Source organism: Frigoribacterium sp. Leaf8, from assembly GCF_001421165.1.
Lineage (GTDB): Bacteria > Actinomycetota > Actinomycetes > Actinomycetales > Microbacteriaceae > Frigoribacterium.
The window spans coordinates 233,936-290,819 of sequence record NZ_LMKB01000006.1; the positions used below are offsets into that span (position 1 = coordinate 233,936).

Annotated in this window: 50 protein-coding genes and 1 tRNA gene (1 of these 51 only partly in view); 16 read left to right on the plus strand and 35 right to left on the minus strand. The window is 72.1% G+C overall.

What is annotated here, in order from left to right:
• The first annotated feature begins 172 nt into the window (after nt 1-172).
• Complete coding sequence (locus ASL10_RS12660) at nt 173-466, plus strand: hypothetical protein (protein ID WP_056048488.1); 294 nt, start codon at nt 173-175, stop codon at nt 464-466.
• A 105-nt stretch (nt 467-571) separates the two neighbouring features.
• Here the strand turns inward: ASL10_RS12660 and ASL10_RS12665 are convergent, their stop codons facing one another.
• Nucleotides 572-1,531 (minus strand): NAD(P)-dependent oxidoreductase, encoded by a 960-nt coding sequence (locus ASL10_RS12665; RefSeq protein WP_056048493.1) that lies wholly within the window; start codon nt 1,529-1,531, stop codon nt 572-574.
• 294 nt (nt 1,532-1,825) lie between these two features.
• Between ASL10_RS12665 and ASL10_RS12670 the strand changes: the two genes are divergently transcribed.
• The 4 genes from ASL10_RS12670 (at nt 1,826) to treZ (ending at nt 10,064) form a co-directional block, all read left to right on the plus strand.
• A complete protein-coding gene (locus ASL10_RS12670) occupies nt 1,826-3,412 on the plus strand; it encodes a S8 family serine peptidase (protein ID WP_056048496.1) in 1,587 nt (528 codons plus the stop codon).
• A gap of 145 nt (nt 3,413-3,557) precedes the next feature.
• Nucleotides 3,558-5,756: a glycogen debranching protein GlgX gene (glgX, locus tag ASL10_RS12675; RefSeq protein ID WP_082460561.1), complete on the plus strand. Its 2,199-nt coding sequence runs from the start codon at nt 3,558-3,560 to the stop codon at nt 5,754-5,756.
• Nucleotides 5,757-5,773: 17 nt separating this feature from the next.
• On the plus strand, nt 5,774-8,149 hold the full coding sequence (treY, locus tag ASL10_RS12680; protein WP_056049137.1) for a malto-oligosyltrehalose synthase: 2,376 nt from the start codon (nt 5,774-5,776) through the stop codon (nt 8,147-8,149).
• Nucleotides 8,150-8,291: 142 nt separating this feature from the next.
• Nucleotides 8,292-10,064: a malto-oligosyltrehalose trehalohydrolase gene (treZ, locus tag ASL10_RS12685; protein ID WP_056048500.1), complete on the plus strand. Its 1,773-nt coding sequence runs from the start codon at nt 8,292-8,294 to the stop codon at nt 10,062-10,064.
• 93 nt (nt 10,065-10,157) lie between these two features.
• On the opposite strand, the gene ASL10_RS12690 is transcribed toward treZ, so the two are convergent.
• The 8 genes from ASL10_RS12690 to ASL10_RS12725 form a co-directional block, all read right to left on the minus strand.
• Nucleotides 10,158-10,964, minus strand: a complete 807-nt coding sequence (locus ASL10_RS12690; protein WP_056048503.1) for a polyprenol monophosphomannose synthase — start codon at nt 10,962-10,964, stop codon at nt 10,158-10,160.
• Nucleotides 10,965-11,049: 85 nt separating this feature from the next.
• Entirely contained in the window at nt 11,050-11,730 is a 681-nt protein-coding gene (locus ASL10_RS12695; protein ID WP_082460562.1) for a class F sortase, read from the minus strand.
• Nucleotides 11,727-12,896 carry a glycosyl hydrolase family 8 gene (locus ASL10_RS12700; RefSeq protein ID WP_056048505.1) on the minus strand — a complete coding sequence of 390 codons (1,170 nt, stop codon included), beginning with the start codon at nt 12,894-12,896 and terminating at the stop codon, nt 11,727-11,729. The genes ASL10_RS12695 and ASL10_RS12700 overlap by 4 nt, the downstream gene beginning before the upstream one ends.
• Before the next feature lie 132 nt (nt 12,897-13,028).
• Nucleotides 13,029-13,895 carry a DUF4397 domain-containing protein gene (locus tag ASL10_RS12705; protein ID WP_056048509.1) on the minus strand — a complete coding sequence of 289 codons (867 nt, stop codon included), beginning with the start codon at nt 13,893-13,895 and terminating at the stop codon, nt 13,029-13,031.
• 98 nt (nt 13,896-13,993) lie between these two features.
• Complete coding sequence (locus ASL10_RS12710) at nt 13,994-16,000, minus strand: glycosyltransferase family 39 protein (protein WP_056048512.1); 2,007 nt, start codon at nt 15,998-16,000, stop codon at nt 13,994-13,996.
• On the minus strand, nt 15,997-17,487 hold the full coding sequence (locus tag ASL10_RS12715) for a glycosyltransferase (RefSeq protein ID WP_233568480.1): 1,491 nt from the start codon (nt 17,485-17,487) through the stop codon (nt 15,997-15,999). The genes ASL10_RS12710 and ASL10_RS12715 overlap by 4 nt, the downstream gene beginning before the upstream one ends.
• Before the next feature lie 15 nt (nt 17,488-17,502).
• Complete coding sequence (locus tag ASL10_RS12720) at nt 17,503-18,114, minus strand: GtrA family protein (protein ID WP_082460563.1); 612 nt, start codon at nt 18,112-18,114, stop codon at nt 17,503-17,505.
• An 85-nt stretch (nt 18,115-18,199) separates the two neighbouring features.
• A complete protein-coding gene (locus ASL10_RS12725) occupies nt 18,200-19,639 on the minus strand; it encodes a glycosyltransferase (protein ID WP_056048516.1) in 1,440 nt (479 codons plus the stop codon).
• Between the two features lie 183 nt (nt 19,640-19,822).
• Between ASL10_RS12725 and ASL10_RS12730 the strand changes: the two genes are divergently transcribed.
• Together ASL10_RS12730 and ASL10_RS12735 are read left to right on the plus strand one after the other, a co-directional pair.
• Nucleotides 19,823-20,827, plus strand: coding sequence for an aldo/keto reductase family protein (locus ASL10_RS12730; RefSeq protein ID WP_056048517.1), 1,005 nt, complete (start codon nt 19,823-19,825; stop codon nt 20,825-20,827).
• 156 nt (nt 20,828-20,983) lie between these two features.
• Nucleotides 20,984-21,535 (plus strand): YceI family protein, encoded by a 552-nt coding sequence (locus tag ASL10_RS12735; RefSeq protein WP_054144994.1) that lies wholly within the window; start codon nt 20,984-20,986, stop codon nt 21,533-21,535.
• A 54-nt stretch (nt 21,536-21,589) separates the two neighbouring features.
• Here ASL10_RS12735 and yidC read toward each other — a convergent pair whose 3' ends face one another.
• Nucleotides 21,590-22,333 carry a membrane protein insertase YidC gene (yidC, locus tag ASL10_RS12740; RefSeq protein ID WP_056048519.1) on the minus strand — a complete coding sequence of 248 codons (744 nt, stop codon included), beginning with the start codon at nt 22,331-22,333 and terminating at the stop codon, nt 21,590-21,592.
• A 78-nt stretch (nt 22,334-22,411) separates the two neighbouring features.
• Entirely contained in the window at nt 22,412-22,708 is a 297-nt protein-coding gene (locus ASL10_RS12745; RefSeq protein WP_056048521.1) for a DUF6412 domain-containing protein, read from the minus strand.
• A 111-nt stretch (nt 22,709-22,819) separates the two neighbouring features.
• Here ASL10_RS12745 and ASL10_RS12750 point away from each other — a divergent pair, with 111 nt between their 5' ends.
• Both ASL10_RS12750 and ASL10_RS12755 read left to right on the plus strand, forming a co-directional pair.
• Nucleotides 22,820-23,377 (plus strand): TIGR03086 family metal-binding protein, encoded by a 558-nt coding sequence (locus tag ASL10_RS12750; RefSeq protein WP_056048524.1) that lies wholly within the window; start codon nt 22,820-22,822, stop codon nt 23,375-23,377.
• Between the two features lie 86 nt (nt 23,378-23,463).
• Nucleotides 23,464-25,158 (plus strand): long-chain-fatty-acid--CoA ligase, encoded by a 1,695-nt coding sequence (locus tag ASL10_RS12755; protein ID WP_056048526.1) that lies wholly within the window; start codon nt 23,464-23,466, stop codon nt 25,156-25,158.
• Between the two features lie 66 nt (nt 25,159-25,224).
• On the opposite strand, the gene lepB is transcribed toward ASL10_RS12755, so the two are convergent.
• From lepB to ASL10_RS12770, 3 genes are all read right to left on the minus strand, one after another.
• Nucleotides 25,225-25,866 carry a signal peptidase I gene (gene lepB, locus ASL10_RS12760; RefSeq protein WP_056048528.1) on the minus strand — a complete coding sequence of 214 codons (642 nt, stop codon included), beginning with the start codon at nt 25,864-25,866 and terminating at the stop codon, nt 25,225-25,227.
• An 86-nt stretch (nt 25,867-25,952) separates the two neighbouring features.
• Nucleotides 25,953-26,870 (minus strand): oxygenase MpaB family protein, encoded by a 918-nt coding sequence (locus ASL10_RS12765; RefSeq protein WP_056048531.1) that lies wholly within the window; start codon nt 26,868-26,870, stop codon nt 25,953-25,955.
• A gap of 106 nt (nt 26,871-26,976) precedes the next feature.
• Nucleotides 26,977-27,795, minus strand: a complete 819-nt coding sequence (locus tag ASL10_RS12770) for an SDR family oxidoreductase (RefSeq protein ID WP_200922610.1) — start codon at nt 27,793-27,795, stop codon at nt 26,977-26,979.
• Between the two features lie 123 nt (nt 27,796-27,918).
• On the opposite strand from ASL10_RS12770, the gene ASL10_RS12775 reads away from it, so the two are divergent.
• The gene (locus ASL10_RS12775) at nt 27,919-29,601 is read left to right on the plus strand and encodes a long-chain-fatty-acid--CoA ligase (RefSeq protein WP_056048538.1); all 1,683 of its coding nucleotides are present in this window, start codon (nt 27,919-27,921) and stop codon (nt 29,599-29,601) included.
• A gap of 83 nt (nt 29,602-29,684) precedes the next feature.
• Here the strand turns inward: ASL10_RS12775 and ASL10_RS12780 are convergent, their stop codons facing one another.
• The 5 genes from ASL10_RS12780 to ASL10_RS12800 all read right to left on the minus strand — a co-directional run bounded on the left by ASL10_RS12780 (nt 29,685) and on the right by ASL10_RS12800 (nt 34,469).
• Nucleotides 29,685-30,140 (minus strand): SRPBCC family protein, encoded by a 456-nt coding sequence (locus ASL10_RS12780; protein ID WP_056048541.1) that lies wholly within the window; start codon nt 30,138-30,140, stop codon nt 29,685-29,687.
• A 108-nt stretch (nt 30,141-30,248) separates the two neighbouring features.
• Nucleotides 30,249-31,712: an NAD(P)/FAD-dependent oxidoreductase gene (locus tag ASL10_RS12785; RefSeq protein WP_056048544.1), complete on the minus strand. Its 1,464-nt coding sequence runs from the start codon at nt 31,710-31,712 to the stop codon at nt 30,249-30,251.
• A complete protein-coding gene (locus ASL10_RS12790; RefSeq protein ID WP_056048547.1) occupies nt 31,709-32,719 on the minus strand; it encodes an SDR family oxidoreductase in 1,011 nt (336 codons plus the stop codon). Before ASL10_RS12790 ends, ASL10_RS12785 begins: the two co-directional genes overlap by 4 nt.
• Nucleotides 32,720-32,809: 90 nt before the next feature.
• Complete coding sequence (locus ASL10_RS12795) at nt 32,810-33,643, minus strand: hypothetical protein (protein WP_056049147.1); 834 nt, start codon at nt 33,641-33,643, stop codon at nt 32,810-32,812.
• 109 nt (nt 33,644-33,752) lie between these two features.
• Complete coding sequence (locus ASL10_RS12800) at nt 33,753-34,469, minus strand: DedA family protein (protein WP_056048551.1); 717 nt, start codon at nt 34,467-34,469, stop codon at nt 33,753-33,755.
• Between the two features lie 191 nt (nt 34,470-34,660).
• On the opposite strand from ASL10_RS12800, the gene ASL10_RS12805 reads away from it, so the two are divergent.
• Together ASL10_RS12805 and ASL10_RS12810 are read left to right on the plus strand one after the other, a co-directional pair.
• On the plus strand, nt 34,661-34,987 hold the full coding sequence (locus ASL10_RS12805) for a hypothetical protein (RefSeq protein ID WP_056048554.1): 327 nt from the start codon (nt 34,661-34,663) through the stop codon (nt 34,985-34,987).
• Nucleotides 34,988-35,070: 83 nt separating this feature from the next.
• Nucleotides 35,071-36,771 carry a discoidin domain-containing protein gene (locus ASL10_RS12810; RefSeq protein WP_056049150.1) on the plus strand — a complete coding sequence of 567 codons (1,701 nt, stop codon included), beginning with the start codon at nt 35,071-35,073 and terminating at the stop codon, nt 36,769-36,771.
• A gap of 10 nt (nt 36,772-36,781) precedes the next feature.
• Here ASL10_RS12810 and ASL10_RS12815 read toward each other — a convergent pair whose 3' ends face one another.
• From ASL10_RS12815 to mnmA, 10 genes are all read right to left on the minus strand, one after another.
• Nucleotides 36,782-37,180 (minus strand): DUF3054 domain-containing protein, encoded by a 399-nt coding sequence (locus ASL10_RS12815; RefSeq protein WP_082460565.1) that lies wholly within the window; start codon nt 37,178-37,180, stop codon nt 36,782-36,784.
• 52 nt (nt 37,181-37,232) lie between these two features.
• Complete coding sequence (locus ASL10_RS12820; RefSeq protein WP_056048556.1) at nt 37,233-38,072, minus strand: hypothetical protein; 840 nt, start codon at nt 38,070-38,072, stop codon at nt 37,233-37,235.
• A 136-nt stretch (nt 38,073-38,208) separates the two neighbouring features.
• Nucleotides 38,209-39,045 (minus strand): DUF3097 domain-containing protein, encoded by an 837-nt coding sequence (locus ASL10_RS12825; protein WP_056048559.1) that lies wholly within the window; start codon nt 39,043-39,045, stop codon nt 38,209-38,211.
• On the minus strand, nt 39,038-39,835 hold the full coding sequence (locus ASL10_RS12830; RefSeq protein WP_056048562.1) for a hypothetical protein: 798 nt from the start codon (nt 39,833-39,835) through the stop codon (nt 39,038-39,040). Before ASL10_RS12830 ends, ASL10_RS12825 begins: the two co-directional genes overlap by 8 nt.
• 37 nt (nt 39,836-39,872) lie before the next feature.
• Nucleotides 39,873-41,372, minus strand: a complete 1,500-nt coding sequence (gene gatB / locus ASL10_RS12835; RefSeq protein ID WP_056048565.1) for an Asp-tRNA(Asn)/Glu-tRNA(Gln) amidotransferase subunit GatB — start codon at nt 41,370-41,372, stop codon at nt 39,873-39,875.
• Complete coding sequence (gene gatA / locus ASL10_RS12840; protein WP_056048568.1) at nt 41,372-42,922, minus strand: Asp-tRNA(Asn)/Glu-tRNA(Gln) amidotransferase subunit GatA; 1,551 nt, start codon at nt 42,920-42,922, stop codon at nt 41,372-41,374. Before gatA ends, gatB begins: the two co-directional genes overlap by 1 nt.
• A gap of 2 nt (nt 42,923-42,924) precedes the next feature.
• On the minus strand, nt 42,925-43,224 hold the full coding sequence (gatC, locus tag ASL10_RS12845; RefSeq protein ID WP_056048571.1) for an Asp-tRNA(Asn)/Glu-tRNA(Gln) amidotransferase subunit GatC: 300 nt from the start codon (nt 43,222-43,224) through the stop codon (nt 42,925-42,927).
• Nucleotides 43,225-43,330: 106 nt separating this feature from the next.
• Nucleotides 43,331-44,611, minus strand: coding sequence for an alpha/beta hydrolase (locus tag ASL10_RS12850; RefSeq protein WP_157485493.1), 1,281 nt, complete (start codon nt 44,609-44,611; stop codon nt 43,331-43,333).
• Nucleotides 44,612-44,892: 281 nt separating this feature from the next.
• Nucleotides 44,893-47,250: an NAD-dependent DNA ligase LigA gene (ligA, locus tag ASL10_RS12855; protein ID WP_056048577.1), complete on the minus strand. Its 2,358-nt coding sequence runs from the start codon at nt 47,248-47,250 to the stop codon at nt 44,893-44,895.
• Between the two features lie 10 nt (nt 47,251-47,260).
• Nucleotides 47,261-48,391 (minus strand): tRNA 2-thiouridine(34) synthase MnmA, encoded by a 1,131-nt coding sequence (gene mnmA, locus ASL10_RS12860; RefSeq protein ID WP_082460566.1) that lies wholly within the window; start codon nt 48,389-48,391, stop codon nt 47,261-47,263.
• 39 nt (nt 48,392-48,430) lie between these two features.
• On the opposite strand from mnmA, the gene ASL10_RS12865 reads away from it, so the two are divergent.
• From ASL10_RS12865 to ASL10_RS12875, 3 genes are all read left to right on the plus strand, one after another.
• The gene (locus tag ASL10_RS12865) at nt 48,431-49,681 is read left to right on the plus strand and encodes an MFS transporter (RefSeq protein ID WP_056048580.1); all 1,251 of its coding nucleotides are present in this window, start codon (nt 48,431-48,433) and stop codon (nt 49,679-49,681) included.
• 55 nt (nt 49,682-49,736) lie between these two features.
• A tRNA-Leu gene (locus ASL10_RS12870) sits at nt 49,737-49,818 on the plus strand.
• A gap of 111 nt (nt 49,819-49,929) precedes the next feature.
• Complete coding sequence (locus ASL10_RS12875; RefSeq protein ID WP_056048583.1) at nt 49,930-50,637, plus strand: DedA family protein; 708 nt, start codon at nt 49,930-49,932, stop codon at nt 50,635-50,637.
• Between the two features lie 63 nt (nt 50,638-50,700).
• Here the strand turns inward: ASL10_RS12875 and ASL10_RS12880 are convergent, their stop codons facing one another.
• From ASL10_RS12880 to murI, 3 genes are all read right to left on the minus strand, one after another.
• Nucleotides 50,701-51,327, minus strand: coding sequence for a non-canonical purine NTP pyrophosphatase (locus tag ASL10_RS12880; protein WP_056048585.1), 627 nt, complete (start codon nt 51,325-51,327; stop codon nt 50,701-50,703).
• Nucleotides 51,324-52,070 (minus strand): ribonuclease PH, encoded by a 747-nt coding sequence (rph, locus tag ASL10_RS12885; protein ID WP_043595412.1) that lies wholly within the window; start codon nt 52,068-52,070, stop codon nt 51,324-51,326. Before rph ends, ASL10_RS12880 begins: the two co-directional genes overlap by 4 nt.
• Nucleotides 52,071-52,142: 72 nt before the next feature.
• Nucleotides 52,143-52,997 (minus strand): glutamate racemase, encoded by an 855-nt coding sequence (gene murI, locus ASL10_RS12890; RefSeq protein ID WP_056049161.1) that lies wholly within the window; start codon nt 52,995-52,997, stop codon nt 52,143-52,145.
• A 105-nt stretch (nt 52,998-53,102) separates the two neighbouring features.
• On the opposite strand from murI, the gene ASL10_RS12895 reads away from it, so the two are divergent.
• The gene (locus ASL10_RS12895) at nt 53,103-54,353 is read left to right on the plus strand and encodes a nicotinate phosphoribosyltransferase (protein ID WP_056049164.1); all 1,251 of its coding nucleotides are present in this window, start codon (nt 53,103-53,105) and stop codon (nt 54,351-54,353) included.
• A gap of 13 nt (nt 54,354-54,366) precedes the next feature.
• Here the strand turns inward: ASL10_RS12895 and ASL10_RS12900 are convergent, their stop codons facing one another.
• The 3 genes in view from ASL10_RS12900 to ASL10_RS15670 are tightly spaced (at most 25 nt apart) and all read right to left on the minus strand, a layout consistent with a single transcriptional unit that may run on beyond the window.
• On the minus strand, nt 54,367-54,627 hold the full coding sequence (locus tag ASL10_RS12900; RefSeq protein WP_056048588.1) for a DUF3039 domain-containing protein: 261 nt from the start codon (nt 54,625-54,627) through the stop codon (nt 54,367-54,369).
• Between the two features lie 25 nt (nt 54,628-54,652).
• Complete coding sequence (locus ASL10_RS12905; protein WP_056048591.1) at nt 54,653-56,218, minus strand: hypothetical protein; 1,566 nt, start codon at nt 56,216-56,218, stop codon at nt 54,653-54,655.
• Nucleotides 56,194-56,884 carry the end of an ABC transporter ATP-binding protein gene (locus tag ASL10_RS15670; RefSeq protein ID WP_082460568.1) on the minus strand. It continues 722 nt past the right edge of the window, so only the last 691 of its 1,413 coding nucleotides appear in the window; its start codon lies off the right edge, out of view; the stop codon is at nt 56,194-56,196. Before ASL10_RS15670 ends, ASL10_RS12905 begins: the two co-directional genes overlap by 25 nt.

A 56,884-nucleotide genomic window follows, 5' to 3' on the forward strand; every position in this document is an offset into this window, starting at 1 on the left:
ACACCCCGCCTGCCGACCTCCGGGTCGGCAGGCCCCTGGGTCGTCTCCATGGCGACGCACCGGCCCTCACCTTGCGTCGAGGGCCGGTCATCCCGGTGGCCCCCCTCGCGCTCCCCTGCGCGAGGGGGTTTCCTCTGCCCTGGCCACGCGGCCGACCGACGAACGGAGCCCCATGGTCCCCACCGCCTCCCCCCTGACTCCCCCGATGCTCCTCGGGCACCTCCCGACGCATCCCCACGCCGCGCCCGTCGAGGTGCACCTGCCCCGCTCGCGGTTCCCCGTGGCGATCAGCTTCGAGTCGTCGGACACGTGGTCGATCGCCGAGCGCTTCGGCGAGCAGCTCGTCAGCCACGGGCGACTGGCCTACCGCGCCGGCGCGTTCGTCGTCCGCACCGCGGCCGGCACCACCCGTTACGGCCACTCGTGGCAGGCCGCGGTCACCGCCCACCTGCTCCGCCGCGGCTGACCACGGCCGTCGTGATGTTCCGCCCGGGCAGCCCCGGCGGATCACCCGGGTGTTGGCGATCGGATCGGCCCCGTCCGCCCCGGCGGCCGACCATCACCACCCGGTTCAGCCCAACGTCAGCTGCCCGTCGGCCTCGAGCCACTCGAGGCCCTCGACGACGGCCTGGACCGAGGTGTAGCGCGGCGCGTAGCCCAGCAGACGGCGCGCCTTGGCGATGGTCATCGAGTGGCTGCGCGACGCGTGCTGCCAGGACGCGTCGGCGTTCTCGTCGGACGTCTGGTCTCGGAACTCGGCCCACGAGACGAACCGCAGCCGCGCCTCCTGACCGTGGTGCCGAGCGATCGCCTCGGCGAGACCGCGCAGCGTGATCGCCCGCTCGCTGACGACGTGGAAGGCCTCACCGACCACCTGCGAGTGCCGCTCGGCCGCGAGCTGGAACGCCTGCGCGACGTCGTCGGCGTGGACGTGGTGGACGGTCTCGAGCCCGAGGCCCGGCATCGCGATCTCGCGCCCGGCGGCGAGGGCCTCCCAGACGGAGAGGTCGAGGTTGCCGACCGCGTTGATCATCGGCCACCCCGGGCCGGTGATGTGCCCGGGGTGCAGCACGATGCTCTGCACTCCGCCCGGGCGCCGTGACTCGCGGAGCAGCAACTCTTCGATGGCGGCCTTCTGCGTGCCGTACTCGCCGAACGGGGTGCGCTCGTCCTCTTCGGTGATCGGCACCTCACGCGACGGACCGTGCACCCAGACCGTGCCGCAGTGCACCAGCACGGTGCCCGTGCCCTGCAAGGCGTCGACCATCTGCCGCGCCGACGCGACCGTGAAGCAGATCATGTCGATCACGACGTCGGCCCCGAGCCCGGCGATCTCGCCCGCGAACGTGCCGTCGGCGTCGCCCGCCTCGCGGTCGAGCAGGAGGCGCGTCACGCGTGACCACGCCGCGTGCGACCGGTAGGGCTCGGACTCCCCCCGGCTGACGGCGACCACCTCGTGGCCGGCCTCGACGAGTCGCGGGACGAGGAATCCGCCCACGTGGCCGGTGGACCCGATGACGACGATCTTCACGACGCGACCCCCGACACGATCGAGAGGGCCGGGAACGGACGGCGGGGACGAAGGGTGGCAGCTCTGCACACGGCATCGGAGGACATGGCTCGACGCTACCCGGCGCCCCCGACAGCGGTGTACCCCGCATGGGGGTCACGCGGCGTCCCCTCAAGTGCCCACTGCGCCGTGGCCCCGGATTCTTCAGACTTCCTCTGAGGAGCACGGCGGCTCGTCGGATCATCGGGCACGGCCCGCGACGAGCCATCCGCTCCGCGCGTCCCATCCGGCACGCGCGACCCGACGAGGAGAACCATGACCTTCACCGACCCCCGCGCCCGCGGCACCCGCCGCCGCGTCACGACCGTCTGTCTCGCGGCGTCCCTGACCCTGGGACTCGTCGCCGTGGGCTCCGGCGCCGCCGTCGCCGCGCCTCCCGCGTCCGCGCCCGGTGCACCCGCCGCACCCGGCAAGCCGGGCCCCGCCCCGACGCTGCCGGTCGTCGAGGGGCCGGTGATGAACTACGTCGTCAACGCGGGCAAGGCCAACCCCGGCGCGACCAAGCAGGTCGAGCGGGCGGTCGCCGCTGCGGGCGGCAGCGTCATCGCCGCGTACACGGAGCTCGGCGTGGTCGTGGCGCAGTCGAGCAACGCGAACTTCGCCCCCTCGGTGCGGAGCGACAAGGCCGTCTCGTCGGCCGGTGCCACCCGCACCGCCGCGGTCGCCGAGACCGACCCGACCTACGGCGTCGGCACGACCGCCCCGGGCCCGGGCAAGCCCGTCAGGCCCGGCCACCCGGGCGGTCCAGGCAAGCCCGGTGGTCCCGGACACCCCGGCAAGCCGAAGGCCGCGACCTCGCCCGAGCAGCGGCTCGAAGAGACCACGACCGTCGTCGCCGACCCCCTCGAGGCCCAGCAGTGGGACCTCACGGCCATCGGGGCCGACCAGGCGCACCAGGTCACCGACGGCAGCCGCGACGTGCTCGTGGCCGTACTCGACTCGGGCATCGAGGGCGACCACCCCGACCTGCAGCCGAACATCGACGTGGCCGCCTCGGCGAGCTGCCTGACCGGGACGCCCGACTCGAGCTACGCCGCCTGGCAGCCCACGACGAGCGACCACGGCACCCACGTGGCCGGCACGATCGCCGCGGCCCGCAACGGCGTCGGCATCGTGGGCGTCGCCCCGGGCGTGACGATGTCGGCCGTCAAGGTCGTCAGCGACGACGGCTTCATCTACCCCGAGGCCGCGATCTGCGGCTTCATGCAGGCCGCTGCGACCGGTGCCGACATCACGAACAACAGCTACTACGTCGACCCGTGGCAGTTCTGGTGCGGCTCGGACGTCGACCAGGCGGCCGTGCTGACCGCCGTCGACCGCGCCGTGCAGTTCACCCAGAAGAAGGGCATCGTCAACGTCGCGGCGGCCGGCAACTCGTCGATCGACCTCGCGAACAAGACGGTCGACACGGACAGCCCGAACGACACCACGCCGACGATCCGCCCGATCGACTCACGCTGCCTCGACATCCCGACCGAGCTCGACGGCGTGGTCACCGTGTCGTCGACCACCTCGGCCGGGGCGAAGTCGGGCTTCTCGAACTACGGCGAGGGCGTCGTCGACGTCGCGGCCCCCGGTTCGGCCATCCTCTCGACCGTGACCGGCGGGGGCTACGGGACCAAGTCGGGCACCTCGATGGCCTCGCCGCACGTCGCCGGCGTGCTGGCCCTGCTGAAGTCGACCCACCCGCGTCTCGGCGGCACGGCCCTCGTCGGGTTGCTCGAGCGACAGGCGACCGACACCCCGTGCCCGACCGGCACGACCACCTGCACCGGCACGCCGGCCGACAACGGCTGGTTCGGTGAGGGGATCGTCGACGCCCTCGCCGCCGTGACGAAGTAGCCGACCCAGCAGGAGGAGCACCACAGAGCGAGCACCGCCCCGACGGGGCGCCCGCCCGGCCCGTGCGGCCCGGCGGGCGCCCCGTCCTCGCGCGGACGGGGCGCCCGTTCGCCCCTAGGCTGAGCGAGTCCCAATCGGAGGTTCGATGCACACCTGGCCCGGCAACCCCTACCCCCTCGGCGCGACCTACGACGGCAGCGGCACCAACTTCGCGATCTTCAGCGAAGCCGCCAGCAAGGTCGAGTTGTGCCTGTTCGACGACGACGGCACCGAGACGAGGGTCGAGTTCACCGAGGTCGACGCCTACGTCTGGCACGCCTACCTGCCCACCGTGCAACCCGGTCAGCGCTACGGCTACCGCGTGCACGGCGAGTACGACCCCGCGAACGGCTCGCGTGCCAACCCGAACAAGCTCCTCCTCGACCCCTACGCCAAGGCCACCTGCGGCGAGATCGACTGGGACGAGGCGCTGTTCGCCTACACGTTCGGCGACCCCGACTCGCGCAACGACAAGGACAGCGGCCCGCACATGATGCTGGGCGTCGTCATCAACCCGTTCTTCGACTGGCAGGGCGACCGCGCCCCCAAGTACAGCTACGACGAGACCGTCATCTACGAGGCGCACGTCAAGGGCCTCACCGAGACGCACCCCGACATCCCCGAAGAAGAACGCGGCACGTACGCCGGCGTCGCGAACCCGGCGATCATCGACCACCTGAAGAAGCTCGGCATCACGACCCTCGAGCTGATGCCCGTGCACCAGTTCGTGCAGGACAACACCCTGCTCGAGAAGGGCCTCAGCAACTACTGGGGCTACAACACCATCGGGTTCTTCGCCCCGCACGCCGCCTACTCGGCCACCGGCGACATCGGCCAGCAGGTGCAGGAGTTCAAGACGATGGTGCGGGTGCTGCACGACGCCGGCATCGAGGTCATCATCGACGTCGTCTACAACCACACGGCCGAGGGCAACCACCTGGGTCCGACCCTCTCGTTCAAGGGCATCGACAACGCCGCCTACTACCGGCTGATGGACGGCGACCAGCAGCACTACATGGACTACACGGGCACCGGCAACAGCCTGAACGTCCGTCACCCGCACTCGCTGCAGCTCATCATGGACAGCCTGCGCTACTGGGTCACCGAGATGCACGTCGACGGCTTCCGCTTCGACCTCGCCGCGTCGCTCGCCCGCGAGTTCTACGAGGTCGACCGTCTCTCGACCTTCTTCGAGCTCGTGCAGCAGGACCCGATCGTCTCGCAGGTCAAGCTGATCGCCGAGCCCTGGGACGTCGGCCCCGGTGGTTACCAGGTCGGCAACTTCCCGCCCCAGTGGACCGAGTGGAACGGCAAGTACCGCGACACCGTCCGCGACTTCTGGCGCGGCGAGCCCTCGACGCTCGGCGAGTTCGCCAGCCGGATCACCGGCTCCGCCGACCTGTACGAACGCGACGGGCGACGCCCGGTCGCGAGCATCAACTTCGTCACCGCTCACGACGGCTTCACGATGCGCGACCTCGTCAGCTACAACGACAAGCGCAACGACGCCAACGGCGAGAACGGCAACGACGGCGAGAGCCACAACCGTTCGTGGAACTCCGGGGTCGAGGGCGAGACCGACGACGGAGAGATCCGCGCCCTGCGCGAGCAGCGCCAGCGCAGCTTCCTCGCCACCTTGCTGCTCAGCCAGGGCGTGCCGATGCTGCTGCACGGCGACGAGCTCGGTCGCACGCAGGGCGGCAACAACAACACGTACGCACAGGACAACCAGATCAGCTGGATCGACTGGCCGAACGCCGACCGCGAGCTGATCGAGTTCGTCGCCGAGGTCATCAAGCTGCGCCACGACCACCCGACCTTCCGCCGCCAGCGGTACTTCAACGGCCGTCCCGTCACCCGTGGCGAGGGCGAGCCCCTGCCCGACATCGTCTGGTTGACGACCGAGGGCGACGCCATGCAAGAGGGCGAGTGGAACGAGTCCTACGCCAAGGCGATCGGCATGTTCCTCAACGGCAACGGCATCCGTGGCCGTGACGCCCGAGGCGGTCGCATCACCGACGTCAACTTCGTCCTGTACTTCAACGCCAGCGCCGAGACGGTCACCTTCGTCCTCCCGCCCGACGAGTACGCCCAGGGCTGGGAGGTCGTCGTCGACAGCACCGTGACGGCGCCTCCGCCGCCCGCCAGCGCCGCGCCCCGCACCCCGACGGCCACCCGCGCCGCCACCACCACCCAACCGCCCTCGACCCCGCAGGCCCCCGCGGCCCTGCGGGCCGGCGATCGACTCCCCGTGGCGGGTCGCTCGCTCGTCGTCCTGCGTGCCACGGCCGAGGAAGAACTGTGACCCGACACGAACCGACCATGCACCCGCGCTCGACGTACCGCCTGCAGGTGCGCGCCTCCTTCGATCTCGACGCGGCAGCCGAGCTGGTGCCCTACCTGCGCGACCTCGGTGCCGACTGGGTCTACCTGTCCCCGATCCTCGCCGCCGAACCGGGCAGCGACCACGGGTACGACGTCGTCGACCACAGCCAGGTCGACCCCGAGCGGGGCGGCGCCGAGGGGCTCGACGAGCTGTCGACCCGCGCCCACGCCGCAGGACTCGGCGTCCTGGTCGACATCGTGCCGAACCACGTCGGCGTCGCCACCCCGAAGGCGAGCGTCTGGTGGTGGGACCTCCTGACCCACGGCCGCGGGTCCCGCTACGCCGACGCGTTCGACGTCGACTGGGCCGCCGGGGGCGACAAGGTGCTGCTGCCGGTGCTCGGCGAGCCCGCCGCGGCGGACGGCTCGATCGAGGGCCTCACGGTCGACGGCGACGAGCTGCAGTACTACGACAACGTGTACCCGATCGCCCCGGGCACGAGCTCGCCCGGCGACGACGCCGCCACCGTGCACTCGCGGCAGCACTACGAGCTCGTGCACTGGAAGCGCGCCGACACCGACCTGAACTACCGCCGCTTCTTCGCGGTCAACACCCTCGCGGGCATCCGCGTCGAGGACGAGGGAGTCTTCGCCGAGTCCCACGCCGAGATCGGCCGCTGGTTCTCGGAGGGCCTGGTCGACGGCCTCCGCGTCGACCACCCGGACGGACTGGCCGACCCGAAGGGCTACCTCGACCTGCTCGCGGCCCTGACGGGTGACGCCCACGTGCTCGTCGAGAAGATCCTCGAGGGGGACGAGCGCCTCCCCGAGGACTGGGCGACGGCCGGCACGACGGGCTACGACGCCCTCGCCGACCTCGACCGCCTCTTCGTCGACCCGAACGGCGCACCCGCCCTCGACGCCCTCGACGCGCGCCTGCGCCGGGCCCGCGGCGTGGACGCCGACGAGCACGCCGCCGGGGCGGACGAGACCACCGGCGACGAGCCCGTCGACTGGCACGAGATGATCCTCGGCACGAAGCGCGGCATCGCCGACGGCATCCTCGGCAGCGAGATCAACCGTCTCGCCCGGCTGATCGCCGAGGGCGACACCGTCGACCCGTCCGTGGTCGACGCGCTGGCCGAGCTCGCCGCCGCCTTCCCGGTGTACCGCAGCTACCTGCCGCAGGGTGCCGAGTGGCTGACCGAGGCCGCCGAGGTCGCCACGACCCACCGCCCCGACCTGGCCGACGCCGTCGGACGCGTCGTCGCCGTGCTGCGCGACGAGTCGCACCCCGCCTCCGTGCGCTTCCAGCAGACGAGCGGCATGGTCATGGCCAAGGGCGTGGAGGACACCGCCTTCTACCGCTACAGCCGCCTGGCGACGCTGACCGAGGTGGGCGCCGATCCGAGCGAGTTCTCCGTCACTCCTGACGAGTTCCACGCGCGTCAGCAGGTCCGCCTCGCCGAGCGTCCCTTCGGCATGACGACCCTCTCCACGCACGACACCAAGCGCAGCGCCGACGTCCGCGCCCGGGTCTCGGTGCTGGCCGAGGTCGCCACCGAGTGGGCGGCGACCCTCGAACGCCTGCGCGAGCTGGCCCCGGTCGGCGACGGCCCGTTCGAGAACATCCTCTGGCAGACGATCGTCGGCTCGTGGCCCGCGTCGCGCGAGCGCCTGCACGCCTACGCCGAGAAGGCGTCCCGCGAGGCGAGCACGTCGACCACGTGGACCGACCGCACCGCCGAGGCCGAGGCCTTCGAAGGGCGGATGCACGCCGCCGTCGACTCCGCGTTCGACGACGACGAGGTGCGTCACGAGGTCGAGCGCATCGTCGACGTGCTGCGTGCACCCGGTTACAGCAACTCCCTCGGCGTCGCGCTGATGCAGCTGACCGGCCCCGGCAGCCCCGACGTCTACCAGGGCGGCGAGCTGTGGGACTTCTCGCTCGTCGACCCCGACAACCGACGCGAGGTCGACTTCGCCCTGCGCCGGCGCCTCCTGGACGAGGTCCGCGGCGGCGCGACGCCGGCGATCGACGACACCGGTGCCGCCAAGCTCGTGGTGACGCACCACGCCCTGACGCTGCGCCGCGACCGCCCCGACCTGTTCACGCGCTACGCCGCGTTGCCGGTCTTCGGCGAGCAGGCCGCGTCGGCCGTCGCCGTGGACCGCGGCGGGGCGCTCGCGATCGCGACCCGTCTGCCCGTCGCCCTCGAGCAGGCCGGCGGCTGGGACGACACCGTGGTCCTGACCGCAGGAGGCGCGTACCGCGACGTGCTCACCGGCCGCCGGCACGAAGGCGGTCGCCTCCGACTGGCCGACGTGCTCGACACGTACCCCGTCGCCCTGCTGATCCCCGCAGAGGACTGACCCCGTCGGGTCGCGCCCCGTCGCGCCCGACTACCGTCGCCCCCGGGCGAGACGTCACGACATGCCGCTCACCTCTCGACGTGAGCGGCATGTCGTGCCTTCTCGACCCCCTCCCCCGCCCCTTCCGAACCCGAGGAGACCGATGAGCGTCTACGACGTCTGGGCCCCGAAAGCGACCACCGTCCACCTGCACCTCGACGGCGAGCTGCTGCCGCTGTCCGCCGAGCCCGACACCGGCTGGTGGCGCACCCCCGCCGACCTCGACCGGGGCCCGGGTCACCGCTACGGCTTCGTGCTCGACGGCGGCGACTCCCCCGAGGGCGAGACGCCGCTGCCCGACCCCCGCTCGCGTCGCCAGCCCGACGGCGTGCACGGCCTGAGCGAGACCTACGACCCGGGCGCCTTCGCGTGGACCGACGACGCGTGGACCGGCCGCCAGCTGGCGGGTTCGGTCGTCTACGAGCTGCACGTCGGCACCTTCACGCCCGGGGGCACGCTCGACTCGGCGATCGAGAAGCTGCCCCACCTGGTCGACCTCGGCGTCGACCTGGTCGAACTGCTGCCGGTGAACGGCGTCAACGGCCGCTGGAACTGGGGCTACGACGGCGTGGACTGGTTCACGGTGACCGACAACTACGGCGGTCCCGAGGCGTACCAGCGCTTCGTGGACGCCGCGCACGCGGCGGGTCTCGGCGTCGTGCAGGACGTCGTGTACAACCACCTCGGCCCGTCGGGCAACTACCTGCCGCTGTTCGGGCCGTACCTGTCGAGCAAGCACGCGAACACCTGGGGCGACAACGTCAACCTCGACGACGCCGGCGCCCACGAGGTGCGCGAGTTCATCCTCGACAACACGGCGATGTGGCTCGACGACTACCACGTCGACGGCCTGCGCCTCGACGCCGTGCACGCCCTCAAGGACGACAGCGAGGTCCACCTGCTGCAGGAGCTCGCCGAGCGGACCGCCGCGCTCAGCAGCCACCTGCGCCGGCCGCTCTCGCTGATCGCCGAGAGCGACCTGAACGACCCGCGCCTCGTCACGCCGCGCGACGGCGGCGGCTTCGGCCCCGACCACCGCCAGGGCTACGGCCTCGACGCGCAGTGGAGCGACGACTTCCACCACGCCGTGCACGTCGCGCTCACCGGCGAGACGACCGGCTACTACGCCGACTTCGAGCCGCTCGGCGCCCTGGCCAAGGTGCTGACCAAGGGCTTCTTCCACGACGGCACCTGGTCGTCGTTCCGCGAGGCGACGCACGGGTACCCGGTCGACACCGAGCACATGCCGACCTGGCGCCTGGTCGTGGCCAACCAGAACCACGACCAGATCGGCAACCGGGCGATCGGCGACCGCCTGGCCGCGACGCTCGACGACGGGCAGCTGATCATCGCCGCGGCGCTGACCCTGGCCGGTCCGTACACGCCGATGCTTTTCATGGGCGAGGAGTGGGGCGCCTCGACCCCGTGGCAGTTCTTCACCTCGCACCCCGAGCACGACCTCGGCGAGGCGACGGCGAAGGGCCGCATCGAGGAGTTCGCGAAGATGGGCTGGGACGAGTCGTCCGTGCCCGACCCGCAGGAGCCCTCGACGTTCGAGGACAGCAAGCTCGACTGGTCCGAGCTCGAGACCGGCCGCCACGCGGTGCTGCTCGACGCGTACCGCCGTCTGGGGGCGCTGCGCCGCAGCGAGCCCGCCCTGACCGACCCCCGCTTCGGCGAGACGGGCGTCGAGTACGACGGCGACGCCCGCTGGCTCGTGCTGACGCGCGGTGACCTGAAGATCGCGATCAACCTCGCCGACCAGGAGGCGCGGGTCGCGGTGAGCGCCGAGACCGTCCTGTTCGCCAGCGACGCCTCGATCGCCGCGGGGTCGAGCCTGCTGCTCCCGGCGCACTCGGTCGCGATCGTCCGCTGACGCGGGCACGGCCGACGCGGGCCCGACCGGGGCCAGGACAGATGACGCGCGCCCGGGGCTGACCACCCCGGGCGCGCGCGTGCCGCCTCCCTGCTAGCGCGTCGACACGCCGCCGCGCACGGGCCCGACCCGGTGCGAGGTCGCGCGGACGCTCGGCAGGCGACGGTGTCGCACGACCAACTCGACGACGGCGCGGGACCGTCGACGCAGACCCCACAAGGTCACCTTGGTCAGCGACTCCCGGACGATCGAGCCGCTCATCTTCGAGGCGCCGTGGATGCGCTCGGTGAACGTGATCGGAGTCTCGACGACCCGCAGGCCCGCCTGCAGCGCGCGCCAGAGCAGGTCGACCTGGAAGCAGTACCCCCGCGACTCGACCCGGTCGAGGTCGATCCGGCGCAGCGCGGACGAGCGGAACACCCGGAACCCACCGGTCGTGTCGGCCACGCGGATGCCCAGGGCTCCCCGCGTGTACCAGCTGCCGCCACGGCTGAGCAGCTCCCGGCGGAGGGGCCAGTTCTCGACGGCGCCGCCGGGCACCCACCGCGAGCCGAGCACGAGGTCGTTCTCGCGGAGCAGCTCGAGCATGCCGGGCAGGTACTCGGGGTGGTGCGAGCCGTCGGCGTCCATCTCGACGAGGGCGTCGTAGCCTCGCTCCAGCCCCCAGGCGAAGCCGGCGAGGTAGGCGGCGCCGAGGCCGGCCTTCTCGGTGCGGTGCATCACGTGCACGCGGGGATCGCGGTCGGCGTAGGCGTCGGCCAGCTCTCCGGTGCCGTCGGGCGAGCCGTCGTCGACGACGAGCACGTCGACCGCGGCACCGGAGGCGAGGGTGCGCCCCACGATCCAGTCGAGGTTCTCGCGCTCGTTGAAGGTCGGGATGATGACGAGGGCGTCGTTCATGGTGGGGTCCTTTCCCGTCGGGTGGGAGTCGGAGGTGTCGGGTGTCGGGTGTCGGGTGTCGGGTGTCGGAGGCGTCGGTCGGGCGTCAGGCCACGAGGTCGGCGAACACGATGAGGTTGTCGACGTAGTGCCCGGTCGACCGGTCGAAGGTGCCGTCGCAGGTGATCAGCCGGAGGCCGGGGGTCGGACTGGCCCCGTAGACGTCGCTCGTCGGGAACGTCGCCTTCGGGGTGCGCTCGCTGCCCGTGACGCGGAAGGTCTCGACCGAGCCGGTCGACAGCGTCACCTGCACCTCGTCGCCGGGCACGAGCTTCGCGAGGTCGACGAACACCGCGGGGGCGTCACCCGAGTCGACGTGTCCGGCGATCACGGCCGGTCCGACCGCGCCGGGCACGACGCCGTCCTGGTACCACCCGGCCGACAGCCACTCCTTCGGCGGGTCGAGCTCGCCCTGGGCGCCGAGGCCGAGGTCTTCGAGGCCGGAGTCGACCCCGATCGAGGGGATCTGCAGGCGGACCGGCGTCGCGTCGGCCGGGGGCGAGGTGTACGACGGGGCCGCCGGGTCCTGGAAGGCACCGGCCGCTCCGCTCGCCGCATCCGGCGTCGCATTTGTGGTGGCGGGGGCCGTGGCGACGGAGCCGGGTGCGTCCGCGTCGGGCCGGGCGGCGACGGCGGCCACCGTCACGCCACCGGCCACGAGGACGACGGCGGCGACCGCGGCGAGGACCGCCGCGCGGTGACCGGCGACGAACGTCGAGAGGCTCATCCGTTCACCACCAGGGGGGTGCAGGCGCCGAGGCTCGAACCCTCGAGTTGCAGGGCGGCGAGCGCCGCCCAGGCGCTGCCGTAGTAGGTCGGCGTCGACTGTGACAGGGAGTCGGCGGTCCGCAGGTCGGCCGTCGCCCGGTCGTGCTGGCCGTCGCTGGCCTCGGCGGCGGCACGGGCGGCGTAGGCGAGGGGGCTCTGGTCCGAACCGACCGACTGCCCGCCGAGGTCGAGCTGCATGGGCAGCTCGTCGTAGCGCTGCAGCACGGAGGCCATCGACGCCGAGAGCGCCACGTCCTCGGGCTGGCACGACTCGGCGTAGCGCAGGGCGAGCCGACCGGCGTCGTAGCTGTACTGCACGGTGCCCGACGACCCGTCGGCGCTCGGCAGCGGGACCGTCGTGCCGTCCTGCTGCACCTGGGCCCAGTCGCTCGGGAGGGCCGTCGAGGCGAGGATGTTCGTGGTCACGGCTCGCGAGCCGGTCTCGAGCTCGGCCCATCGAGGGTCGCCGCTGGCCTCGCCGAGCTGCGCGAAGGTCGCGGGCGACGCGTACGAGGGGTTGTACGACCACGGGCCGGAGCCCATCGCCCACGGTCCGGGCAGCAGGATGCGGCCGACGTCGGTCGAGACCGTCATCTTGTCGAGCACGTCGGTGCCGAGGTCGACGCCCTCGGTCGTGAGGTCGGAGCGGTCGAAGGTCGAGCCGGCGAGCACGAGGGCCCGCGCCGCGTCGACGTCGGCGTCGCTGGCCGGCATGTCGTCGACGACCTCGCCGTCCTTCCACTGCCAGGCCAGCAGGCCGTCCGGGCGCACCAGGTTGCTCTTCGTCCAGTCCCAGATCGCATCGAAACGGTCCTCGTCGCCCACTCCGACGGCGACGAGCATCCCGTAGGCCTGCCCTTCGCTGACGGTGTCGTCGCCCTGGTCGCGACGCACGACGCGGCCGTCGTCGTCGACGTACCCGTCGAGGAAGTCCTTGCCGATCTCGGCGGCCGTCCGTGGCTGAGGAGTGGCCGTACCCGTCCCGGGGGTGCCGGTCGCGTCCGCGCCTGCCTGGTCCGTCGACGGGCCGCCAGCCCCTCCGACGACGAGGGAGGCGATGCCGGCGGTGATGGCGAGGGCCACCACGACGGCCGCTGCGAGCAGCGCCTTCGTCTTCTTCGTCATGTCGTTCTCTTCTCCTGCTCGGTGCTGCGGTCGGTCGACCCGGTCGACGCTCTGGACGCGATCGGTGCCGGGGAGGCGCGGTGCGACGGGTCGCTCACCGCGCCTCCTCGTCCTGTCGGGTGGTGCCGGGCGTCAGGCCCCGAACCAGCCGAGCACGGTGGCCCAGAGGCCCTTGGTCTCGCTCTTCTGCGGGTGCTCGGCGAGGTAGCCGCCACCGGTCTGGACGCCACCGACGGGCGCCTGCGCCGTGGCCGCGCTGTCGACGACCGGGACGACGGTCAGACCGCCGGTCGAGTTGTCGAGCACGAACAGCGTGTTGATGCTGCCCGCCGCGAGGTCGACGTCGCTCGTGCCGGTCACCTTCTTGCCGGTCAGGTCGAGGGTCCAGGGGCCGGCCGCGACCTGCGCGTAGCCGCTGGCGCTGCCGAAGGGCGCGTCCTCGGCGATGGTGGTGCCCGTGCTCGTCGCGACCGTCACGGTCTTGCTGACGTTCGCGGCCTGCACGAGGCGGACCTTGGCCTGGCCGTCGGCCGGGGCCGTCAGGTCGTCCGTGAAGACCTGGGTCTTCAGGTCGTCGTTCGGGCCGTAGGCGACGGCGGTGATCGGCTGGCCGCTGTCGACCGTGATGTTCGACGTGATGACCGGCTTGGCACTGGTGGGTGCGTCCGCGGCCGTCATCGAGACCACGTAGGTGCCCGCGGCCAGCGCCTGGTAGGGGCTGACCTGGCCGTAGGTGACGTCGTCGAGGTCCATGACGACCTGCCCGCCCTTGAGCGAGGTCAGCGTGACGTCGACGGCCTTCGTGTCGGGCGAGAGGTGGCCGACGCGGACCCAGCCGTCCCCGTCGGCGGCGTGCGCGGGCGACGTGCCCACGAGGGCGCCGGCGAGGGCGACCCCGGTGGCGGCGGTGAGGGCGAGCACCGTCGCGAGACGGCGGCGTCGGGACGGGACGCCGGTGACGGCGGCGGGTGCGGTGGTGGTGCGTGAGAGGGAAGCCACGATGGCTGGTCCTTTCCGGTCGGGTGTCCCACCCGGGACGGGTGGGACGCGGTGAGGAGGTGCCGGCGCCCGCGGGAGGACGGACGCCGGCGTGGCGATCAGTTCGCGAGGACGCCCGTCGGTGCGACGGCCGAGAAGGTGACGCGCAGTCCGTCGCCCGAGGGGACGACCGACTCGGGGACGTAGACGCTGCCCAGGCCCTCGAGCGTGGTCCGCACCTCGTCGACCGACTGACCACCCTGCGGGGTGACGTCGAACTGCCGGAACAGGGCGTCCTGTTCGCCCGGCAGGGCCGCGGGGTCGGCGACCGAGATCGGCCCGAGGGCGGCGAGCTGACCGAGCACGATGATCGCGCGCGGGTCGAGGCGGCCGTCCGAGAGCGCCGTCGACAGGGTCGACGAGATCTGCAGGTTCGGGTTCTGGGCGAGTTCGGCACCGGCCTGCGAACGGGCCGACGCGGCGTCGTCCGCCTCGGTCTGCGCCTGCGCGGCCCCCTGGCTGTCGATCTGCCGGACGTTGACCTGCTGGTCGCCGTCGCCGAACGAGGCGATCACGGTCGAGTTCGCGAGGGCCTCGCGGATCTCGGGCGAGGTCGGCCCCGAGGTGCGGACCGACTCGGTCTCGAAGAGGTAGTCCGAGTCGCGCCAGCCGTTCGGCGACTGCGCCTGGACGGCACCGTCGGTGTCGATCTTGTAGAACCAGATCACGTTGTCGCGGGCGAAGCCGGCCTTGACGAGGTCGACCCAGACCGCGTCGTCGACCAGCAGGCGGCTGTCCTTCGGCACGTTCGTCTCGACCCAGCTCTCGGCGTTGCGCATGGGCGCGTCGAGGTCGCTGTCCAGGAAGCCGCGCAACTGCACGGCCCAGAGCGGGACGATCGCCACGACGGCCGCGAGGGTCAGGGCGAGCCAGGCCACCGAACCGGTGCGGGACGCCGCGGTCGAGAGCGCGCCGGCCCGACGGGCACGGAAAGCCCGGACCGCGTGGTCGGTGACGGCCGCGACGAGCAGCGCCGCGAACGGCAGCAGCATGATCACGTAGGGCACCGGCAGGTAGCCGCCGGGACGGAACATGAAGGCGATCAGGAACACCATCATCACGCCGAGCGGGCGCAGCCTCTTGACGAAGACCGCGACGACCGAGGCCAGCGTGCCGAGCACGATGAGCACCTGGTCGAGCTGCCACCACTGCGACACGGTCGCGAAGAAGAGGCTGCCGGTGTCGAACACCGAGCCGCTCGCCTCACGGGTCGCGAGCTGGAACTGGATGCCCTCGAGCAGGCTCACCCTGCCGGCACCGGGCAGCAGCTCGCCCTTCACCGCGGCGAGCGCGACGTAGCCGAGGCCGACGAGCACGAGCAGGCTGCCCGCGATCGACAACGTGTACCGACGGGTCGACTTGTCGGCCCCGCGCCACATGATCCAGGCCAGGAAGGGCAGCGCCAGCAGGTACGTCTCCTTCGAGAGCACCGCGATGCCGAACGAGAGGGACGCCGCCGCGAAGCCGGCGAGCTGGTAGCGCTTGCTCAGGGCGAAGACGAACGCGGCCAGCAGCCACGGGGTGGCGACGTTGTCGAGGTAGACCGTGCGGTGGAACTGCAGGGCCAGCGGCGACACGGCGAACACGAGACCGGCCACGGCGGCCGCGGGACGGCTGAGGCCGAGCTTGCGGCCGAGCAGCCAGACGAGGGCCACCGAGACGACCGTGAAGAACAGCATCGCCTCGCGAGCGGCGAGCACGGCGACGTCGTACCGCGAGAAGGCGCCGGTCAGGGCCGTGTAGGCCGAGATCTGCAGCCAACCGACCGGCGGGTGGTCGTACCAGTAGGTGTAGTGGGTGATCTCGCCTAGGTTCTGGATGGCCCAGGCCTGGGCGGCGTAGGTGCCCTCGTCGTCGATGCGTTGCGGCGAGCCGTCCATGTTGAAGGCCATGACGACCGCGGCGATGGCGAGGACGGGCAGCAGCCAGGCGAGGCTCGCGCCGTGTCGACGCAACCACGACGCGGGCCGGGCGCCCCTCGGGTCCTTCGTGGGGACCACGGGGGTTCCCGGTCCGTTCGACACCGTGGTGCCGGCCGCGCGGGGGCGGTTCAGCGTGCTGGTCATCGGTCACCTCCGGTCATGGCCAGGGCGGGCTCCGTCGAGGAGGCGCGGGGCGCCTCCTGCGGTTCGGTCGCGACCTCGTCGCGGTGCGCGCCGGTGTGCTCGGTCTTCTCCCAGGCGTTGAGGCCGCGCAGCTGGCGGAAGACCGCCCGGACCGCGGCGAGCGCGAGGAAGATCTGGTACGGCAGCAGTCCCCAGACGAGGCGGAAGTAGTCCCGGGCCCGGACCTTCTGGCCGTAGACCCGCCCGAACTCGCGCAGGCCGGTGAACTCGACGGCCAACAGCACGAGCGTCGGCGCCAGGGGCACGAACGACACGAGTGCGATGGCGGTCGGCACCTTCGTGGTCAGGATCAGGACGATCGAGACGGGGATGAGCAGACCGGTGGCGGCCTGGATGAACGGCATGGTCAACAGGTAGCGGGCCATGAGGCGCTGGCGCAGGCGGGGCAGCTTCTTCCACTCGCCCTTGCCGTAGACCTGCATGAAGCCCTGGTTCCAGCGGGTGCGCTGCTTGAGCAGCGAGACGAAGGTGCCGGGGGTCTCCTCGCGGGTGACGACCTCGGGGCTGTAGGCCACGACGACCTTGGCCCCGGCGCTCGAGAGGCGGACGCCGAGCTCGCAGTCCTCGGCGAGGCACTCGGCGTCCCAGCCCTCGGACCAGTCGAGCCAGTCCTTGCGCACGAAGACGGTGTTGCCGCCGAGCGGGATGAACTTCTCCTTGGCGTGGAAGTGCAGGCGCGACCGGAACCAGAAGTAGTACTCGAGCACGTTCCGCAGGCTCCACCAGCTGCTCTGGAAGTTCATCAGCTGGACGCCGCCCTGCACCACGTCGGCATCGGTCTCGGTGAACCGGGAGTCGACGAGCGTCAGGAGGCGGGGGTGCACCTCGTCCTCGGCGTCGAACACGCCGACGATCTCGCCGCGCGACGACTGGAGGGCCAGGTTCAGCGCCTTGGGCTTGTTCTTCGGCACGCTCGAGTCGACCACCACGCGGATCAGCTCGGGGTGACGGGCGGCCGCCTCACGGGCGACCCGCTCGGTGCCGGGGTCGTCGTGGCCGACGATCGCGATGATCTCGAAGTCGGGGTGGTCCTGCTGGGCGAGGCGGTCGAGGGTCTGGCCCATGACCTCCTCCTCGTGCCGGCCGGGCACGAGCAGGGTGAACGAGTGGGCGGCGTCGAGGGGGTTCTCGCTGAACTGGCTGTCGTCGAGGTTGTCCTTCGACCGCCAGGCGTGCAGCATCCACCAGAGGGTCGACACGGCGACCGCGGTCAGCAGGATCGTCACGACGATCAGCGACGAGTAGCCGATCCACTCGAGGGGCGACCAGTCGGGTAGCTGGAAGCCGATCATCGAGTCGGCGGCACCGGTCGAGCCACGGTTCGGGACGAACTGCGACGGGTCGGCGGGGGCTTGCGGGGTGAGCAACGGGGCGGGTTCGCCCGCTGCGAGATGTGATGTCGGGATCTGGGTCGGGTCAGTCGACACAGGATCACTCTCCAGTCAGGGGGTCGGGTGCAGGTGGGCCTGCGAGGTGGTCTGCGGGATGGGGTCGTCGGTCGACCGGGGGTCGATGACGGTGGCGAGCGCGGCCGACGGGTCGGGGGTGTCGGCCGTGGTGGTGACCGCGGGCGAGCCGCGGAAGACGAGGTGGCGGTAGGCCAGGTAGCGGAATGCGGTCCCGAGGACGAGACCGATCCCGTTGGCCGCGACGTTGTCGGCGAGCTGGCTCGTGAAGCCCAGCAGGTAGTGCGAGACGAAGAGGCAGGCCGAGGCGATCAACAGGCCGCCCACGTTGACGAGGCCGAAGGTGACGGCCTCACGGACGACGGCCTGGTTGCGTCCTTCCCGGAAGGTCAGGTACCGGTTGCCGAGCCAGGCGACGGCCGTCGCGACGATCACCGAGACGACCTTGGCCCCGATGGGCTTGTCGTCGAGCAGGGTGGCGCGCAGCAGGTTGTACACGCCGACGTCGACGACGAAGGCGATCCCGCCCACGGCGCCGAACGTCGCGAGCTCCTTCACCCGTGCGACGAGGCGCAGGGGTGGCGTCGGGTTCGTCGTGGCGGCACGGTCGGGACGTGCCCCCTGGACGGGGGACTCTGGTTCGGGCATGACACCGGTTCGGGGGACGTCGCCGGATCGGTTTGGTCGGGGTACGCAGATCTGGGCCAACTGCCAGACAGGCGACATCTGCCGGTCATCCGACGGCGGATTCGTCGAGCCCGACGGGTCGCCCGGCGAGGACCGGGGCGCTCGTCGAGGGGCCGACGACCCGCGGGCGGACGATCGCGAGTTCCGCCGCGACCGCCGTGACGACCGCGCAGAGGGTGACCAGCCGGTCCGGCACCGAACCGACGACGACCAGGAGGCGCTCCCGGCTCGTCGCGCGCCGCCCCTGTTCCGCAGCCGCCTCCGTCGTGGCCCCGACGTCGAGGAGCTGCGAGAGCATCCAGGGCAGCACCGGGAGCGCCGCGAGCGCGACGACGAGGACGGGTGCACCGACCAGGACCGTCGAGGCGACCGTCACGGCCATCACGATCGTCACGGCGGCGTCGACCAGCGGCTCGGTGAGGACGCCGAGGGCACGGCGCCGCGCGCCCGGCCGGAGCCGACGCCAGTCGCCCTGCCCCAGAACCTGCAGGCAGCCGCGGACCCACGTCGCCCGGGCACGGGCCAGGTCGCGGAGCCCACCCGGCGACCGCTCGACCGTGGTCGCCTCGGCCGAGGTCGCGATGACGATCCGGGCACCGGCCGCCGTCATGCGCACGCCGAGGGCCAGGCCCGCCTCGACGCGGGAGGCGTCCCAGCCCCCCGCCCAGGCGAGCCACGCGTGACGCACGAAGAGCGTGCTGTCCGACAGCGGCACGAAGCCGGCGCGACCGTGGGAGCGGACCACCGACCGGGACCACCACCAGCGGTCGACGGTCGACCGGGGCGTCCACCAGGGGGTCGCCGCGAGCGCCGGGCGGCTGGCGTGCTGGACCGCGTCGGCGTCCGTGCGGGTCAGGACCGAGTCGACCAGGGCGAAGAGGCGGGGGTGCGGCCGGTCGCCCGCGGAGAAGACGCCGACGATGCTGTCACCGTCGGGGGCGAGTTCGTCCGCGAGGGAGGAGGCGGCCACGGGCGTCCGCCCGGCGAGCGGGCCGGTCCTGACGATCCGGACCCGCTCCGGGTGACGCCGGACGGCGGAGGCGGCGACGTCGAGGGTCAGGGCGTCGTCCACGTCGACGGCCACGAGGACGCGCACGTCGGGGTGCCGCTGCCGGGCCAGCAGGTCGAGCGTCACGGCCAGGCCGGCCGGCCCGTGCGCGGGCACCAGGGCCGTGAACGCGTGCGCCGGGGGCAGCACCGGGCCGTCGAGGTCGCCGTGGCCGAGCTCCTCCAGCTCGCGGACGAGGTAGAGCCTGCGCACGATGCGACCGATGGTGACGGTCAGGACCAGCGCGACGAGCACGGCCAGCAGCGCCGTGCCGGCCCACTGCAGGCTCGACCAGTCGGCCCACGGCAGGGCGGCCGAGACGTCCTCCCCCGGGACGGAGGGCAGGCCGCCCCGGTTCGGCACGAACGGTGTCGGCGTCGCGGGCAGCGTCGGCGTCAGGACGGGGCCGGGCGCCGCGAAGGCGGGTGCGGAGGTCACGGTGGTGATCCAGTCGGGTCGGGGCAGTGGGAGCCTCGGACGTCCGGTCCCGCAGGGGACCGCGACGTCCGACGGATCGTGTCCCCCAGCCGGGGGACATGATCTGATGAATCGTCACTGTACGCCTCCTCAGTCGACCGCACGGGCCTTCGCCGCGTCCCCTGCGACGCGTAGCGTGGGGTCATGGAATTCAGACACCTCGGCGACAGCGGACTCAAGATCTCGGAGATCACCTACGGCAACTGGCTGACGCACGCGTCCCAGGTCGAGAACGACGTGGCGACGCAGTGCGTCCGTGCGGCCCTCGACGCCGGCATCTCGACCTTCGACACCGCCGACGCCTACGCGAACACCGCGGCCGAGCAGGTCCTCGGCGACGCCCTCAAGGGTGAGCGTCGCGAGGGACTCGAGATCTTCACGAAGGTCTACTGGCCCACCGGCCCTCGCGGACACAACGACGTCGGCCTCAGCCGCAAGCACGTGCTCGAGTCGATCGACGGGTCGCTCCGCCGCCTCGGCACGGACTACGTCGACCTCTACCAGGCCCACCGCTACGACCACGAGACCCCGCTCGAAGAGACCATGCAGGCGTTCGCCGACGTGGTCCGCGCCGGCAAGGCGCTCTACATCGGCGTCAGCGAGTGGACCGCCGAGCAGATCCGGGCGGGCCACGAGCTCGCCGTGAAGCACGGCGTGCAGCTGATCTCGAACCAGCCCCAGTACTCGATGCTCTGGCGCGTCATCGAGTCCGACGTCGTGCCGGCGAGCAAGCAGCACGGCCTCGGCCAGATCGTCTGGTCGCCCGTCGCCCAGGGCGTCCTGACCGGCAAGTACAAGCCCGGAGCCGAGCTGCCCGCGGGCAGCCGCGCGACGGACGACAAGGGAGGCGCGGACACGATCAAGCGCTTCCTCACCGACGAGGTGCTCACCGGCGTCGCGAAGCTCGAGCCGATCGCCGCCGACCTCGGCCTCTCGATGGCCCAGCTGGCCATCGCATGGGTGCTGCAGAACGACAACGTCGCCTCCGCGATCATCGGGGCCTCGCGCCCCGAGCAGGTGGCCGACAACGTCAAGGCGGCGGGCGTCACGGTGCCCGCCGACGTCATGGCCCGCATCGACGAGGCGCTCGGCGACCTCGCCGAGAAGGACCCCGGCAAGACGGTCTCCCCCGAGCGCCGCCCGGCCTGACGCCCGTCCGGCCCGACCCGGGCCGGTCCGCAGGACATCCCCTCGACATCGTCCGGACACCCCGGGAATGTTGTCCCGCTGGATGCGCTTGCATATACTCGTACCAGCTTCGATGACACGTCATCGACCTCGACCTCACAGATTCAGGAGAACACCATGACCATCACCGCAGAGAAGATCCCCGCCGGCACCTGGAACCTCGACCCCACCCACAGCGAGGTCTCGTTCAGCGTCCGCCACCTGGCCATCAGCAAGGTCAAGGGCTCGTTCGAGTCCTTCGACGCCTCGCTGGTCACGGCCGAGGACCACACCGCCTCGAAGGTCACCGCCTCGATCGACGTGGCCTCGGTCAACACCAACCAGAAGGACCGCGACGGCCACCTGCAGACCGGTGACTTCTTCCTCGCCGAAGAGCACCCCAAGATGACCTTCGTGTCGACCAGCATCGAGGAGAAGGGCGACGACGCGTTCCTCGTGCACGGCGACCTGACCCTCCGCGGCGTCACCAAGCCCGTCACCCTGAAGAGCGAGTTCGGCGGCCTCGTCGTCGACGGCTACGGCCAGACCAAGCTCGGCTTCTCGGCGACCACCAAGATCGACCGCACCGAGTTCGGCGTCACCTGGAACGCGGCCCTCGAGGCCGGCGGCTTCACGCTGGGCAACGACGTCACCGTCACGCTCGAGATCCAGTTCACGCTCGCCGCGTAGACACCGGCACCACGAAGGGCCCGCTCTCGCTCGGCGAGGGCGGGCCCTTCCGCGTCATCGCGCGAGGACGCGCCGCAGCACGGCGCGCTCCCCCTGCGTCCAGGCCGCGCTCGTCACGAGGTAGAGGGCGGCCGCGAGCGGGGCGAACGCCGCGAACAGCACGCTGACGAAGGGCAGCCAGCGCACCATGCCCGCCATGCCCGGGAGCGCCTCCTGCCCCGGTGCGGCCGTCGTGACGGTGACCGCGCCGGTGAAGCGCAGCGTGGCACGCCGGCTCGTCTCGACCACGACGGCGAGCAGCGCGAGCAGCACCAGGTAAGGCCAGACCGCCGGGAGTCCCACCGCGAGAGACGCGAACAGGTTGGCGCCGAGGGCGGCTCCGCCGAGGGTGTGCGTCAACAGGGCGTTGGCGTGCCCGGCGATCTCGGAGTGCGCGAACAGCGAGTAGACCGCCGTGAGCACGGGTGCCTGCGCGAGCGTCGGCAGGCAGCCGGCCAGCGGGGACGCCTTCTCGGAGGCGTACAGCGCCATCAGCGCCGTGCTCCGGGCCGTGGGGTCGGTGATCCGGCGGTTCAGGTCGGCGATCGCGGGGGCCAGGCGGCGGCGGGCGACCTCGGCGCGCACCTGCGAGATGCCCACGGGCACGAGCACGAGCCGGACGAGCAGGGTGAGCAGCACGACGCCGAGGGCGGCGGCGGACGACCCGGCCACCGGTTCGACGAGCACGCCGAGGGTGGTGACGAGCGACTGCAGACCGCCGAGGACGACGGCGATCGGGGGGAAGGTGGACAGGTCCATGCGGACTCCTCGGTCAGAGAGACGGTGGGTGTCTTCTGGCCGCCGAGGGGCGTCGGGTCGACGCGGGCGCGGGTGCGCTCAGGCGGCCGGGACGGCCCGCCCGGGAGCCCGGGACCGCACGTGCCCGCGGGCGTCCGGGTCGCGTCGCCAGACGAGGAGGCGCGTGCCGGCTTCTTCACGGAGCGTCACCTCGGGCACCGCCCCGGCCAGCCCGCAGAGCGTGAGCACGACCCGGGCCACGCCGAGCGCGGCCACCGCGGTGGCCGCACCGAGCAGGCCGACGAGCACGACCGCGGACAGCGGCGCTCCGCCGGACGAGAGCACGGCCTCGACGAACGCCGCGAGGGGCGCCAGCATCGAGAGGCCGAGGGTCATGCCGACGACCCTAGCCGACGGTCCTACCATCGGGGCAGTGCCCTCGGGAACACCGTGCCGTCCCACGCGGTTGACGCCGAGAGCCACCGCCCCGCCCCGAGAGGACTCCCGATGACCGTCGACTGGATCACCCTGCAGAAGACCGCCCACGACGAGTTCGCCCGTCGCGTCGAGGCCGTGGCCGACTGGGACGCCCCGACGCCGGACACCGAGTGGAAGGTCCGCGACCTCGTGCGTCACGTCACGCGCGAGCAGCAGTGGGTGCCGCTGCTGCTCGAGGGCGGCGACCCCTCCGAGGCGGAGAACTCCATCGAGCCGCTCGGCGACGACCTCGTCGAGGCCTGGCACCGGTGGTCCGGTGCCGCCACCGCCGCCTGGAGCGCGGCCGACCCCCACGCCGAGGTGCGCTTGAGCGCCGACGTCGTGCCCGTCCACGAGTACCTCGCCGAGCAGGTCGCCGACGTGACGATCCACACCTGGGACCTCGCCCGTGCCGTGGGGACCGACGAAGAGCTGGACGACGCGCTCGTCGAGGCCGTCTGGGGCGTGTTCGCGCCGCAGAAGGACGCTCTCGAGGCCTCGGGCCTCTTCGCGTCCCCCGTCCCGGTCGACGACGACGCGCCGCTGCGCATCCGCCTGCTCGCCCTCACCGGGCGCGACGCCCGCTGAGCCGTCCGCCCACCCGGGTGGGCGTTCTGCGCGACCCGACCCGCGCCTCCCGGGGGTTCATCACCCGGCCCTGCCAAGGTGGTGGCATGACCGCCCCGATCGATCGCCCGTGGCTGCACAGCTACGCCCCCGACGTCCCCGCCGACATCGAGCCCGTGACGGGCAGCCTCGTCGACCTCATCGACGACGCCGTGTCGACGTACCGGCAGAAGCCGGCCCTCGAGTTCTTCGGCCGCGAGACGAGCTACCGCGACCTGGGCGACCAGGTCGCCCGCGCGGCCGAGGGCCTCAGGAGGCTCGGCGTGGGTCGCGGCGACCGGGTCGCCTTGATCCTGCCGAACAGCCCGCAGCACGTGGTGGCGTTCTACGCGGTGCTGCGCCTGGGCGCGGTCGTGGTCGAGCACAACCCGCTCTACACCGACCGTGAGCTGCGCCACCTCTTCGAGGACCACGGCGCCACGATCGCCATCGCCTGGGACAAGTTGGTCGACCGACTGCGCTCCCTGCCCGCCGACATCGGCTTTTCGACCGTGGTCTCGGTCGACGTGACGAAGGGCATGCCCCTCGGCACGCGCCTCGCCCTCAAGCTGCCGGTGCCCGCCGCGAAGAAGAGCCGCGCGGCCCTCACCGACGGAGCCGAGGGCGACGTCACCTGGCAAGGGCTGCTCGCGAACCGTCCGCTGCGCAAGAAGCACCCCCGACCCGACGTCGACGACATCGCCCTGCTGCAGTACACCAGCGGCACCACGGGCTCGCCCAAGGGCGCGATCCTCACCCACCGCAACCTCCGCAGCAACGCCGCGCAGGGTCGCGCCTGGGTGCCGGGACTCGTCGACGGCGACGAGACGGTCTACGGCGTGCTGCCGTTCTTCCACGCCTACGGCCTCACGCTCTGCCTGACGTTCGCGATGAGCATCGGGGCGCGCCTCGTCCTCTTCCCCAAGTTCGACGTCGACCTCGTGCTGAAGGCCGCGAAGAAGCACCCGCCGACCTTCCTGCCGGCCGTGCCGCCGATCTACCAGCGCCTCGCCGACGCGGCCCGCGAGCGCGGCGTCGACCTGTCGTCGGCACGGTTCGCGATCTCGGGCGCGATGAACCTGCCGACCGCCGTCGTCCAGGCCTGGGAGGGCGTCACGGGCGGCATGCTGGTCGAGGGGTTCGGACTGACCGAGACCTCGCCCGTCGCCCTCGGCAACCCGATCGGTCCGACCCGTCGCGTCGGCACCGTGGGCGTGCCGTTCCCGTCGACCGAGGCCCTGGTCGTCGACCGCGACGACCCCGATCCGAGCCGCCCGGTCGTCGCCGGGGCCGCCGGAGAACTGCTGCTGCGGGGCCCGCAGGTGTTCCGCGGCTACTGGAACCGACCCGACGAGACCGCCGAGGCCTTCCTCGAGGGCGGCTGGTTCCGCACCGGCGACATCGTCACGATGAGCACCGACGGGTACGTCACGATCGTCGACCGCATCAAGGAGCTCATCGTCACGGGTGGCTTCAACGTCGCCCCCTCCGAGGTCGAGGAGGCGGTCCGCAACGCCCCCGGCGTGGCCGAGGTGGCCGTGGTCGGCCTGCCCCGGTCGGGCGGCGGCGAGGACGTGGTGGCGGCCGTCGTGCTCGAGCCGGGTGCCGCGTTCGACGCCGAGGCCATCCGCGAAGCCTCACGCGGCCAGCTGGCGGCCTACAAGGTGCCGCGGCGGGTCGTCCGGCTCGACGAGTTGCCCAAGTCGCTGATCGGCAAGGTGCTGCGGCGCGAGGTGCGCGACCGGCTCATCGCTGCGGGCTGACCCTTCGGGCGGGTCCTGCCAACGGGCCCCGTCGGCAGGCCCCGTCGGCGTGTCCGGTCGGCGTGGTCAGAGGCCCTGCCACCGGTCGACCGGCCAGCTGATCACGAACGCCCGCCCGATCACGTCGTCGACGGGAACGAAGCCCGCGTAGGGCCCGGTCTGGTGTGCGCGCGAGTCCGCCGACCGGTCGCGGTTGTCGCCGAGCACCCAGAGCGCCCCCTCGGGCACGGTCACGTCGAAGTCGGTCGCCGAGGCGCGGGGTCCGCCGTCGGCGAGCGTGAGGTACGGCTCGTCGAGGGCCCGGCCGTTGACGAGCACGTGGCCGTCCGCGTCGCAGCAGCTGACGTGGTCGCCCGGCAGGCCGACGACGCGCTTGACGAGGTCCTGACCGGCGTCGTCGCCGTAGCCGAGCCACCCGCCCGGGTCCTCGAAGACGACGATGTCGCCGCGGTGCAACGGCAGGAGTCCGGGTGCCAGTTCGTTGACGATGATCCGGTCGCCGATCATCAGCGTCCGTTCCATCGATCCCGACGGGATGGAGAAGCTGCGCACGAGGAAGGTCCGCACGCCCCACGACAGCAACAGCCCCACCAGGACGATCGCGAGCAACTCGAGCAGCCACCGGCCCGTGGGGTTCCGGCGGATCCCGGAGGCGCGGGTCCCCTCGCCCTCGTCGGTCGCGTCCGCGAGGGGGCTGCTGTCGGTCACCGGCTCATCCTGTCAGCGCGTGCCCGCGCCCGCCCTCCCCGGTCAGGGGGCCGTGGGGCCACGGTCCCGGTGCCCCGGGTCGTCCGTCAGGCGGCCGTCCATCCGATGCGGTCGAGCCGGGCGAGGGCGTGCTCCTCGGCGACGGGTCGCTTGCCGAGGACTCCCCCGACGCCCGCGAGCATGGCCTGCGCCGGCGCCCGGGTCGGGATGCCGATCGGGCCGACGTGCGGCGCGCGCAGCCCGAGCAACTCGCGGAAGCGCGGCTGCAGGGTGCCCACCGCGCCGTTGAAGAGCACGGGATAGCCGACCTTCAGGGCGGGGAAGAGCGGGGGCCGCTTGATGAACTTCACGACGTCGTCGGTGCGCGCGGTGCGCTCGAGCACGCCCCGGCGGTCGAAGTCCATCAGCTGTGACTGCATCTCGGCGACGCTGCGCGGCGGGTTCGGCACGCCCATCAGCTCGCCGGCCGTCGCCCACTCGCGGACGTAGGCGTCGGGCCCCCCGGGGATCGGCTCTCGGCCCCACTCGAGGTAGGCGGCGAGGAACGAGTCGGCGAAGGCCATGTGCACCCAGCTGAGCAGCTCCGGGTCGTTGGCGGCGTAGTCGTGGGTCACGCCGTTCCGGTCGTCGTACGTGCCGACGACCTTCGTGTGCAGGCGTGACACCCAGTTCGACGCGTGGGTGGCGGCCTCGCGGCTGCCGTACGAGACGGTGTAGATCCAGCGGATGGTGCCGGCGAGACGGCCGAGCGGGTCCTCGCGGAAGCGCGAGTGGTCGTGGACGCCGGCGAGCGCCCCCGGGTGCAGCGCCTGGACGAGCAGTGCCCGTACGCCGGCGGGGATGGTCGACATGGCGCCGTGCACGGCCCACACCGCCGAGCCGGGCAGGAAGAACCCCTCGTCGTCGCCCTTCTCGAGGTCGGTGACCCACTCGGGCGTGCCCGTGTACTGCCCGTTGAAGGTGTACTGCAGGCGGGCGCGGAGCGGTTCGGTCAGTGCGGGCATGCCTCGATCATGCGCCGCGGTGGCTGGACGCTCGCACCGGACGCACGCCGCGCCTCCTGCGTCCCGGGGAGGGGCAGGAGGCGCGGCGTGCGACTCGGGGTGGGTCTCAGTTCCCGTGAGCCTCGATCGAGACGGGCTGCCACTCGTTCCAGGTCGCCAGACGCGACTCGTAGTCCTTCGTGGCGATCTCGAGCGGCGCCTTGCCGAAGAAGACGCGCAGCGGCGGCTCGTCGGCGTCGACGACCGTGAGGATCGCGGAACGGGTGGCCGTGGGGTCGCCGGGGTCGGCGGCCGAGGGACGCTTCGACGCGGCCTCACGGACGTCGGCGTAGGCCTCGAGTTCGTCGCTGCGCGAGGCGGAGGGGCCCGACCAGTCGGTCGAGTAGCCGCCGGGCTCGACGAGGGTCACCTTGATGCCGAAGCCCGCGACCTCCTGGGCCAGCGACTGGCTGAAGCCCTCGAGCCCCCATTTCGAGGCGTGGTAGATGCCGACCGTCGGGAAGGCGCTGATGCCGCCGATGCTCGACACCTGGACGATGTGACCCGAGCCCTGCTCGCGCATGATCGGGAGGGCCGCCTGTGACACCCAGAGGGCGCCGAACAGGTTCGTCTCGAGCTGGGCACGGGCCTCGTCCTCGGTGATCTCCTCGATCATGCCGAAGTGGCCGAAGCCGGCGTTGTTCACGACGACGTCCAGTCGTCCGAAGTGCTCGGCGGCCTTCTGCACCGCGGCGACGTCGGCCGCACGGTCGTTGACGTCGAGCTGGAGGGGCAGGAAGGAGTCGCCGTACGCGTCCACGAGGGGCGTGACGTCGTCGATCTTCCGTGCGGTGCCCGCGACCTTGTCGCCGCGTTCGAGGGCCGCCTCGGCCCACTCGCGGCCGAAGCCCTTGGATGCACCGGTGATGAACCAGACCTTGCTCACGATGTGTCGTTCCTCTCTTCGTGATGTCGAGGACCATGCTGCGCCGCGCCTCCTCGTCCACGGTCAGGTTGCCAGTCGGCACCGAGCCCACGGGGTACGCCCGGCGGTCGATAGAGTGGCCCGGTGACCACCGACAGCGCTCGTCCCTGGCTCGACTCCTACGCACCCGGCGTGCCGCACGACCTCGAACCGGTCGACGGCTCGCTGCTCGACCTGGTCGAGGCCTCCGCGGCGCGGTACCCCAGGGCGGTGGCGCTCGAGTTCTTCGGGGCGACGACCACCTATTCCGAGCTCGTCGACCAGATCGCGCGGGCGGCCGAGGGGCTGCGCAAGCTCGGGGTCGGCCACGGCGACACCGTCGCGATCGTGTTGCCGAACGGTCCGCAGCACGTCGTCGCGTTCTACGCGGTGCTGCGCCTCGGCGCGATCGTCGTCGAGCACAACCCGCTCTACACGCCGCGCGAGCTGCGTCACCAGTTCGAGGACCACGGCGCCAAGGTGGCCATCGCCTGGAACAAGGTGGTCGAGACCATCCAGGCCTTCCCCGACGACGTGGCCGTCGAACACCTCGTCTCGGTCGACGTCACCCGGGCGATGCCGTTCACCACGCGGGCGGCCCTGGCCCTGCCGATCAAGAAGGCCCGCCAGTCCCGTGAACGCCTCACGACGACCGTGACGGGCACCACGCCGTGGGAGAAGGTCGTCGGCTCGTCGCGCATCAAGGCGAGGCACCCCCGACCGACCACCGACGACCTGGCGGTCATCCAGTACACGAGCGGCACCACGGGCGCGCCCAAGGGTGCCCAGCTGACGCACCACAACCTCCTGTCGAACGCCGCGCAGGCCCAGGCCTGGGTGCCGACGATCGAGCGCGGCACCTGCGTCGTCTACGCGGTGCTGCCGATGTTCCACGCGTACGGCCTGACGCTCTGCCTCACCTTCGCGATGAGCATGGGCGCCCGACTCGTGCTCTTCCCGGCCTTCGACCCGGCGCTGGTGCTCAAGGTCATGAAGAAGCACCCGCCGACCTTCCTGCCCGCGGTCCCCCCGATCTACGCCCGTCTGCAGAAGGCCGCCGACGACGCCGGCGTCTCGCTGAAGGGCGTCGACGTCGCGATCTCGGGGGCCATGCCGCTCTCGGCCGACGTCGTCGAGCCGTGGGAGGCCGAGTCCGGCGGCTGGTTGGTCGAGGGCTACGGGCTCTCCGAGTGCTCGCCCGTCCTCATGGCCAACCCCGTCGGTCCGACGCGCCGCGCGGGCACGGTCGGTCTGCCCCTGCCGGGCACCGAGGTGCGCGTCGTCGACCCCGAGAACCCCACGGTCGACGTGGCGGCCGGAGAACGCGGCGAGCTGATCGTCCGTGGCCCGCAGGTCTTCAGCGGGTACTACCGCAAGCCGAAAGAATCGGGCGAGGTCTTCGTCGACGGCGACTGGTTCCGCACCGGCGACATCGTCACCATCGACGACGACGGGTTCGTCCGCATCGTCGACCGCATTAAGGAGCTCATCATCACCGGCGGCTTCAACGTCTCGCCGTCCGAGGTCGAAGAGGTCCTGACCCGGTTCGAGGGCGTCGCCGAAGCCGCGGTCGTGGGTCTGCCCACCCCCGGCGGCGAACAGGTGGCCGCCGCGATCGTCGTGAAGCCGGGCGCCCACGTCGACGTCGCGGCCCTGCGCTCGTTCGCGCGCAAGCACCTCACGCCGTACAAGGTGCCGCGGCGCATCGTCGTCGTCGACGACCTCCCCCGGTCGCTCATCGGCAAGGTGTTGCGCCGCAAGGTACGCGACTCGCTGGCCGAGCGCTGAGACCGGACCCGCGCCTCCTCGACCGGACGACGGTCGGCAGGTGCGGGTCGGTCCACCCGCGGCCGCGGTTCAGGAGGCGCGGCTCAGCTGGGCGAGACGCGATCCGTCATGCGACCCTCGGCCAACCAGGCCAGTCGCTGCAGCGCTTCTCTGTTGCGCCAGTGCAGCGGCGGGTCCATCAGGGCCTTCGGCACCAGCCGACCGGGGCCCGCGACGGCGTACTCGGTCATCGTGACGAAGCAGCCGCCCATGCGGTTGCGCACGTCGATCTCGACCCGGGCCTCGCCCATCGGCCAGCCCCTGGCGTGGAACACGGCCCGGACCGGAGGGTCCCACTCGAGGATGGTCGTCACGTCGTCGATGACCAACGGCCAGACTCCGAACGAGTGGTGGACCCTGGCCTCGACGCTCGGCCAGGTCAGTTCGACCTCGCGGATGCGCGCCGACCCGACGACCCAGCTCGTGAAGAGCCACCCGTCGCTCAGCACGTCGAAGACGTCGTGGGGTGAGGCCTCGATGAAGCGGTGCGTGGTGCTCATCCGTCGATCCTGGCACGGTCCCCGCGCGCGGCGCACCCCGTTGACGCGCCCCTGCCGCCGTGGATCAGATCGGGCGTCGGGCGCCTCCCCCGTCGGGAGTCGACGCGATCAGGAGTCGACTCCGAGGTACGGCAGCCGGTCGATGCCGAACTCGTGCTTCAGGGCGCTGCGCGCGGCGTAGGCGCCACCCAGCCCGTGCACCGAGGGGCCCGGCGGGGTCGAGGACGAACACAGGTAGAGGCCAGGCGTCGGCGTGCGCCACGGTTCGGTCGACAGCGTCGGCCGTGCCGCCAGCTGCCAGACGCTCGGGGCCCCGGCGGCGATGTCGCCGCCGATGTAGTTGGGGTCGTGCGCTTCGAGGTCGACCGCCGTGCGGCTGTTCGTGGCCAGGATCGTGTCACGGAACCCCGGCGCGAAGCGCTCGATGCCGGCGATGACGGTCTCGGTCTGGTCGACCGTGGACCCGCGCGGCACGTGCGTGTACGCCCACAGGGCCTGCTCACCGTCGGGGGCGCGCGTGCCGTCGACCACGCCCGCCTGGGCCACCAGGACGTACGGCGTGCGGGCGTGTCGACCCGAGGCGACGTCGTGCTCGCCCGAGGCGATCTCGGCCCGCGTCCCCCCGAGGTGCAGCGTGGGGCTGCGCCGGGCCTCGTCGTTCGCCCAGGGCACCGGCCCCGACAGCGCGAAGTCGACCTTGGCCGCCGCGTTCCCGTACCGGAAGCGCCGCAGGGCGCGCTCGTACCGGTCGGGCAGACGACTGCCCGCGATGTCGGCCAGGGCACGGGCGCTCGTGTCGAAGATCGTGGCCTTCGCCCTCGGCAGCTCGTCGATCGACGTGACGTCCACGCCCGTCGTGATGGTGCCTCCGTGGGCCAGGACGTCGTCGGCCATGGCGTCGACGATCGACTGGCTGCCACCGGTCGGCACCGGCCAGCCCCGGGCGTGCGCGTGGACGGCCAGGACGAGCCCGGCGGCCGAGGTCGACAGGCTCGGCATCGGGCGGATCGCGTGGGCCATCACCCCGGCGAGCATGGCAGGGGCCTCGTCACCCGAGAACCCGGCGTTCCACCAGGGGCCGCTCTGTGACAGGGCGGCCAGACCGAAGCGCGCGAGGGTCACCGGGTCGTCCGGCACCCGGACGAGCTCGCGCATCGTGAACTTCGCCATGCGGGGCTCGGTCTCGACCAGACCCCGGAGGAGGCGCGCCCAGGCGGCCCCGTCGGCACCGAGCCCGTCCGCCGTCCGGTCGAGGTCACGGTAGGCGATGCCGGCACGTCCGCCGTCGAGCGGGTGGGCGTACGAGATGTCGGGGACCGTCAGCTCGATCCGGCGGTCGAGTTGAAACCGCTGGAAGAACCCCGAGGCGAGGGCCATGGGGTGCACGGCCGAACAGATGTCGTGGCGGAAGCCCGGCAGGGTCGCCTCCTGCGTGCGCGCTCCCCCACCGATCGTGTCGGCCCGTTCGACGACCTCGACGCGGAGACCGGCCCGAGCGAGCACCACGGCCGCCGCGAGACCGTTGGGCCCCGCACCGACGACGACCGCGTCCACCTCGGGCGCGGCGCTCATGCCCGACGCCCGCGGGTCACCCGACCCACCACGGCGGCGGTGGCGGCCGCGGACGCCCCCACCACGGCCCCCACGGTCAGGGCGCGGTTGCGGGTGTACCAGACCTGCGGACTCGTGGTGCGCGCGCGGTCGCTGAAGATGCCGCGAGCCCCGTGGTCACCGGCCGTGGGCTCGTACAGGTTGTCGGGCAGCATGGGCTCGCTCTTGTCGGGAGCCTGCTGGCCGGAGTACCCGCTCTTGGCGAGGTAGACGTCGAGGAAGTTCGCGACGAACCGGTTGCCGAGCACCGTCATGACGGTGGGCTCGCCGAGCCAGGTCCGGCGACGCGGCTTGTCGGCGACGTCGGCGATCGCCCGGGCCCCGACCTCGGGTTCGAAGATGGGCGGCACGGGCTGGGGGTGCTCGGGCAGGGTCGAGCGCACCCAGTTGAACTGGATGGTGTTGAGGGCCGGCATGTCGACCGTGCTGATCCGCACCGCACTCTTGTTGTGGATCAACTCGGTCGTCACCGACTCGGTGAAGCCCTGGACGGCGTGCTTCGCGCCGCAGTACGAGGCCTGGAGCGGGATGCCTCGGTGGGCGAGCGCCGATCCCACCTGGATGACCTGCCCGCGGTCGCGGGGGACCATGCGCGACAGGGCCGCACGAGTGCCGTTGACGAAGCCGAAGTAGTTGACGGCCGTGGCCCGCTCGAAGTCGTCGGGGTCCGTCTCGAGGAACTCGCCGAAGACACCGACCATCGCGTCGTTGACCCAGAGGTCGATCGGCCCGAGTTCGGCCTCGACGCGATCGGCGGCCGACTCGACCTGGGCGCGATCGGCCACGTCGGTCGAGATGCCCAGCGCACGGCGACCGGCGGCCTCGACGTCGCGGACGGCCCCGTCGAGGCCGTCCTGTCCCCGAGCGAGGATCGCGACGTCCCATCCGCGCGCGGCGAGCTCTCGGACGGTGGCCCGGCCGAGTCCCGCGGACCCTCCGGTGACGACGGCGGTTCTCGTGCTGGTCATGGTGCTCCCTCGGGCCTCTCGGCGGATCGTGGACGGACCCCCGACGCTAGTCCGCGACCGGAGGTCCGTCCCGGGGGTGATGCCCAGGTGTCAGATGTCGAAGCCTCCGCCGAAGTCGCCTCCCCCGAAGTCCCCGAAGCCCCCGCCGGAGTCGCCGGCCCCGTCGGCACCGAAGTCGCCGCCGCCGTCGCTCGCCGTCTCGGTGCCGGCGTCGGCACCGCCGTCCGCGCCGCCCTCGCCCTCGGAGCCCTGGTCGCCGCCGGCGTCGTCACCCGCGCCTCCGTCCGCCGTCGCCCCGGCGTCGGGCAGGAACGCGCTCATCAAGGTCGACCCGATGACGTAACCGGCCACCGTGCCCAGGATCGACCCGCCGATGATCGAACCCATGCCGGGGCCCTGACGGAGGGGCTGGCCGTTCGGCCCGACCTGCTGCCGTCCGTCCGGGCCGCCGCCGAGGGTGCGCTCGAGGGTCCCGGGTCGTCGGAGCTCGGACCGGGTGGCGGCCTGGGCGAGCGAGCCGGCGTCGTCGCCGCGCGGTGCCTCGCCGGGGCTCGACTCGGCCGTCAGCTGGTCGAAGACGAGACGGCGTTGTTCGGGGCTGAGCTTCGCGAACGCCTCGGCGTGCACCTGCTCGATGGTCTCGGGCGGGGCGGTCTTCAGCAGGTAGCGGTACCGCTCGACGGCGATCTCGTCGTCGCTGCGGGCCGGGCCGGTGCCGGCCGACGAGGCCGGGACCGACGACTGCTGGCCGTAGCCCTGCTGGCCGTACCCCTGCTGGCCGTACCCCTGCTGGCCGTACCCCTGCTGCGGGGCGGCGGGCTGCTCGTAGCTCTGCTGCCCGTACCGGTAGCCCTGCGGAGCGGAGGGCTGCTGCGGCTGGCCCTGCTGCGGCTCGCGGCCGAGGAGGCGGTCGAGGAATCCCATGGTGGTGTCCTGTCGGATCGTGTGCTCGGTGCCGCGCGCGGGGCGCGACGTCGGTCTGCCCACCACGGTACGGATCGTCCCGGCCCGCCGCCTGGACGGCGACGGAACGTCAGCCGCGAACGTCCTGATCGACGGCGTCACGCGACGCGTCGTCGACGCCGGCTCCACGGCGGCCCACCGACCGGACGACGAGGAACACCACGACGCCCGCGATGGCGGCGTACACGACGTAGTCCAGGTACTTCGCGTACCGGTCGATGAGCTCGTACTGGGTGCCGAGGGCGGCGCCCAACCCGATCAACAGCCCGTTCCAGAGGCCGCTGCCCACGATCGTGAAGACCGAGAAGACCAGCAGGGGCATGCGCTCGGCACCGGCGGGAAGCGAGATGAGGCTGCGCACGCCCGGGATGAACCGGCCGAAGAACACCGCGGACCGCCCGTGGCGCTCGAACCAGCCGGCCGCCTTCTCGAAGTCGTGGCGGTCGACCAGCGGCAGCTTGGCCAGCCACCGGATGCTGCGGTCGAGGCCGAGACCGGCCCCGAGCCCGTAGAGGACCAGGGCGCCCAGGTAGGCGCCGAAGGTGCTCAGCGCGATCAACAGCACGATGTTCATCGACCCGGCGCCGGCCAGGAACCCGGCCAGCGGCAGGATGACCTCGCTGGGGATCGGCGGGAACACGGTCTCGACGAAGGTCAGCAGGGCGACGCCCCACTCGCCGAGGGCGTCGATGACGCGGGCGGCGAACCCGACGAGGCCGTCGAGGTCGGCGACGACGTCCTGGCTCGAGGACGAGGAGGCGCGGAGGACGAGGGCTGTCGAGGTCATGGGTCCCAGGTGGTCGGTCGGGCGCTCGGGGGCGCAACGGATCGGCAGCCCCGAGTATGGCGGGGCAGCCTGCGCGTCCGCCCACAACGCCCGGGTGGGCTGCGCCTGACGGGGAACACCGCATCGCTTGCTACATTGACCTGTGTCGGCTTGGTTTCCGACGCCGGACACACTCACGAAACAGGACCCCAATGGGATCGCTCATCTACGGAACCTCGGGCATCGAGGTCGAGTTCGAGGACCGCGTGCTCGAACACCTCCAGATCGTCATCGCCACCAAGCTGCGTCGCCGCGAGTCGTTCTTCTTCTCGTGGCGCGACACGCAGAAGGTCGGTGACGGTCGCAGCAGCATCTGGCTGGACGCCGGCATCCCGCTCTACTTCAAGTACTCCGGCGGCCGGGTGCCGTCGATCAACCGTGACTGGCTCACCGAGCTGACGGCCTCGTCGAACAGCTCGTCCGGCCTCGTCCTCACCGACGAGCCCAGTCTCGACAACAGCGCCAAACGACGCGGCTGACCCGCACCTCCCCCCTTTCGAGGCGTTGACCCGGTTCGGGTCCGTTCCGTACCGTGGGCCCGACGGCGACGGAGGGGGCGGTCATGCAGGGTGCCAGGCGCGCGAGCGCGGGCCGTCTCACGATCGCCACGATGATGACGGTCGCCCTGGTCGCGACCCTCGTGACGGCCCAGGCCCCCGTCGCGGCCCGGGCCTCGGACGCCGTCCTCTCGCAGGGACGCAGTGCGGGGGCCTCGTCGGTCTCTTCGCGGTCCACCCCGGCAGCGGCCGCGGTGGACGGCGACGGGCGGACGGGCTGGAGGAGCGCGCGGGCGGGCTCGCAGTGGTTGCAGGTCAGCATCGGGCCGCAGGTCGACGTGTCGCAGGTCTTGCTGCAATGGGGTGACGCCCCGGCGACGGCCTACGAGGTCCAGATCTCGTCGAACGGCAAGACCTGGCGCACGCTGGCGTCGACGACCCGGGGTGACGGCGGCACGGACACGTACGACGTGGCCGGGACGGGGAGGCACGTCCGGGTGCTCGCGACGGTCTCGGCCACGGGCACGGGGTACTCGCTGTCGGAGCTGACGGTGCGTGGGTCCCGGACCGGGTCGCCGTCCGCCACCCCGGGCGTCCGGCTCGCCGGCGGTGCCGGCTCGTGGCGCCTCGAGGTCGACGGGCGGCCCTTCATGGTCGAGGGGGTCACCTACGGCGCCCCGGTCGCCGAGGCGGCCACCCACTTCCCCGACATCGCCTCGATGGGCGCCAACACGGTCCGCACCTGGGGCACCGACACGGGCTCGGGGCGCCTCTTCGACGCCGCGTCGGCGTCCGGTCTCCACGTCGTCGCCGGCCTGTGGCTCGACCACGGCGTCGACTACGTCGGCGACACCGCGTACAAGACGGCCACCCTGGCGAGCATCCGCTCGACCGTGGCCGCCTACCGGGATCGGCCGAGCCTCCTGGCCTGGGACGTGGGCAACGAGGTGATGCTGGGGCAGGGCGAGACCCAACGGGTCGCCTACGCCCGCTTCGTCGACGAGGTCGCCCGGACGATCCACTCGATCGACCCGGGCCACCCCGTCACCTCGACCGACGCCTGGATCGGCGCCCTCTCGTACTACGAGGAGCACGCTCCGTCGCTCGACTTCTACTCGGTCAACTCGTACGGCGGTGTCGGGTACCTCGAGGACGGGTGGACCTCCGGCGGCTACACCAAGCCCTACCTGGTGACCGAGACCGGTCCGGCCGGCTCGTGGGAGGTCCCCGACGACGCGAACGGCATCCCGCTCGAACCCGGCGACGAGGCCAAGGCCCGGGCCTACACCGCCGCGTGGCAGGCCGTCCTGTCCCATCCCGGCGTCGCCCTCGGGGCCACCGTCTTCAACTACGGCCTCGAGAACGACGAGCCCGGCGTCTGGTTGAACCTGCGGACCGACGGTCTCCGTCGGCTGTCGTACTTCGCGGTCCAACGCGCTTACGGCGGGGAGGCGCCCACCAACACGTCGCCCGTCGTGCGCTCCATGACGCTGTCCCCGGCCTCGGGAGTGCGCCCGGGCACACCCGTCACGCTGACGACCTCGGTGACCGACCCCGACGGCGACCCCGTGACCTACCGGGTCTACGCCACGAGCCGGTACGTCGACGGGGACGAGTCCCTCCGGCCGATGCCGGCGACCACCACGGGGCCGGGGACCATGACGGTGCAGGCCCCGTCCCGCCCCGGGGTGTGGAAGATCTACGTCTACGCGCTCGACGGCCGGGGCAACGTGGGCATCGAGGCCCGCTCGGTCCGCGTCGTCTGAGGTCCCCGCGTCAGCGGCGGACGAGGGCGGCGACCGCTCGCCACCCCACGACGAACACGCCGAGCACGACGACCGTCACGACGACGAAGCTGACCTGCACACCCTGACCGCTCACCACACGGAGCAGCACGCCGATCACGGCGGTGGAGACCCAGACGACCGCTCCCGAGCGGACGGCCGACAGCGGCCAGCGGACGCCGGTCACGCTCGCCCAGCCGACGACCGAGCCGACCACGAACGGCCACAGCGTGCCGAGCAGGCCGGGCAGGTCGAGACCTTCGGCGTGGCTGCGACGGCCGATGACGACGAAGGCCAGGACCGCGACGAGGTCGACGACGATCGGCCACCAGGCCGGGCCGACCTCCCGCCGCCGGGTCGTCGGGGACGAGGTCGGGCTGGGGCGGGTCATCTCGGTGTCCTCTCGTGACGTCGGCTCCAGCCGCGGACCGGGTCGCTCGGGTTCAGCGCGACCGCGGCTGCTCGAGTGCGCGCGACAACTCTGCCAGCAGTTCGTCGACCTGGGGGGCCACGAGGCGGTCGAGGGCCTCGGCGATGCGCGGACGGTGCTGCACCAGGGCCAGGCACAGGCTCGTGCCGACGGACTCGGCGTGGTCGCCCGCCAGGGTGATCTCGTGTCGCAGTGCGGCCTTGGCCTCGTCCGAGTACTCGGGCTCGGGCTCGGGTCGCGGGGCAGGACCCGGTCGGTGTTCCGATCCGGCGGCCGGACGAGGATCGTCGAGCAAGGGCGCGTCGGTCGGCATCGCCGAATCGGGCGGCAGCAGCCAGCCGTCGAGGTCGTCGGGGTCGAACGGCGCGGCAGCGACGTCGGCCTCGGACGTGGAGTCCGTGGACCCGCCCACGACGGTCGGGTCGGGCGGGATGATGCCGGCGTCCGCCGGCATCCCCGCGAGCCCGGCGAGCGTGAAGAGGAACGGCTGGCCCGGTTCGGGTTCGGGGTCGAGATCGAGACCCTGGAACTCGGGGTCGAGACCCTGCTCGGGTCGGTACCCCCGCGCCTCCTGGGCCTCGGCGAGTCGCAGCTCGCGCGTGACGAGCGGGAGGTTGCGGGCCGTGTACTCGTCGACGTCGTCGTCGACGATCTGCCGCATCCGGTTCAGCAGCGCGTGCTGCACGGCGTGCGGCACGTCGTGGTCGAACCCGGCGGCGGTGGCGACGGGCGAGCCGAGGCACACCCGACACGGTCGCGTGCGACCGCGGGCGGTGCCGATGTGCCACCGGGGCAGCCAGCGCAGCCAGGCGTCGACGGCAGAGCTCACGCGTCCCTCGATCTGCTCGGCCATGCCTCGAATCTAGGGCGAAAAGCGGCCGGGACGCCGACACGCCCGGGCGATTCCCGGGGATCGAGGTGTCCGAGCAGCCCGCGGAGCCGACGGCGGTGCACGACTCGGGCCGCGTCACCCTCGTCGACGCCGGGACTCAGCCCGACGTGACGAAGTCGATGAGTTCCTCGACCCGGCCGAGCACCGACGGCTCGAGGTCGGCATAGCTCCGCACGCGCGACAGGATGTGCTGCCAGGCCCGCGCGATGTCCGCCTGGTCCTCGTGCGGCCAGCCCATGGCCGCGCACACGCCGTGCTTCCACTCGACGGATCGGGGCACGACCGGCCAGGCCTCGACACCGAGCCGCCCGGGCTTGACGGCCTGCCAGACGTCGACGAACGGGTGCCCGACCACCAACACGTGGCGGCCGAGCGGACTTCGGGCGATGCCCTCGGCGACCCGGCTCTCTTTCGAGCCCGGCACCAGGTGGTCGACGAGCACGCCGACGCGTCGCTCGGGCCCCGGCCGGAAGTCGCGGAGCACGTCGGCCAGGTGGTCGACGCCCTCGAGGTACTCGACGACGACGCCCTCGACCCGCAGGTCGGAGCCCCAGACCTTCTCGACCAGCTCGGCGTCGTGCCGCCCCTCGACGAAGATGCGGCTCTGACGGGCGACCCGGGCCTTGGCCCCCTCGACGGCGAACGAGCCGGACGCCGTGCGCGCCCGACCCTGAGGCGCCGCCCGCGGCACCCGCAGCGCGACGGGGGCGCCGTCGATCGAGAACGAGCCCGACATCGGGAAGGCCCGCACCCGGCCCTTCCAGTCCTCGAGCTCGACGGTGCCGGCCTCGACGCGGACGATCGCGCCCGTGAAGCCCGACCGGACCTCTTCCACCACGAGGTCGCGGACCGCGTCGGTCGGCGTCGGCGCCGGCTTCGTCGAGCGCTTCCAGTCGCCGGCGAGCACGTCGGCACCGTACCGGTCGTCATCCACGGGGGCCTCCGGAGCGTGGTCGGGGTTGGTAGGGGCGGGGTGGGCCCTTTCGCGGGCCGTCGGCGGGTGCGGTCTCGGGACGCCCGGACGTGCGGCCCGGCCGGGGGGACGGAGCAGGAGGCGCGGTGCCGCTCCGTGGAGTCGCCTCGGTCGGGCGCTGGCTCACCTTCGGCGGACGCGCCGCCGACGCGTCGGGCTTCGGGAGCGCGACGCGGGTGGAGGACGGTGACGACGCGACCCGCGCCTCCCGGTCGGATGCGGCCGTGCGGACCGCGACGCCCGCCGGGGTCGGCGTGAAGCCGACCGTGAACACCCAGATCAGACCACCCAGGACGAAGAGCACGAACGCGGCCGACACGGCCGCGGGCAGCCACCAGGCCGCGAGGGGCCCACCCTGCGAGACGAGGGCCAGGACGAACAGCGCCGCGACGAACCACAGGGAGGCGCTGGTCGCCACCGCGAGGTAGCGCTGGTACCGGCGCCTCATCTCGGCCCGGTTGGCCGGGTTCTTCCAGAAGGCGGCGCGCGGGACGAGCACGTGGCGGGCGGGCGTGACCGCGAGGAACAGAGCCGACACCGACCAGGTCACGACGATGCCGACCACGAGCACTGCGCCCAGGAGGACGAGGTCGTCACGGCTCGCCGCGAACGCCGACCCACCCGTCTCGCTGAGGTGGACCATCACGACCCGGCCGGGCAGGACGCGCGAGGCCACCGCGAGCGTCACGAGCACGCCGACGAGGGCGACGGCCACGGGCACGGCGGGGCGCAGACGCGCGACGAGGTTCATCGTGCGCCGCTCCCTGCCGCGGCCGTGGTCACGTCGATCAGGCCTGCGCCCGCTCGAGCACCAGCTCGCGGACGCGCGCGGCGTCCGCCTGCCCCTTCATGGCCTTCATGACGGCGCCGATGACGGCACCGGCGGCCTGGACCTTGCCGTCGCGGATCTTCGCCAGCACGTCGGGCTGACCGGCCAGGGCCTCGTCGATGGCGGCGATGAGCGCGCCGTCGTCCGAGACGACCTTCAGCCCGCGGGCCTCGACGACCTCGGACGGGCTGCCCTCGCCGGCGACGACGCCCTCGAGCACCTGACGGGCCAGTCGGTCGGTCAGCTCGCCGCTCTCGACGAGCGCGATGAGTTCGCTGACGTGCAGGGGCGACACGAGGCTCGAGGCCTCGACGCCCTGCGCGTTGGCGAGGCGGGCGATCTCGCCGGTCCACCACTTGCGTGCGGCCTGGGGTGAGGCACCCGCGGCGACGGTCTCGACGAGCTCGGTGAGCAGGCCGGAGTTCACGACGTCCTGGAACTCGAGGTCGGCGAACCCCCACTCGGACTTGAGCCGGCGACGCTGGGCGACCGGCGCCTCGGGGAGGGCCAGACGCAGTTCTTCGACGAGCTCGCGAGGAGGGACGACGGGCAGCAGGTCGGGCTCGGGGAAGTACCGGTAGTCGTCGGCGTCGCTCTTGGGGCGGCCCGCCGAGGTGCGACCGGTGTCTTCGTGCCAGTGGCGCGTCTCTTGCGTGATGGTGCCGCCCGCGGCGAGGATCGCGGCCTGACGCTGGATCTCGTAGCGGACCGCGCGCTCGACCGAACGGAACGAGTTGACGTTCTTGGTCTCGGTGCGGGTGCCGAGCTTCTCCTGCCCGTGCGGACGCAGGGAGACGTTCGCGTCGCAGCGCAGGTTGCCGCGCTCCATGCGGGCCTCGCTGACGCCGAGGGCCCGCACGATGTCACGGATGGTCGACACGTAGGCCGCGCCCAGCTCGGGGCCCTTGGCGCCCGCGCCGATGATCGGCTTGGTGACGATCTCGACGAGCGGGATGCCCGCGCGGTTGTAGTCGACGAGGGAGTACTCGGCGCCCTGGATGCGACCGGTCGACCCGCCGACGTGCGTCAGCTTGCCGGCGTCCTCTTCCATGTGGGCGCGCTCGATCGGGATCGCGAAGACGGTCCCGTCCGGCAGCTCGACCTCGACCTCGCCCTCGAACGCGATGGGTTCGTCGAACTGGCTGACCTGGTAGTTCTTGGGGTTGTCGGGGTAGAAGTAGTTCTTGCGGGCGAAGCGCGAGCTCTCGGCGATCGAGCAGCCCAGGGCCAAGCCGAGGCTGATCGAGTAGCGCACGGCCTGCTCGTTGACCACCGGCAGCGACCCGGGCAGGCCCAGGTCGACCGGGGTGACGTTGGTGTTGGGCTCGCCACCGAAGAAGTTCGGGGCGTCCGAGAACATCTTGGTCTTGGTCGCCAGCTCGACGTGGACCTCGAAGCCGAGGACGACCTCGAACTGCTCGAGGGCCTTCTCGTAGTCCATCAGGTCTGCCTTGGCCATCAGATGACTCCCTCGGTGGCGGCGGTCTGCTCGGTCGCGCTCAGGTCGGGCGCGCGCGAGATGAGCGTGTGGCCCCAGCCCTGCTCGAGCAGCTGCTCGAGGGCGGCACCGTAGGTGTAGAGGCGGGCGTCGCCGCGCGCGGGGGCCATGAACTGCAACCCCGTCGGCAGCCCGTCCTCGGCGGCCAGGCCCATCGGCACCGTCATGCCGGGGATGCCGGCCAGGTTGGCCGGGATCGTCGTGATGTCGTTGAGGTACATGGCCAGCGGATCGTCGATCTTCTCGCCGAGCCGGAACGCCGTGGTGGGCGCGGACGGCGAGACGAGGACGTCGACCTGGTCGAACGCCGCCGCGAAGTCGCGCTGCACGAGGGTGCGCACCTTCTGCGCGCTGCCGTAGTAGGCGTCGTAGTAGCCCGCGCTCAGCGCGTAGGTGCCGAGGATGATGCGGCGCTTGACCTCGGGGCCGAAGCCGGCCTCGCGGGTGGCGGCCATGACGTCCTCGACGGTGCCGCCTCCCTCGGGGACGACCCGCAGGCCGAAGCGCACCGAGTCGAACTTGGCGAGGTTGCTCGACGCCTCGGCCGGCAGGATCAGGTAGTAGGCGCTGATCGCGTGCTCGAAGCTGGGGGCCGAGATCTCGACGATCTCAGCACCGGCCGCGCTCATGAGCTCGAGGGCCTCGGCGAAGCGGGCCTTGACGCCGGCCTGGAAGCCCTCGCCGTTCAGCTCGCGGACGACTCCGATGCGGACGCCCTGCAGGGCACCGCCGGCGAGACCGGTGCGGGCCGCCTCGGTGAACGAGGGCCAGGCGTCGCGCAGCGAGGTGGAGTCGCGGGGGTCGTGCCCGGTGATGACGTCGTGCAGCATGGCGCTGTCGAGCACCGTGCGGCTGACCGGGCCGACCTGGTCGAGCGAGCTGGCCAGGGCGATCGCGCCGTAGCGGCTGACCGACCCGTAGGTCGGCTTGACCCCGACGGTGCCGGTGACGGCACCGGGCTGGCGGATGGACCCGCCGGTGTCGCTGCCGAGGGCGAGGGGCGCCTCGAAGGCGGCGACGGCGGCCGCGGAGCCGCCTCCCGAGCCACCGGGGATGCGGTCGAGCGACCAGGGGTTGTGCGTGGGTCCGTAGGCCGAGAACTCGGTCGACGAGCCCATCGCGAACTCGTCCATGTTGGTCTTGCCGAGGGGGACGAGGTCGGCCGCGCGCAGCTTGGCGACGACGGTGGCGTCGTACGGCGGCACCCAACCCTCGAGGATCTTGCTGCCGGAGGTCGACGGCATGTCGATCGTGCAGAGGACGTCCTTGATGGCGATCGGGACGCCGGCGAGCGGGCCGAGGGCCTCGCCCGCGGCGCGGCGGCGGTCGACGTCGGCCGCCGTGTCGAGTGCGGCCGTGCTGACGTGCAGGAAGGCGTGGACGTCCCCGTCGACCGCCTCGATGCGGTCGAGGTGGGCGCGCGTGACGTCGACCGACGACACGTCGCCGGCGGCGAGGCGTGTCGACAGCTCGGCGGCGGACAGGTGGACGAGCGAGGTGGTGTCGGTCATGGCTACTGCTCTTCTCCCAGGATCGCGCTCACCCGGAAGCGCGAGCCGTCGTGGTCGGGGGCGCCGGACAGGGCCTGCTCGGCCGTGAGCGTCTCGCCCACGACGTCGGGCCGGAACACGTTCTCGAGCGGGATCGGGTGGCTGGTCGCCGGGACGTCGTCGGTCGCGACCTCTCGGACCCTGGCGACGCTGTCGACGATGTGGCCGAGTTCGGCGGTCATCGTGTCGATCTCGGCCTCGGTGAGGGCGATGCGGGCGAGACCGGCGAGGTGCTGCACCTGCTCGCGCGTGATTTCGGACATGCTTCTCTCTCACGTGGTCGTGCGGGGGTACCGCGGCGGCGGTACCGCACGATTCTACGGGGCGGCACCGACGCGCGGGGTCGTGGGGGGTCGCGGCGTCGGACCCTCAGTCGCGGAAGTAGACGTCCTGCGGCCGCACGAGCGTGAGGGCGGGCGCCTCCGGACCGCCCTCGCCCGGTTGGCCGGTGCGACCGTCGACGAGTGCGCCGTGCCCGAGCCCGATGAGGGCCAGGCTACGCATCGACTCGGTGCCGGCCCGGAAGTAGTCGTTGTGACCGAGCGCGGAGGCCAGGGCGTGTCCCGTCACCGCGTCGGCTCCACCGCTCAGGTGCAGCACGACGGCGCCGAAGGCGCCCGTCGCCGGGTCGGCCCCGAAGAAGCCGCTCCCGGCCACGGGGTCGAAGCTGCCCGCGGCGGCGTACACGTCGTGACCGCGGACCGCGAGCTCCCCGGCGTCGGACACGACGCTGCCGGGCGATCCCAGCAGCACCAGCGAGTCGACCGACACGCGTCCGGACGACAGGGCGATCGTCGCCGTCGTCGAGCCGTACGAGTGCGCCATGACCGACACCCGCGGCTCGTCGTCCGCCCGGGCCGCGTCGAGCCCGTCGAGCGCGTCCACGAGGTGGGACGCACCCTGCCGAGCGAGGCCGAGGTCGTAGAAGTTGGTCAGGTCGGGCGTCTGGTAGCCCATCCAGGCCACGACGGCGACGGTCGGCACGGGGCCGGGGCCGCCGCGGCCCAGCAACGTCGCCCAGGTGGCCTGCTCGTCGTGGAGGGCGCCGGCGGTGTTGGTCCAGTCCACGAGCTGGTCCGACACCGTGAACAGCATGCCGGGGACGAGCACGCTGACGTCGTCGGCGGTGTCGAGGTCGCCGACGGTGACGGCCGCGCGTCCGGGCAGGACCGTGTCGAGCGCCACGAGGTGTCGGTCGGCCGCCCCGGCGAAGGGGACGTCGTTCGTCGCCCCGTCGAGCGTCGCCCGCACCTGCTGGAGCATGGCCAGACGACGGGCGTCACCCGGCTCCTCGTCGTCCGAACCGATCCGCTGCGAGACGGCGACCGTCGCGTACCGCAGGAGCTGCCGGTTGGCGGTGTCGCGCACCGAGTACGGAACGCCCTCGAGGTTGCCGACGACGCCCGGCACGCTGCGCGCGAGGACCGCCTGCCGACCGTCGCCCAGCCCGGACCACCAGGCGGCCGTGACCTCGGGTGCGACCTGCTCACCGAGCGCCGCCGTCAGCGCGGTCGCGTCGTCACCGTCGGCGTCGAGGGTGTCGGCGAAGCGCTCGACCCCGGCCGAGGAGGCGCGGGCCAGCTGGTCGAGGCAGGCCTCGGCCGAGAAGGCGGTCGCCTCGACCTCCCGGCAGCCGTCGAGCTCGGGCACGGCACGACCGTCCCGTACCGGTGCGACCCCCGGGACGTTGCCCGGCGACGCCCCGACGAGTGGCCCAGTGGCCGGGCGGTCGAGCGTCACGGCGGTCGCCGACGGCACGGTCGGAGCATCGGCCACCCCGGCGAGGTGCACCGAGGCAGAAAGCATTGCTGCAGCGAGGAACAGCACGTCGGGTCTTCCCCCTAGTCACGTGCCTGTACCCCGGCTCCCTACTGCTGGAGAACGACACGTCCTCACATCCTAGGAAACCAAAGTGCCCCTGACCAGGGAAATCATGATTCAGGCGCCTCCTCGTCCCCCACCTGGGGGACAACGAGAGCCGCCGGGCCCTCCTTAAGGAGGACAGCAAATTGCTCCGCGTCGATGATCCGTACCCCGAGTTGCTCGGCCTTCGTCAACTTCGATCCGGCGCCGGGTCCGGCCGCGACGAAGTCCGTCTTCTTGCTGACGCTGCTCGCCGCCTTGCCGCCGGCCTCGACGATGGCTTCGAGTGCGCCCTCGCGGGTGAATCCCTCGAGGCTCCCGGTCGCCACGACCGTCACGCCCGAGAGCACGCCACCCGCCGCCTCGGCGGCACCCGGTCCGGGATGACCGGGTGTGGCGAACTGCACTCCCGCCGCCGTCCACCGATCGATGATCTCGACGTGCCAGTCGACGTCGAACCAGGCGAGCAGCGCATCGGCGATGATGCCGCCCACGCCGTCGACGGCCGCGAGCTCGTCCCGCGAGGCGGCTCGGATGGCGTCGAGCGAGCCGAAGTGGTTGGCCAGCGCCCGGGCCGCGACCGGCCCGACGTGTCGGATGCTCAGACCGACCAGGAACCGCCACAGCGGGCTGGTCTTCGCCTTCTCGAGGTTCGCGAGCATCTCGATCGCCGTCTTGGACGGCACCGAGGTCTCGTCACCCGAGAACTCGGTGGCCGAGGGGTCGAAGGCGCCGTCGCGCTTGGCGCGCTTCCGGCGGAACGGGGTGACGAGTTTCGGCTGCCCGTCGGCCTCGAGCTTCTGCATGCCGGTCTCGGTGTCGCGGACGACGACCCGTACGGGGAAGATGTCGGCCATCGTCAGGCTGAAGAGGCCGGCCTCGGTGCGCAGGGGCGGCGTGGCCGGCTCGACGGGCTGCGTCAGCGCGGCCGCCGCGACTTCGCCGAGACCTTCGACGTCGAGCGAGCCGCGGGACGCGATGTGCTCGACGCGTCCGCGGACCTGGGCAGGGCAGCTCTCGGCGTTGGGACAGCGCAGGTCGATGTCGCCCTCTTTGGCGGGCTTGAGCGGGGTGCCGCACTCGGGGCAGTCGACGGGCATGACGAACTCGCGTTCGGTGCCGTCGCGCAGCTCGATGACCGGGCCGAGCACCTCGGGGATGACGTCGCCCGCCTTGCGCAGCACGACGGTGTCGCCGATCAGCACGCCCTTCGCCTTGACGACCTGCTGGTTGTGCAGGGTCGCCTGGCGCACCTCGCTGCCGGCGACCTCGACCTTCTCCATGACGGCGAAGGGCGTCGCTCGGCCCGTGCGTCCGACGCTGACGACGATGTCGAGCAGCGTCGTGTTGACCTCTTCGGGCGGGTACTTGAACGCCGTCGCCCACCGGGGAGCCCGGCTCGTTGCCCCGAGCTCTTCGTGGAGGGCGAGGTCGTCGACCTTGACCACGATGCCGTCGATCTGGTGCTCGACCGACGAGCGCCGCACCCCGTAGTCGTGGATGAAGGCCTCGACCTCGTCGACGGTGTCGAAGACGCGGTAGTGGGTCGAGATGGGCAGGCCCCACCCGCCCAGCAGGTCGTAGACCTCGGATTGCGAGCGGACCTCGGTCGCCCGCTCGAGTTCTCGGACCGGCCACGCGCCGATGCCGTGCACGAGCATCCGCAGGCGGCGCAGGCGTGCGTGCATCAACTCGCGCTTCTCGGGGCTCTTGCCCTCTTCTTTCTGACGCAGCGAGCCGGCGGCGGCGTTGCGGGGGTTCGCGAAGACGCGTTCTCCCGCCTCGCGCTGCTGGGCGTTGAGTTCGTCGAACTCGCTGACCGGGAAGAAGATCTCGCCTCGCACCTCGACCAGCGGCGGGTGGCCGGTGCCCTCGAGCCGTTCGGGGATCGTGCCCATGGCGAGCACGTTGCCGGTCACGTCCTCGCCGACGACGCCGTCGCCACGGGTGGCGGCGGTGACGAGCACGCCGTCCTCGTACCGCAGGTTGATCGCCAGGCCGTCGATCTTCAGTTCGGTGAGGAACCGCACGCGTTCGGTCCCGGCGTCGCGCTGGACCTTGCCCGCCCACTCGGCGAGCTCGTCGTCGCTGAACACGTTGTCGAGGCTGAGCATGCGCTCGGCGTGCTCGACCGGGGCGAACTGCGTGGTCTCGGCCCGGCCACCGACCGTCTGCGTGGGGCTGTCGGGCTTCTGCAGCTCGGGGTGAGCCCGCTCGAGGGAGTCGAGGCGTCGCACGAGGCCGTCGTAGTCGGCGTCGGAGACGGTCGAGCCGTTGCCCTCGTAGTACTGGTCACGCAGTTCGAGGATGCGGGTCGTCAGACGTTCGGCCTCGTCTCGCGCCTGCGACAGGTCGTCGGGGACGCCGTCGGTCTCGACCGCGGGCCCGGAGGCGGAGGCGGAGGCGTCGTCGCCGGTCTCGCTCATCGTGGTCGCCTCAGACGGTGACGTCTGCGGGCACGGGCACGGCGCTGACCGTGCGGTCGATCGTGCACTGACCGAGGACGCGGGTGCCGACGTAGACGACGGCGGTCTGCCCGGGGGCGACGCCGTTGAGGGGTTCGCGAGGTGTGATCACGAGTTCTTTCTTACCCTCGACCTCCGACACCCGCGCGACGGCGGGTACGGGGTCGGCGTGGGCACGGATCTGCACGTCGCAGTCGAACGCGACCGTCGGGTCGACCGGGGCGAGCCCGGCCCAGGTGTACGAGCCGCCGGCGATCTCGGCGATGTCGAGGGCCTCCTTCGGTCCGACGACGACCGTGTTGTCGACCGGTCGCACCTCGAGCACGAAGCGCGGCTTCCCGTCATCGGACGGGAAGCCGATGTTGAGGCCCTTGCGCTGGCCGACCGTGAAGGCGTGCGCCCCCTCGTGCGACCCGACCACGGCACCGCTGCGATCGAGGATCTCACCCGTCTCGGCACCGACCCGCTCGGCGAGCCACCCGCGGGTGTCGCCGTCGGGGATGAAGCAGATGTCGTGGCTGTCGGGCTTGGACGCCACGCTGAAGCCGCGCTCGGCGGCCTCGGCCCGCACCTCGGCCTTGGAGGGCGTCGCCCCGAGCGGGAACATCGAGTGCGCGAGCTGCTCGGCGGTGAGCACGCCCAGCACGTACGACTGGTCCTTCGCCCAGGCGGAGGCGCGGTGCAGCTCTCGGTTGCCCCGGTCGTCGGTGACGATGGTCGCGTAGTGACCCGTGCAGACCGCGTCGAAGCCGAGCGCGAGCGCCTTCTCGAGCAGGGCGGCGAACTTGATGCGCTCGTTGCAGCGCATGCAGGGATTGGGCGTGCGGCCTGCGGAGTACTCGGCGACGAAGTCGTCGACGACATCGAGCTTGAAGCGCTCGGAGAAGTCCCACACGTAGTAGGGGATGCCGATCTTGTTGGCGGCGCGCTGGGCGTCCATCGAGTCCTCGATGGTGCAGCAGCCACGGCTGCCCGTTCGGAGCGTCCCCGGCATCCGGCTGAGGGCCAGGTGCACGCCCACCACGTCGTGGCCGGCCTCGACCGCCCTCGCCGCGGCCACCGCCGAGTCGACTCCACCACTCATCGCTGCCAAGACCTTCATCCGACAAGTGTACGCAGCGGGCCTAGGGTGGCGAGCGACATGTCTTCCTCCTCCCCCGCCTTCAGCATGCGGTCGGTGGCCCTCGCGGCGTTCCTGCCCGCGGCGCTCTTCGCCATCGGCGAGGGGGCCATCATCCCGATCATCCCCGTCGTGGCGAGCGAGCTCGGTGCCTCGCTCCCCTTCGCCGGCTTCGTCGCCGCGCTCATCCTCGTGGGCGAGCTGATCGGCGACATCCCGAGCGGATGGCTCGTCAGCCGCATCGGCGAGCGCACCGCGATGATCGGTGCCTCGCTCGTGAGCATCGGCGGACTCGTCACCTGTCTGCTGGCGCCGAACGAGATCGTCCTCGCCGTCGGCGTGCTGGTGATCGGCCTCGCGACCGCGGTCTTCGCCCTCGCACGGCACGCCTTCATGACCAGCTTCGTGCCCGTCGAGATCCGCGCCAGGGCGCTGTCGAGCCTCGGCGGAGTCTTCCGACTCGGCTACTTCGTCGGCCCGTTCCTCTCGGCCGGGGTCATCGAGTTGACCGGGTCCGTGCAATCGGCGTTCGTCGTCCACATCGTCGGCTGCCTCGGCGCGGCGATCGCGCTGCTCGTCCTGCGCGACCCGTCGGCTGCCTTCGGCGTCCGGCCGGGCAGCGGCACGGAGGACGGCGCCGACCTCGTCGCCCGGGAGGCACACGGCCTCTTCGCGACCCTCTGGCGTCATCGAGGCGTGCTGCTGAAGCTCGGCAGCGGGGCGGCCCTGATCGGCGCCATGCGTTCCGGTCGCCAGGTCATGCTGCCCCTCTGGGCCGTCAGCATCGGCCTCGGGGCGTCCGAGACCGCGATCATCATCGGCATCGCCGGCGCCGTGGACTTCGCGCTCTTCTACACGAGCGGACAGATCATGGACCGCTTCGGGCGCCTCTGGAGCGCCGTCCCCTGCATGGTGGGCCTCGGGCTCTCGTACCTCGCCCTGTCGGTCACGCACGACCTCGACGCCAGGGTCGGATGGTTCGTCGCCGTCGCGATCCTGATGTCCCTGGCCAACGGCGTCGGCAGCGGCATCCTCATGACGCTCGGTGCCGACCTGGCCGACAAAGGCGACCCCGCCCCCTTCCTCGGCGCCTGGCGCTTCACCGGCGACGCGGGCAGCGCTGCGGCGCCCCTGCTCATCTCCGGGGTGACCGCGGTCGTGTCGATCTCGCTCGCCAGCGGGGTGATGGGCGTCCTCGGCCTCGTGGGTGCGGCGATCCTCCTGCGCTACGTGCCCCGCTACTCACCGCACGTGCCCCGCTCTCAGCGCTAGCGCCTCCTCGTCCCCGTTCCCGCCGAGGGTCGCCGTCGGTACACTCGGTGCTGCCGCGGGAGTGGTGGAATTGGCAGACACGCAGGATTTAGGTTCCTGTGCTTTCGAGCGTGAGGGTTCAAGTCCCTTCTCCCGCACACAGAGCGCCGTAACGACGTGCCCCCTCCCGCCAGGGTTCACGTCCCTCCACCCGCACGGGTACCCTGAGCGAGACCGGCAGGCCGGCCACCACGACCGGAGAACACCCGATGCTGCCCCTCGTCTCCATCCCCTGGTTGAACCCCGAGTACCTGCTCACGTCCTTCGGACCGTGGGCCGTGCTCGGCGTCTGCCTGCTCGTCTTCGCCGAGACGGGCCTGCTGATCGGCTTCCTGTTCCCGGGTGACACGCTGTTGATCATCACGGGCATCCTCGCCGCGACGAACCCCGGCGCCCTCGGCCTGCCGATCTGGCTGATCGCGATCTTCATCAGCATCGCCGCGTTCGCCGGCGGCGAGCTCGGCTACCTCATCGGCCACAAGGTCGGCCCCCGCATCTTCGAGCGGAAGGAGAGCGGGCTGTTCAGCGTCGCGAACGTCAACCGCACGAACGCCTTCTTCGAGCGGTTCGGCCCGATGGCCGTCATCATCGCCCGGTTCGTCCCGGTGATCCGCACCTTCGCGCCGATCATGGCCGGAGTCGGCCACATGAGCTACCGGCGGTACTCGCTGTTCAACGCCGTCGGCGCCGTCGTCTGGGGCATGGGCATCACGTTGGCGGGCTTCGGCATCGGACACATCCCTCCCGTCGCGGACTTCGTCAGCTCGTACATCGACCTCATCCTGCTCGGGGCCGTGCTGGCGACGGTGATCCCCATCGCGATCCACTACTTCCACGGGGTGCACCAGGCCAAGAAGGCCGAGGCCTCGGGCGAGGTCGAGACGCCGCAGGTGTCGTCCGCGCCGCACGACGCCTGACCACCGCGGGCACCCAGGCGCCCGTCGGCCGATGGCCGAGGGCCCCGAGGAGGCGCGCGCGGCTCAGTCCGCGAGCGCGGCCACCCGGGGCGCGATCGCCCGGAACGCCCGGGAGCGATGGCTGACGGCGTTCTTCTCGTCCGCGGTGAGCTCGGCCGCGCTGCGGCTCTCGCCCTCGGGGCGGAACACGGGGTCGTAACCGTGCCCGTTCGAGCCGACCCGCGCCTCCAGCACCTCGCCGTGCCATTCGCCGTACTCGACGTGCTCGACCCACGCGCTCGCCTCGGGCGGCCCGTCGGGGCCTTCGGCACCGACGGGCGGCGGCACGACGAGGGCGGCGGCGCACGAGAACCACGCCGAGCGGTCGTCGGCCCCGTCGAGCTCGGCCAGCAGCTTGTCGATGTTGTCGTCCGCGTCGCGGGTGCCGGCGTAGCGCGCCGAGTGGATGCCGGGAGCCCCGCCGAGGGCCGCCGCCGAGATCCCGCTGTCGTCGGCGAGGGCGGGCAGCCCGGTGTGACGTGCTGCCGCACGCGCCTTGATCAGGGCGTTGGCCGCGAACGACTCACCGTCCTCGACCGGCTCGGGGCCGTCGTAGGCGACCAGCTCGACGCCCGGCGCCGTCTCGGCGAGCAGCAGTCGGAGCTCCGCCACCTTGCCCTGGTTGTGCGTGGCGATGACGACGCGGGTCATCGGCCGAGTGCCTCGCGCTGGAAGCGGCTCAGGTCGACGGCGCCGGCGACGGCGAGGTCGAGCAACGAGTCGAGCTCGCGACGGTCGAACGGCGCGCCCTCGGCCGTGCCCTGCACCTCGACGAACGATCCGCTGCCCGTGACGACGACGTTCATGTCGGTCTCGGCCCGGACGTCCTCGACGTAGGCGAGGTCGAGCATCGGCTCGCCGTCGATGATGCCCACCGAGACGGCGGAGACGCTGTCGGTCAGGGGCGTGGCCTTCTGCCCGACGAACTTCTTCTCGCGCCCCCACTCGATCGCCTGGGCGAGGGCGACGTAGGCACCCGTGATCGCGGCGGTGCGGGTGCCGCCGTCCGCCTGCAGGACGTCGCAGTCGAGGACGATCGTGTTCTCTCCGAGGGCCTTGGTGTCGACCACGGCGCGGAGGCTGCGGCCGATCAGGCGCGAGATCTCGTGCGTGCGACCGCCGATCTTGCCCTTGACGCTCTCGCGGTCGTTGCGCGAGTTGGTGGCCCGGGGCAGCATCGCGTACTCGGCCGTGACCCAGCCCTTGCCCTTGCCGGTCAGCCAGCGGGGCACGCCGTTCGTGAAGGACGCCGTGCAGAGCACCTTCGTGCCGCCGAAGGTGATGAGGGCGCTGCCCTCGGCGTGGGCGCTCCACCCGGTCTCGATCGTGACGGGGCGCAGGTCGGTCGTGCTGCGCCCGTCGGCGCGGACGGTCGTGCTCGTGGTGTCGGTCATGGTGCCTTCTCTCGGCTGGGGATGGACGGTGGCGGGCGGGGTCGTCGACCCCACGGGCGCAGGAGGCGCGGGTCAGGTCCGCTCGACGGTGCGGCGGCCCGGGGGCAACTCGATCGCCCCCGTCTCGAGGTGCCCGACGCGCGAGACCTCGGGACCCAGGAACCGGCGGGCCAGGCGCAGGAACGACTTCTCGTCGGGCCCGGTCGCCTCGAACTCGTGGTGCGGCTCGCCCCGGTCGGTGCGCTCGAGCCCGTGCTGGACGAGGGTGCGGTAGACGTCGGCTGCCGTCTCTTCCGCGCTGGACACGAGACGGACGTCGGGGCCCACGACGTACTGGACGGCCGCCGACATGAGGGGGTAGTGGGTGCAGCCCAGGACGAGGGTGTCGATGCCGGCGTCGCGCAGCGGGGCGAGGTACCCCTCGGCGACTGCCCGCAGCTCGGGGCTCGACGTGTCGCCCGCCTCGACGAACTCGACGAAGCGGGGACAGGCCTGCGTGATCAGCTCGAGACCCGCGGCCGCCGCGAACGCGTCCTCGTAGGCACGCGAGTTGATCGTGCCCTCGGTGCCGATGACGCCGATGCGGCCGTTGCGCGTCTGCTGCACCGCCGCGCGCACGGCGGGCTGGATCACCTCGACGACGGGGATGCCCGCGCCGATCGTGTACCGCTCCCGGGCGTCGCGCAGCACCGCGGACGAGGCGGTGTTGCAGGCGATGACCAGCAACTTGACGCCCTGGGCGACGAGGTCGTCCATCACGGCGAGGGCGTAGCCGCGCACCTGGGCGATCGGCTTCGGCCCGTACGGCGAATGGGCCGTGTCGCCGACGTACCGGATCGACTCGTGGGGCAGCTGGTCGATGATCGCCCTCGACACGGTCAGCCCGCCGACGCCGCTGTCGAAGACTCCGATGGGTGCGTCCGTCACGACCACGAAGCCTACCCGGCGCGAGCCGCGACCCCCTCGACGACCGGGCGAGCCTAGGCTGGCGGAGTGACCAGCGCGCTGTTGACCGACCGGTACGAACTCACCATGGTGGAGGCCGCCCTCAAGGCGGGCACGGCCCACCGCGACAGCGTGTTCGAGGTGTTCGCGCGACGCCTGCCCGAGGGGCGGCGCTACGGCATCGTCGCGGGCACCGGTCGGTTCCTCGAGCTGCTCGCCGACTTCCGTTTCGGCGACGACGAGGTGGCCTGGCTGCGCGAGGCGGGGGTTGTGGACGCGACGACCGCCGACTGGCTGGCCGACTACCGGTTCTCGGGCGACATCTGGGGTTACGCCGAGGGCGAGGTCTACCTGCCGGGGTCGCCGCTGCTGGTCATCCAGTCGACGTTCGCCGAGGCCGTGCTGCTCGAGACCCTGGCGCTGAGCGTCTTCAACTACGACTCGGCCGTGGCCAGCGCGGCGGCGCGCATGGTCTCGGCCGCCGACGGTCGCCCGCTCGCCGAGATGGGCTCACGGCGGACGGGCGAACGCAGCGCCGTGGCCGCGGCCCGGGCCGCCTACATCGCGGGCTTCGGTGCCACGAGCAACCTCGAGGCCGGCCGGTCGTGGGGCGTCCCGACGATGGGCACCGCCGCCCACGCGTTCACCCTGTTGCACGACACCGAGGAGGACGCCTTCCGCGCCCAGGTCGACACCTTGGGGCCGGGCACCACCCTGCTCGTCGACACCTACGACATCCCCGAAGCCGTGGCCACGGCCGTCCGGGTCGCCGGACCGTCGCTCGGGGCGGTGCGCATCGACAGCGGCGACCTGCCGTCGCTGGTGGGGCAGGTCCGCGCTCAGCTCGACGAGCTCGGCGCGACGGCGGCGAAGATCACCGTCACGAACGACCTGGACGAGTACACGATCGCCGCCCTGCGCGCGGCCCCGGTCGACTCGTTCGGCGTCGGCACCTCGGTCGTCTCGGGATCGGGCCACCCGGCCGCCGGCATGGTCTTCAAACTGGTCGCCCGTCGCGGCGACGACGGCGACTGGGTCTCCGTGGCGAAGAAGTCGGCCGACAAGGCCTCCGTGGGAGGACGGAAGTCCCCCGTGCGCGTCATCGTGGACGGGGTCGCCACCCGCGAGCTCATCCGCATCGGGTCGTCGGAGACGGCGGCCGGGGAGCGATCGCTGCACGTCCCGCTCGTCACGGCCGGCGAGATCGATGCCCGGCACACCGGGCCGGAAGGTGTCGCCCGCGCGCGCCTCCACCGGGCCGCGGCCGTGGCAGAGCTACCCGACCAGGCGCTACGGCTGGGTCGTGGCGAGCCGGTCGTGCCGACCGTCTACGCCTGATCAGGCGCCCACATCACTCGGACGTCATCTTCTCGTAGATCTCCCTGCAGGTCGGGCACACCGGGAACTTCTCGGGGTCGCGACCAGGCGTCCATTTCTTGCCACAGAGCGCCTTGACGGGCTTGCCGCTCAGCGCGGACTCCATGATCTTGTCCTTCTTCACGTAGTGCGAGAAGCGCTCGTGGTCGCCCGGGTCGATCGCCTCGTCGTTCAGGAGCTTCTCGAGCTCGCGGTCCATGACGTCGAGGCCGCCGCCCGTCTGCGTGTCAGTCATGCAGACATCGTACGTCGACCTCGTCTCAGCTGCGGAGGGCGAACGCCAGCAGCTCGGGAGCCCGCCGCGAGAAGACCCGGGCGCCCAGGGCGACACCCGCGACCAGCACGACGAGTCCGATGCCGACGCCGAGGACCAGCGCCCACGTGCCGCCCGCGGCGTAGCCCGTGATGAGCCCGCGACCGGCGAACCAGAGGGCGGGTGCCGTGACGAGGACGGCTCCCCCGATCATGACGGTCTGCGCCCAGGCCGCGGTCGCGCCGTTCGACTGCGGCTGCTGGAACGGGTCGTCGTGCGGTCGGACCGTGGCGTACGGCAGGAGGGCCGACACCAGGCTCGAGAGACCGAGGCCGCTGAGGAGGAAGCCGGCGCTGACCCCCAGCTCGGACGGCAGGGCCTGCCAGTCGCCGAACAGCCAGGTGGCGACGACCGACCCGAGCACCACGAGCGGGACGCCGATCAGCAGAGGAGGCGCGAGTCGCCCCACCCGGTCCGCCAGACCCCGCGTGTCGGACGCCACGTGCATCCAGAGCGCCGTGCTGTCGTAGGCGACGTCGTTGTGTGGCAGGAACCCCAGGATCAGGCACATGATCGGCACCGGGACGAGGGCCAGCCAGTTCCAGCTGACACCCGCGATGCCGAGGGGGACGACGAGCAGCGGGAGGAACGGGATGATGACGAGCGACATGCGGTAGCGGGCGTCGCGCATCCAGTAGGTGAGGCTGCGGCCCGCGACGGCTCCGGTCGGCGAGGCCCTGACGTACTCGAACCACCCGAGTCCGTCGCCGTCGTCGACCTCCTCGGGCTCGGGTCGGTCGACGAACGCACGCGCGACGAGTGCCCGCCAGGCGAGCCAGAGCGCCACGAGCGTGACGGCGGCGATGACGACGTCGGCCACGACGCGACCGGTCTGACCTGCGGCGACGTGACCGGGGAGCGCCAGCGCGGCTCCGAAGGGAGTCCAGGCGAGGGCGTCCGCGACGACGCCGCTGCCCGAACGGCCGGGCAACGAGAGACGGACGAGGTCGACGATCACGGGCACGGCGAGCAACACGACGAGCACGGCACCGACGAGTGCGAGCTCGCGACCGCGTCGGGAGGTCAGGACGACGCTGTTCAGCGTCGAGGCCACGAGGGCCAGCAACAGCGCGGTGACGCCGGCGACGAGTGCCCCCACGACCGCGACGGCGGCGACGCCGGTGCCCTCGCCCCAGGCCCGGACGTATCCGGTCGAGAGGACCAGCAGGGCCAGCGTGGGGAGTCCGACCGCGGCACCGAGCGCGAGTCCGATCGCCGCCCGCCCCTCGGGCACGCCGAGGACGGCGAGGCGGCGGGGGTCGCTCCAGGCAGGACGGACGGTCGCGAAGGGGACGACGGCGAATCCGACCAGCAAGAGGGCTCCCCCGCCGACCGCGAGGGCGCGCACGTCGTCGAGGGGCGCATCACGCAGGCCGCTCACGAGGCTCGCGACCGCGATGGTCGCGATCAACACGGCCAGCACGGACGCGACGGCGACGGTCAGTCGGCGGGGCCCGAAGCGGACCGTGTTGCCGATCGTCTGGAGCCTCAGTCGGAGAAGTTCTGCAACCATTCCATGCCCTCCGTGACCGCGCGCCCGCCGGCGAGCTCGACGAACCGCTGCTCGAGGGAGCGTCCGGCCCGCACCTCGTCGACCGTGCCGCTGGCGAGCACGTGGCCGTCGACGATCACCGCGACGCTGTCGCAGATGCGCTCGACGAGGTCCATGCTGTGGCTCGAGAGCAGCACCGTCCCACCCCCGGCCACGTAGCGCTGCAGGACGTCCGTCACGGTCGCGGCCGAGACGGGGTCGACCGATTCGAAGGGCTCGTCGAGGACGAGGACCCGGGGCGAGTGGATGATCGCGGCGGCCAGGGCGATCTTCTTCGTCATGCCCACGGAGTAGTCGCTGACGAGACGACCGAGCGCGTCGTGGAGCCCGAACGCGGTGGCGAGGTCGGAGGAGCGCTTGCGCGCCGTCACGCCGTCGAGCCCCCGCAGGGTCGCGGAATAATAGAGGAGCTGGGCACCCGTCAGCCGGTCGAAGAGCCGCAGGCGGTCGGGGAGGACGCCGAGGCTTCGCTTCGCCGCGGCCGGGTCGCGCCAGACGTCGGCCCCGAGGACGGTCACGGTGCCGGCGTCGGGACGCAGGAGACCGGTCACGATCGACAGGGTCGTCGTCTTGCCGGCCCCGTTCGGACCGACGATGCCGTAGAACGACCCGGCCCGCACCTCGAGA

Excerpts from the sequence above, each read along its gene's own strand:
- ASL10_RS12690 (WP_056048503.1), bottom strand. The coding sequence starts at position 10,964 with ATGAACGACGCCCTCGTCATCATCCCGACCTTCAACGAGCGCGAGAAC.
- gatB (WP_056048565.1), bottom strand. The coding sequence starts at position 41,372 with ATGGCCAAGGCAGACCTGATGGACTACGAGAAGGCCCTCGAGCAGTTC.
- ASL10_RS12810 (WP_056049150.1), top strand. The coding sequence starts at position 35,071 with ATGCAGGGTGCCAGGCGCGCGAGCGCGGGCCGTCTCACGATCGCCACG.
- ASL10_RS12880 (WP_056048585.1), bottom strand. The coding sequence starts at position 51,327 with ATGACCCGCGTCGTCATCGCCACGCACAACCAGGGCAAGGTGGCGGAG.
- rph (WP_043595412.1), bottom strand. The coding sequence starts at position 52,070 with ATGACCGACACCACGAGCACGACCGTCCGCGCCGACGGGCGCAGCACG.
- ASL10_RS12735 (WP_054144994.1), top strand. The coding sequence starts at position 20,984 with ATGACCATCACCGCAGAGAAGATCCCCGCCGGCACCTGGAACCTCGAC.
- ASL10_RS12830 (WP_056048562.1), bottom strand. The coding sequence starts at position 39,835 with ATGAACCTCGTCGCGCGTCTGCGCCCCGCCGTGCCCGTGGCCGTCGCC.
- ASL10_RS12895 (WP_056049164.1), top strand. The coding sequence starts at position 53,103 with ATGGTGGAGGCCGCCCTCAAGGCGGGCACGGCCCACCGCGACAGCGTG.
- mnmA (WP_082460566.1), bottom strand. The coding sequence starts at position 48,391 with ATGAAGGTCTTGGCAGCGATGAGTGGTGGAGTCGACTCGGCGGTGGCC.
- gatA (WP_056048568.1), bottom strand. The coding sequence starts at position 42,922 with ATGACCGACACCACCTCGCTCGTCCACCTGTCCGCCGCCGAGCTGTCG.
- ASL10_RS12805 (WP_056048554.1), top strand. The coding sequence starts at position 34,661 with ATGGGATCGCTCATCTACGGAACCTCGGGCATCGAGGTCGAGTTCGAG.
- ASL10_RS12865 (WP_056048580.1), top strand. The coding sequence starts at position 48,431 with ATGTCTTCCTCCTCCCCCGCCTTCAGCATGCGGTCGGTGGCCCTCGCG.
- ASL10_RS12795 (WP_056049147.1), bottom strand. The coding sequence starts at position 33,643 with ATGGGATTCCTCGACCGCCTCCTCGGCCGCGAGCCGCAGCAGGGCCAG.
- ASL10_RS12765 (WP_056048531.1), bottom strand. The coding sequence starts at position 26,870 with ATGCCCGCACTGACCGAACCGCTCCGCGCCCGCCTGCAGTACACCTTC.
- ASL10_RS12820 (WP_056048556.1), bottom strand. The coding sequence starts at position 38,072 with ATGGCCGAGCAGATCGAGGGACGCGTGAGCTCTGCCGTCGACGCCTGG.
- ligA (WP_056048577.1), bottom strand. The coding sequence starts at position 47,250 with ATGAGCGAGACCGGCGACGACGCCTCCGCCTCCGCCTCCGGGCCCGCG.
- ASL10_RS12875 (WP_056048583.1), top strand. The coding sequence starts at position 49,930 with ATGCTGCCCCTCGTCTCCATCCCCTGGTTGAACCCCGAGTACCTGCTC.
- ASL10_RS12700 (WP_056048505.1), bottom strand. The coding sequence starts at position 12,896 with ATGACGAAGAAGACGAAGGCGCTGCTCGCAGCGGCCGTCGTGGTGGCC.
- gatC (WP_056048571.1), bottom strand. The coding sequence starts at position 43,224 with ATGTCCGAAATCACGCGCGAGCAGGTGCAGCACCTCGCCGGTCTCGCC.
- ASL10_RS12745 (WP_056048521.1), bottom strand. The coding sequence starts at position 22,708 with ATGACCCTCGGCCTCTCGATGCTGGCGCCCCTCGCGGCGTTCGTCGAG.
- ASL10_RS12790 (WP_056048547.1), bottom strand. The coding sequence starts at position 32,719 with ATGACCAGCACGAGAACCGCCGTCGTCACCGGAGGGTCCGCGGGACTC.
- ASL10_RS12730 (WP_056048517.1), top strand. The coding sequence starts at position 19,823 with ATGGAATTCAGACACCTCGGCGACAGCGGACTCAAGATCTCGGAGATC.
- ASL10_RS12785 (WP_056048544.1), bottom strand. The coding sequence starts at position 31,712 with ATGAGCGCCGCGCCCGAGGTGGACGCGGTCGTCGTCGGTGCGGGGCCC.
- ASL10_RS12755 (WP_056048526.1), top strand. The coding sequence starts at position 23,464 with ATGACCGCCCCGATCGATCGCCCGTGGCTGCACAGCTACGCCCCCGAC.
- ASL10_RS12780 (WP_056048541.1), bottom strand. The coding sequence starts at position 30,140 with ATGAGCACCACGCACCGCTTCATCGAGGCCTCACCCCACGACGTCTTC.
- ASL10_RS12695 (WP_082460562.1), bottom strand. The coding sequence starts at position 11,730 with ATGAGCCTCTCGACGTTCGTCGCCGGTCACCGCGCGGCGGTCCTCGCC.
- ASL10_RS12720 (WP_082460563.1), bottom strand. The coding sequence starts at position 18,114 with ATGCCCGAACCAGAGTCCCCCGTCCAGGGGGCACGTCCCGACCGTGCC.
- ASL10_RS12710 (WP_056048512.1), bottom strand. The coding sequence starts at position 16,000 with ATGACCAGCACGCTGAACCGCCCCCGCGCGGCCGGCACCACGGTGTCG.
- ASL10_RS12670 (WP_056048496.1), top strand. The coding sequence starts at position 1,826 with ATGACCTTCACCGACCCCCGCGCCCGCGGCACCCGCCGCCGCGTCACG.
- ASL10_RS12660 (WP_056048488.1), top strand. The coding sequence starts at position 173 with ATGGTCCCCACCGCCTCCCCCCTGACTCCCCCGATGCTCCTCGGGCAC.
- ASL10_RS12750 (WP_056048524.1), top strand. The coding sequence starts at position 22,820 with ATGACCGTCGACTGGATCACCCTGCAGAAGACCGCCCACGACGAGTTC.
- ASL10_RS12905 (WP_056048591.1), bottom strand. The coding sequence starts at position 56,218 with ATGGTTGCAGAACTTCTCCGACTGAGGCTCCAGACGATCGGCAACACG.
- ASL10_RS12815 (WP_082460565.1), bottom strand. The coding sequence starts at position 37,180 with ATGACCCGCCCCAGCCCGACCTCGTCCCCGACGACCCGGCGGCGGGAG.
- ASL10_RS12900 (WP_056048588.1), bottom strand. The coding sequence starts at position 54,627 with ATGACTGACACGCAGACGGGCGGCGGCCTCGACGTCATGGACCGCGAG.
- ASL10_RS12800 (WP_056048551.1), bottom strand. The coding sequence starts at position 34,469 with ATGACCTCGACAGCCCTCGTCCTCCGCGCCTCCTCGTCCTCGAGCCAG.
- glgX (WP_082460561.1), top strand. The coding sequence starts at position 3,558 with ATGCACACCTGGCCCGGCAACCCCTACCCCCTCGGCGCGACCTACGAC.
- treY (WP_056049137.1), top strand. The coding sequence starts at position 5,774 with ATGCACCCGCGCTCGACGTACCGCCTGCAGGTGCGCGCCTCCTTCGAT.
- yidC (WP_056048519.1), bottom strand. The coding sequence starts at position 22,333 with ATGGACCTGTCCACCTTCCCCCCGATCGCCGTCGTCCTCGGCGGTCTG.
- treZ (WP_056048500.1), top strand. The coding sequence starts at position 8,292 with ATGAGCGTCTACGACGTCTGGGCCCCGAAAGCGACCACCGTCCACCTG.